The 57,078-nt window shown below is 61.2% G+C and carries 48 protein-coding genes, 1 tRNA gene and 1 pseudogene (2 of these 50 running past the window's edge); 22 read left to right on the top strand and 28 right to left on the bottom strand.

Annotated features, from left to right (window positions below; translation table 11 throughout):
- Both JFU58_RS24280 and JFU58_RS24275 read left to right on the top strand, forming a co-directional pair.
- Positions 1-978, top strand: the 3' portion of a protein-coding gene (locus JFU58_RS24280; RefSeq protein WP_177027353.1) for an EAL domain-containing protein. Its footprint begins 1,485 nt before the window's first position; 978 of the gene's 2,463 nt are visible here — the last part of the coding sequence; the start codon falls outside the window, past its left edge; its stop codon occupies positions 976-978.
- Between the two features lie 79 nt (positions 979-1,057).
- Positions 1,058-1,819, top strand: a complete 762-nt coding sequence (locus tag JFU58_RS24275) for a TenA family transcriptional regulator (protein WP_207198463.1) — start codon at positions 1,058-1,060, stop codon at positions 1,817-1,819.
- Positions 1,820-1,855: 36 nt separating this feature from the next.
- On the opposite strand, the gene JFU58_RS24270 is transcribed toward JFU58_RS24275, so the two are convergent.
- The 4 genes from JFU58_RS24270 to JFU58_RS24255 form a co-directional block, all read right to left on the bottom strand.
- Positions 1,856-2,782: a GGDEF domain-containing protein gene (locus tag JFU58_RS24270; protein WP_063031944.1), complete on the bottom strand. Its 927-nt coding sequence runs from the start codon at positions 2,780-2,782 to the stop codon at positions 1,856-1,858.
- Positions 2,783-2,951: 169 nt separating this feature from the next.
- Positions 2,952-4,226, bottom strand: coding sequence for an MFS transporter (locus JFU58_RS24265; protein ID WP_201142579.1), 1,275 nt, complete (start codon positions 4,224-4,226; stop codon positions 2,952-2,954).
- 182 nt (positions 4,227-4,408) lie between these two features.
- The gene (locus JFU58_RS24260) at positions 4,409-5,563 is read right to left on the bottom strand and encodes an acyl-CoA dehydrogenase family protein (RefSeq protein ID WP_063031942.1); all 1,155 of its coding nucleotides are present in this window, start codon (positions 5,561-5,563) and stop codon (positions 4,409-4,411) included.
- A 69-nt stretch (positions 5,564-5,632) separates the two neighbouring features.
- Positions 5,633-6,490 (bottom strand): IclR family transcriptional regulator, encoded by an 858-nt coding sequence (locus tag JFU58_RS24255; protein WP_093199956.1) that lies wholly within the window; start codon positions 6,488-6,490, stop codon positions 5,633-5,635.
- 263 nt (positions 6,491-6,753) lie between these two features.
- Here JFU58_RS24255 and JFU58_RS24250 point away from each other — a divergent pair, with 263 nt between their 5' ends.
- From JFU58_RS24250 to JFU58_RS24240, 3 genes are read left to right on the top strand one after another with little or no spacing between them, the layout of a single operon-like run.
- Positions 6,754-7,539, top strand: coding sequence for an enoyl-CoA hydratase (locus JFU58_RS24250; RefSeq protein WP_063031938.1), 786 nt, complete (start codon positions 6,754-6,756; stop codon positions 7,537-7,539).
- Positions 7,540-7,541: 2 nt separating this feature from the next.
- Positions 7,542-9,071 (top strand): 3-hydroxyacyl-CoA dehydrogenase, encoded by a 1,530-nt coding sequence (locus JFU58_RS24245; protein ID WP_063031936.1) that lies wholly within the window; start codon positions 7,542-7,544, stop codon positions 9,069-9,071.
- Between the two features lie 26 nt (positions 9,072-9,097).
- Positions 9,098-10,330, top strand: a complete 1,233-nt coding sequence (locus JFU58_RS24240; protein ID WP_201142578.1) for a CaiB/BaiF CoA transferase family protein — start codon at positions 9,098-9,100, stop codon at positions 10,328-10,330.
- A gap of 42 nt (positions 10,331-10,372) precedes the next feature.
- Here the strand turns inward: JFU58_RS24240 and JFU58_RS24235 are convergent, their stop codons facing one another.
- The gene (locus JFU58_RS24235; RefSeq protein ID WP_201142577.1) at positions 10,373-11,755 is read right to left on the bottom strand and encodes a glycerophosphodiester phosphodiesterase family protein; all 1,383 of its coding nucleotides are present in this window, start codon (positions 11,753-11,755) and stop codon (positions 10,373-10,375) included.
- Between the two features lie 175 nt (positions 11,756-11,930).
- On the opposite strand from JFU58_RS24235, the gene JFU58_RS24230 reads away from it, so the two are divergent.
- Positions 11,931-12,006, top strand: a tRNA-Asn gene (locus tag JFU58_RS24230).
- Positions 12,007-12,070: 64 nt separating this feature from the next.
- Here the strand turns inward: JFU58_RS24230 and JFU58_RS24225 are convergent.
- A complete protein-coding gene (locus JFU58_RS24225) occupies positions 12,071-12,334 on the bottom strand; it encodes an Ada metal-binding domain-containing protein (RefSeq protein WP_201142576.1) in 264 nt (87 codons plus the stop codon).
- A gap of 152 nt (positions 12,335-12,486) precedes the next feature.
- On the opposite strand from JFU58_RS24225, the gene JFU58_RS24220 reads away from it, so the two are divergent.
- Positions 12,487-14,532: a prolyl oligopeptidase family serine peptidase gene (locus JFU58_RS24220; RefSeq protein ID WP_201142575.1), complete on the top strand. Its 2,046-nt coding sequence runs from the start codon at positions 12,487-12,489 to the stop codon at positions 14,530-14,532.
- Here JFU58_RS24220 and JFU58_RS24215 read toward each other — a convergent pair.
- Positions 14,529-15,398 (bottom strand): LysR substrate-binding domain-containing protein, encoded by an 870-nt coding sequence (locus JFU58_RS24215; protein ID WP_017476211.1) that lies wholly within the window; start codon positions 15,396-15,398, stop codon positions 14,529-14,531. The two genes, JFU58_RS24220 and JFU58_RS24215, sit on opposite strands and share 4 nt — an antisense overlap.
- Positions 15,399-15,532: 134 nt before the next feature.
- On the opposite strand from JFU58_RS24215, the gene JFU58_RS24210 reads away from it, so the two are divergent.
- Genes JFU58_RS24210 through JFU58_RS24195 form a run of 4 tightly spaced genes read left to right on the top strand, consistent with a single transcriptional unit; the run spans position 15,533 to position 19,712 of the window.
- Positions 15,533-16,585, top strand: a complete 1,053-nt coding sequence (locus tag JFU58_RS24210) for an agmatine deiminase family protein (RefSeq protein WP_201142574.1) — start codon at positions 15,533-15,535, stop codon at positions 16,583-16,585.
- 4 nt (positions 16,586-16,589) lie between these two features.
- Entirely contained in the window at positions 16,590-17,483 is an 894-nt protein-coding gene (aguB, locus tag JFU58_RS24205; RefSeq protein ID WP_201142573.1) for an N-carbamoylputrescine amidase, read from the top strand.
- A gap of 1 nt (position 17,484) precedes the next feature.
- Positions 17,485-18,573 carry an extracellular solute-binding protein gene (locus JFU58_RS24200; RefSeq protein WP_093199925.1) on the top strand — a complete coding sequence of 363 codons (1,089 nt, stop codon included), beginning with the start codon at positions 17,485-17,487 and terminating at the stop codon, positions 18,571-18,573.
- A gap of 20 nt (positions 18,574-18,593) precedes the next feature.
- A complete protein-coding gene (locus tag JFU58_RS24195; RefSeq protein WP_201142572.1) occupies positions 18,594-19,712 on the top strand; it encodes an agmatine deiminase family protein in 1,119 nt (372 codons plus the stop codon).
- Here the strand turns inward: JFU58_RS24195 and mug are convergent.
- Entirely contained in the window at positions 19,709-20,224 is a 516-nt protein-coding gene (gene mug / locus JFU58_RS24190) for a G/U mismatch-specific DNA glycosylase (protein WP_201142571.1), read from the bottom strand. The two genes, JFU58_RS24195 and mug, sit on opposite strands and share 4 nt — an antisense overlap.
- A 134-nt stretch (positions 20,225-20,358) precedes the next feature.
- Here mug and JFU58_RS24185 point away from each other — a divergent pair, with 134 nt between their 5' ends.
- Positions 20,359-20,739 (top strand): hypothetical protein, encoded by a 381-nt coding sequence (locus JFU58_RS24185; RefSeq protein WP_201142570.1) that lies wholly within the window; start codon positions 20,359-20,361, stop codon positions 20,737-20,739.
- Positions 20,740-21,850: 1,111 nt separating this feature from the next.
- On the opposite strand, the gene JFU58_RS24180 is transcribed toward JFU58_RS24185, so the two are convergent.
- Positions 21,851-22,237: a MarR family winged helix-turn-helix transcriptional regulator gene (locus tag JFU58_RS24180; RefSeq protein WP_017478718.1), complete on the bottom strand. Its 387-nt coding sequence runs from the start codon at positions 22,235-22,237 to the stop codon at positions 21,851-21,853.
- 309 nt (positions 22,238-22,546) lie between these two features.
- Here JFU58_RS24180 and JFU58_RS24175 point away from each other — a divergent pair, with 309 nt between their 5' ends.
- From JFU58_RS24175 to yghU, 5 genes and pseudogenes are all read left to right on the top strand, one after another.
- Complete coding sequence (locus JFU58_RS24175) at positions 22,547-25,735, top strand: efflux RND transporter permease subunit (RefSeq protein ID WP_201142569.1); 3,189 nt, start codon at positions 22,547-22,549, stop codon at positions 25,733-25,735.
- Position 25,736: 1 nt separating this feature from the next.
- Positions 25,737-26,918 carry an efflux RND transporter periplasmic adaptor subunit gene (locus tag JFU58_RS24170; protein WP_201142568.1) on the top strand — a complete coding sequence of 394 codons (1,182 nt, stop codon included), beginning with the start codon at positions 25,737-25,739 and terminating at the stop codon, positions 26,916-26,918.
- Positions 26,911-28,338, top strand: a complete 1,428-nt coding sequence (locus JFU58_RS24165) for an efflux transporter outer membrane subunit (RefSeq protein ID WP_201142567.1) — start codon at positions 26,911-26,913, stop codon at positions 28,336-28,338. Before JFU58_RS24170 ends, JFU58_RS24165 begins: the two co-directional genes overlap by 8 nt.
- A gap of 8 nt (positions 28,339-28,346) precedes the next feature.
- Positions 28,347-28,436: pseudogene (locus JFU58_RS32655) on the top strand (outer membrane lipoprotein carrier protein LolA); the annotation flags it as partial.
- 39 nt (positions 28,437-28,475) lie between these two features.
- Positions 28,476-29,309, top strand: coding sequence for a glutathione-dependent disulfide-bond oxidoreductase (gene yghU, locus JFU58_RS24160; protein WP_063031905.1), 834 nt, complete (start codon positions 28,476-28,478; stop codon positions 29,307-29,309).
- 9 nt (positions 29,310-29,318) lie between these two features.
- Here yghU and JFU58_RS24155 read toward each other — a convergent pair whose 3' ends face one another.
- From JFU58_RS24155 to JFU58_RS24145, 3 genes are all read right to left on the bottom strand, one after another.
- Positions 29,319-30,599 (bottom strand): cation:dicarboxylate symporter family transporter, encoded by a 1,281-nt coding sequence (locus JFU58_RS24155; protein WP_063031903.1) that lies wholly within the window; start codon positions 30,597-30,599, stop codon positions 29,319-29,321.
- 91 nt (positions 30,600-30,690) lie between these two features.
- Entirely contained in the window at positions 30,691-31,899 is a 1,209-nt protein-coding gene (locus JFU58_RS24150; protein WP_201142566.1) for a pyridoxal phosphate-dependent aminotransferase, read from the bottom strand.
- 11 nt (positions 31,900-31,910) lie between these two features.
- On the bottom strand, positions 31,911-32,576 hold the full coding sequence (locus JFU58_RS24145; protein ID WP_093199879.1) for an RraA family protein: 666 nt from the start codon (positions 32,574-32,576) through the stop codon (positions 31,911-31,913).
- A 119-nt stretch (positions 32,577-32,695) separates the two neighbouring features.
- Between JFU58_RS24145 and JFU58_RS24140 the strand changes: the two genes are divergently transcribed.
- Positions 32,696-33,592, top strand: coding sequence for a LysR family transcriptional regulator (locus JFU58_RS24140; protein WP_177027262.1), 897 nt, complete (start codon positions 32,696-32,698; stop codon positions 33,590-33,592).
- A gap of 819 nt (positions 33,593-34,411) precedes the next feature.
- Here the strand turns inward: JFU58_RS24140 and JFU58_RS24135 are convergent.
- Complete coding sequence (locus tag JFU58_RS24135) at positions 34,412-34,804, bottom strand: hypothetical protein (RefSeq protein WP_231988882.1); 393 nt, start codon at positions 34,802-34,804, stop codon at positions 34,412-34,414.
- A 104-nt stretch (positions 34,805-34,908) separates the two neighbouring features.
- Between JFU58_RS24135 and JFU58_RS24130 the strand changes: the two genes are divergently transcribed.
- Positions 34,909-35,832, top strand: coding sequence for a LysR family transcriptional regulator (locus JFU58_RS24130; protein ID WP_201142565.1), 924 nt, complete (start codon positions 34,909-34,911; stop codon positions 35,830-35,832).
- On the opposite strand, the gene JFU58_RS24125 is transcribed toward JFU58_RS24130, so the two are convergent.
- Entirely contained in the window at positions 35,735-36,439 is a 705-nt protein-coding gene (locus JFU58_RS24125; protein WP_201142564.1) for a TetR/AcrR family transcriptional regulator, read from the bottom strand. The genes JFU58_RS24130 and JFU58_RS24125 overlap by 98 nt on opposite strands.
- A gap of 125 nt (positions 36,440-36,564) precedes the next feature.
- Here JFU58_RS24125 and JFU58_RS24120 point away from each other — a divergent pair, with 125 nt between their 5' ends.
- On the top strand, positions 36,565-37,788 hold the full coding sequence (locus JFU58_RS24120) for an MFS transporter (protein ID WP_201142563.1): 1,224 nt from the start codon (positions 36,565-36,567) through the stop codon (positions 37,786-37,788).
- A gap of 1 nt (position 37,789) precedes the next feature.
- On the opposite strand, the gene JFU58_RS24115 is transcribed toward JFU58_RS24120, so the two are convergent.
- The 9 genes from JFU58_RS24115 to JFU58_RS24075 form a co-directional block, all read right to left on the bottom strand.
- The gene (locus JFU58_RS24115) at positions 37,790-40,336 is read right to left on the bottom strand and encodes a fimbria/pilus outer membrane usher protein (RefSeq protein ID WP_201142562.1); all 2,547 of its coding nucleotides are present in this window, start codon (positions 40,334-40,336) and stop codon (positions 37,790-37,792) included.
- Positions 40,337-40,422: 86 nt separating this feature from the next.
- Entirely contained in the window at positions 40,423-41,169 is a 747-nt protein-coding gene (locus tag JFU58_RS24110) for a fimbrial biogenesis chaperone (RefSeq protein ID WP_063031888.1), read from the bottom strand.
- A gap of 73 nt (positions 41,170-41,242) precedes the next feature.
- On the bottom strand, positions 41,243-41,845 hold the full coding sequence (locus tag JFU58_RS24105) for a fimbrial protein (RefSeq protein ID WP_063031886.1): 603 nt from the start codon (positions 41,843-41,845) through the stop codon (positions 41,243-41,245).
- A gap of 167 nt (positions 41,846-42,012) precedes the next feature.
- Complete coding sequence (locus tag JFU58_RS24100; protein ID WP_063031884.1) at positions 42,013-42,660, bottom strand: response regulator; 648 nt, start codon at positions 42,658-42,660, stop codon at positions 42,013-42,015.
- A gap of 58 nt (positions 42,661-42,718) precedes the next feature.
- The gene (locus tag JFU58_RS24095) at positions 42,719-45,907 is read right to left on the bottom strand and encodes a hybrid sensor histidine kinase/response regulator (RefSeq protein ID WP_201142561.1); all 3,189 of its coding nucleotides are present in this window, start codon (positions 45,905-45,907) and stop codon (positions 42,719-42,721) included.
- Between the two features lie 81 nt (positions 45,908-45,988).
- The gene (locus JFU58_RS24090; RefSeq protein WP_063031880.1) at positions 45,989-47,185 is read right to left on the bottom strand and encodes an EAL domain-containing response regulator; all 1,197 of its coding nucleotides are present in this window, start codon (positions 47,183-47,185) and stop codon (positions 45,989-45,991) included.
- Positions 47,172-49,982 carry an ATP-binding protein gene (locus JFU58_RS24085; RefSeq protein WP_063031878.1) on the bottom strand — a complete coding sequence of 937 codons (2,811 nt, stop codon included), beginning with the start codon at positions 49,980-49,982 and terminating at the stop codon, positions 47,172-47,174. The genes JFU58_RS24090 and JFU58_RS24085 overlap by 14 nt, the downstream gene beginning before the upstream one ends.
- Before the next feature lie 64 nt (positions 49,983-50,046).
- Positions 50,047-51,030 carry a fimbrial protein gene (locus tag JFU58_RS24080; RefSeq protein WP_093199595.1) on the bottom strand — a complete coding sequence of 328 codons (984 nt, stop codon included), beginning with the start codon at positions 51,028-51,030 and terminating at the stop codon, positions 50,047-50,049.
- A gap of 23 nt (positions 51,031-51,053) precedes the next feature.
- A complete protein-coding gene (locus JFU58_RS24075) occupies positions 51,054-51,788 on the bottom strand; it encodes a fimbrial biogenesis chaperone (RefSeq protein WP_201142560.1) in 735 nt (244 codons plus the stop codon).
- 212 nt (positions 51,789-52,000) lie between these two features.
- Here JFU58_RS24075 and JFU58_RS24070 point away from each other — a divergent pair, with 212 nt between their 5' ends.
- Together JFU58_RS24070 and JFU58_RS24065 are read left to right on the top strand one after the other, a co-directional pair.
- The gene (locus JFU58_RS24070) at positions 52,001-52,381 is read left to right on the top strand and encodes a type 1 fimbrial protein (RefSeq protein WP_093199587.1); all 381 of its coding nucleotides are present in this window, start codon (positions 52,001-52,003) and stop codon (positions 52,379-52,381) included.
- 112 nt (positions 52,382-52,493) lie between these two features.
- The gene (locus tag JFU58_RS24065; RefSeq protein WP_231988871.1) at positions 52,494-52,994 is read left to right on the top strand and encodes a chemotaxis protein CheY; all 501 of its coding nucleotides are present in this window, start codon (positions 52,494-52,496) and stop codon (positions 52,992-52,994) included.
- Positions 52,995-52,997: 3 nt separating this feature from the next.
- Here the strand turns inward: JFU58_RS24065 and JFU58_RS24060 are convergent, their stop codons facing one another.
- The 5 genes from JFU58_RS24060 to JFU58_RS24040 all read right to left on the bottom strand — a co-directional run.
- The gene (locus tag JFU58_RS24060) at positions 52,998-53,294 is read right to left on the bottom strand and encodes a DUF3144 domain-containing protein (RefSeq protein WP_003207921.1); all 297 of its coding nucleotides are present in this window, start codon (positions 53,292-53,294) and stop codon (positions 52,998-53,000) included.
- A gap of 82 nt (positions 53,295-53,376) precedes the next feature.
- On the bottom strand, positions 53,377-54,669 hold the full coding sequence (locus JFU58_RS24055) for a PQQ-dependent sugar dehydrogenase (protein ID WP_201142559.1): 1,293 nt from the start codon (positions 54,667-54,669) through the stop codon (positions 53,377-53,379).
- Positions 54,666-55,094, bottom strand: a complete 429-nt coding sequence (locus JFU58_RS24050; protein ID WP_201142558.1) for a DUF2231 domain-containing protein — start codon at positions 55,092-55,094, stop codon at positions 54,666-54,668. The genes JFU58_RS24055 and JFU58_RS24050 overlap by 4 nt, the downstream gene beginning before the upstream one ends.
- Positions 55,095-55,217: 123 nt before the next feature.
- Complete coding sequence (gene proP, locus JFU58_RS24045) at positions 55,218-56,720, bottom strand: glycine betaine/L-proline transporter ProP (protein WP_063034023.1); 1,503 nt, start codon at positions 56,718-56,720, stop codon at positions 55,218-55,220.
- 128 nt (positions 56,721-56,848) lie between these two features.
- On the bottom strand, positions 56,849-57,078 hold the end of the coding sequence (locus JFU58_RS24040) for a bestrophin family protein (RefSeq protein WP_063031864.1). It continues 661 nt past the right edge of the window; the window shows 230 of its 891 coding nt (coding positions 662-891); its start codon lies off the right edge, out of view; it ends in the stop codon at positions 56,849-56,851.

Raw genomic sequence — 57,078 nt, 5'->3', positions numbered from 1 at the left:
ACCGTGAGTATCGGCCTGGTGCACATCACGCAAGCCCCGACCACCCTGGAAACCTCGCTTCGGGCCGCCGACATGGCGTGCTACATGGCCAAGGAAAAGGGCCGTAACCGGGTGCAGGTGTATCACGCCGATGACTCGGAATTGTCCCTGCGCTTTGGCGAGATGGCCTGGGTGCAGCGCTTGCATATGGCCCTGGAAGAGAACCGTTTTTGCCTGTACGCCCAGGAAATCGCGCCCCTGGGGCATACGGAGCAGGGCGACGGGCATATCGAAATCCTGCTGCGCCTGCATGACGAGGCGGGGCGGATCATCCTGCCGGACAGTTTTATCCCGGCGGCCGAGCGTTACGGTTTGATGACATCCCTGGACCGCTGGGTGGTGGAGAACGTGTTCAAGATCATCGCGGGCTGCATGCGTGAGCGCCCGGGCCGGCCCATGGCCATGTGTGCGATCAATCTGTCAGGCATTACCATCGGCGACGAGGACTTTCTCGGGTTCCTGCGTGAGCAGTTCAGCGCCTATGGCATTCCACCGGAAATGATTTGTTTTGAAATTACAGAAACCAGCGCTATCGCGAATTTGGGTAGTGCAATTCGTTTTATCAACGAGCTCAAAGAGTTAGGGTGCTATTTCTCCCTCGATGACTTCTGCGCCGGGATGTCCTCGTTCGCATATCTTAAACATTTACCTGTAGACTTCTTGAAGATCGATGGAAGTTTCGTAAAGGATATGCTGGACGACCCGATTAACCGCGCTATGGTCGAAGTGATCAATCACATCGGTCATGTCATGGGTAAGCGCACAATTGCCGAATTTGTCGAGACACCCCAGATCGAACAAGCCTTGCTTGAGATCGGGGTCGACTATGCTCAGGGATACCTGATCGAGCGACCGCAGTTGTTTACCTTTGATAGTTTGCAGTGTCGACCTGTGCGACCGCAGCCTCTGTTATTCAAGGCGCCTGGCACGTTCCGATGAAACATTTGCTGGTCTGTACATATCACAAATCAAAAGGAGCCCGACAGTGATCGACACATTCAACAGAACCGGCCCGCTTATGGAAGCCTCGAGTTACCCCGCCTGGGCACAACAGCTGATCCAGGCCTGTAGCGAGAGCAAGCGCCGAGTTGTCGAACACGAACTGTACCAGCGCATGCGCGATAACAAGCTCAGCGCCAAGACCATGCGCCACTATCTGATTGGTGGCTGGCCAGTGGTTGAACAGTTTGCGTTGTACATGGCACAGAACCTCACCAAGACCAAATTTGCCCGCCATCCTGGGGAGGACATGGCGCGCCGCTGGCTGATGCGCAATATTCGCGTGGAACTCAACCACGCCGATTATTGGGTGCATTGGGCCCGCGCCCATGGCGTCAGCCTGGAAGAGTTGCAGGCACAGGAAGTGCCGCCGGAGCTGCATGCACTCAGCCATTGGTGCTGGCACACCAGCTCGGCCGATTCGCTGATTGTCGCGATTGCCGCCACCAACTACGCCATCGAGGGGGCCACTGGGGAGTGGTCCGCTGTGGTGTGTTCCACTGGCGTCTATGCCGCGGCTTTCCCTGAGGAAGACCGCAAGCGCGCCATGAAGTGGCTGAAGATGCATGCCCAGTACGATGACGCTCACCCGTGGGAAGCGCTGGAAATCATCTGCACCCTGGCCGGCATGAACCCGACCAAGGAACTGCAGGTAGAGCTGCGTCAAGCGGTGTGCAAGAGCTACGACTACATGTACCTGTTCCTGGAACGCTGCATGCAGTTGGAAAAGTCGGTGGCCACCCCCCGTAAACAACCCACCCTGGTTGCCAGCGAAGCCTGAACCCTGTGATGGCGGGGCCGCTGTGAAGTAAAGCGGTTACCCCGCCATTGCCAGGCGGTTGCGGCCTTCACGCTTGGCCACATACAAGGCGTTGTCCGCCCGGCGCAGCACGCTCTCGGCGGACTCTCCGGCCAGCAAGGTCGAGCAGCCCAGGCTCACGGTCAATTCGATACGTTCATCGTCCGCCCAGTAATCCTGGGCCTGTGCCGCGTGGCGCAGGCGCTCACCGACCATCGACGCCGCGTCCCGGCCGGTGTTGGACAGCAGGATCAGAAACTCTTCCCCGCCAAACCGAAACACCATGTCCACATTGCGCAACTGGCTTTTGATCGAGGCCGCAACGGCCTTGAGCACCTTGTCGCCCGTAGCATGGCCGTGGGTGTCGTTGATGTGCTTGAAGTGGTCGATGTCCAGCATCAGCAAGGACAGCGGCTGCAGGTGCCGGCGGGCCATGTCGATTTCCCGCTGCAGGGTCTGGTCCATGGCGATGCGGTTACCCGTTTCGGTCAGCGGGTCGCGCAGGGCGCTGCGGGTCGCCGCCCGGTAGAGCAGGGCGTTGCGCATCGGGTAGAGCAGGGTGGCCAGCAGCGACTCCAGGTTGGCCAGTTCGTCTTCGAGAAAGCGTTGGTTGCGCCGAAACACCAGTTCGCCGAGGTGCTCGCCTTCGTGGCTGAGGGCATAGCTCACCGAATGATGGCCGCGGTGGCCGTACTCCAGGCGCAGGTCGCTGGCTTCGTGACGGTATTGCAGGGCGTCCAGCGGCACCAGGCGTTGGATTTCGCGGAAGAACAGCGCAAGGATGTGCTCCGGCTCCAGGCTGGTTTGCAATTGCATGCCCAGTTGCTGGCGAAGTTGCTCAACCGTGGCAGGGCGTCGTGTAAGAAGGGACGGCTGACCAAAGCCCAGGCGTTGCAATTTGGCGCTGTCGAAGTCAATTGCGTTGGTCTGGGTCGGTGTTTTCATAAGCGTATGAGCCCCTAAGCACAAAACTGTCTTACAGGCTGGGTGAGAGCGTCGTACTGTTCCTTCAGTTCCGTAGGACTGACGTATAGTCTAGCCCGGTTTGTCGGGGGTTATAACTGCCGCACGTCTTATAGCCGGGCCCGCGTCGCTGCGGGCCCCGGCGTGGGGCTTATTGTTTTTGCGGGTCAAACTGCTTGTCGCGGATAAACAGCGCCGGGATCACCCCGCAGATAAAGTACGCGCCGCCCATCACCAGAAATCCGACGCCGATCGAGCCATGGGACGCCAGGAAGCCAATGGCTGCCGGTGCCACCGCTGCGCCAATTCGGCCAATGTTGTAGGCCCCGCCCACTGCGGAACCGCGAAATTTCGCTTCGAAGCTTTCGGTCATGTAGGTCGCATTCACGCCGTAGGGAATGCCGTACAGGAAACCGAACACAATCAGCATCCACAGGATGTTGTCCGGGCTCTGGAACAACACGATCACCGGCAGGAAAATCGCCGTGCCCAGCGCGCCAACGGCGAACACCAGGCGTCGGCCCAGGCGGTCTGCCGCGAGCCCGGCGAGGATTTTGCCGAATATCATCGCCGCGTAGGTACCGACCATGTAGCTGGTCATCGACTTGAAGTTCATCCCCAGCTCGCCTTCCAGGTACGACGGCATCCAGTTATTGACGCCGTAGTAGCCGAACTGCAGGAAGCCTGCGGTCAGCGCCCAGAGGATAAACATGCGGCTGGCTTTCGGGTCGCTGAAGATCAGCTTGAACATGCCGTCGGGTTTCTTCGCCGAGACGCGCTTGATGCCTTCGGCCTTTTCCCGGGCGCGTTCGGCCTGGGCCTTGATCCAGGCTTGGGGCTCCGGCACCAGGCGTTGCATCAGCACGGCGAGGATCACCGGGATGATCGCTACGTAGAACAACCAGCGCCAGCCGTGGTTCGGCAGAATCCAGCCGGCGAGCAAGGTGGCGACGATGTAGCCCACCGACCAGCCGGCCTGCAGGGTGCCGAGCACGGTGGTGCGATAGCGGGTCGGCACGTACTCGGCCATCAGCGTATTGCACGCGACATACAGCGCGCCCAGCCCGAGGGAGGCAAAGAAGCGTGTGCTCGCGAACTGCCAATAACTGTGGGTCATGCCCAGGATTGCCGTGCCGGCGGAGAACAGCACGATGCTCCAGACCACGGTCTTCACCCGGCCAAAACGGTCACAGGCCCACCCCCCGTAAATCCCGCCGATGGCCATCCCGGCCAGGGTGAAACTGCCCAGGCTGCCGGCTTCGACGCTGGTCAGGCCAAACTCGGCCTTGAGGCTGCTGAGGCTGTAGGACAGCAGCATCAAGTCGGCACCGTCGATCAGCAGGCCGAGGAAGCAGAAGATGAAAACAATGATCCACAGGTTGTTTTTCGCGGGCGACAACGCACCCGCCGAAGCGGCGACTTCCATAGCGATACCTTGTTGTAGTTGTTAGGGCACAAGTTATGGGTGTTGCGGTAATACGGTTGGACCACGGTCACTGTGGGAGCTGGCTTGCCTGCGATAGCATCGCTGCGGTGTTACTGCCAGACCGAGTTGTCTGCATCGCAGGCAAGCCAGTTCCCACACTGGTTCTGTGTTGTTTCTGGGGTTTAGTGCTTGGCCTCGCGAATCATGTTGCGGGCGATCACCAATTGCTGGATCTGCGTGGTGCCTTCATACAGCCGGAACAAGCGCACATCGCGATAGAACCGCTCGATGGCGTACTCGCTCACATACCCGGCACCGCCGTGAATCTGCACGCAACGGTCGGCCACGCGGCCGCACATTTCCGTGGCGAACATCTTCGAGCAGGACGCTTCGGTGCCGATGTTCAGGCCTTCGTCACGCTTGCGCGCAGCGTCCACCACCATGCAACGGGCGGCGTAGATCTCGGCCTTGCTGTCGGCGAGCATCGCCTGGATCAGCTGGAACTCGGCAATCGGCTGGCCAAACTGTTTGCGTTCCAGGGCGTAATTCAGGGCATCGTTGAGCATGCGTTCGGCAGCCCCGACGCTGACGGCGGCGATGTGCAGGCGACCCTTGTCGAGCACCTTCATCGCGGTCTTGAACCCCACGCCTTCGACGCCGCCGATCAACTGGTCGGCCGGCACGCGCACGTTGTCGAAAATCACGTCGCAGGTGTGGGCGCCTTTCTGGCCCATCTTGTGGTCACGCTTGCCCAGGGACAGGCCCGGCGTGTTGCGCTCGACGATAAACGCACTGATGCCGCCCGAGCCCTTGATGTCCGGGTTGGTGCGGGCCATCACGGTGTAGATCCCGGCGTGGGGGGCGTTGGTGATAAAGCGCTTGGTGCCGTTGATGACATAGTGGTCACCGTCGCGCACCGCCGTGGTTTTCAGCGAGGCGGCGTCGGAGCCGGAGTCCGGTTCGGTCAGGCAGAACGAGCTGAGCAACTCGCCGCTGGCCAGTTTCGGCAGGTAGTGCTGTTTCTGCGCCTCGGTGCCGTCCAGCAGGATGCCGATGGAGCCGATGCCGTTGTTGGTGCCGAAGTAGGAGCGGAATGCCGGAGAGGTTCGGCCCAGTTCAAAGGCCACATTGACCTCTTCTTCCATGGTCAGCCCGAGGCCGCCGTAGGCTTCGGGCAGGGTCAGGCCGAACAGGCCCAGCTCGCGGAACTGGCTGACGATATCCGCCGGGACGTCATCGGTCTCGGCCAGTTCGTTTTCCCGTGGGATCAGCGCTTCGTTGACGAACTGCTGGAGGGTTTCCAGCAACAGATGAAGCGTTTCGGGGTCTCGGATCATGTGCATTCCTCAGCGGCCCGTTCGGCGGGCCTGTTGTCGTCAATCTGCCGAGGCCTTGCACCGATCTGTCTAGCGGGCAGCGGCCTCGATGTTGTTCACCATGTGCTTGAGACGGGGCCCGATGTCGTCCTCGAGTTTCTCCCGGGAAAGGTGAAAACTCGGTCCGCCACAGTTGAACGTCAGCAGCCCATGTTGTGCATGCAACAGCGGTACGGCGATGGCGTTTACATCGCGGTGCCACTCACCGATCGACATGCAGTAGCCGAAATCGGTGTAATCCCGGAAGGCACGTTCCAGGCCCTTCCTGATGCCCGGCCAGTCCTCCAGGTGACGCTGGCGGATATGGTCGAGGATAAATTCCCGCTCGTTTTCCGGCATCGCTGCCAGGCAGGCGCGGCCTGCGGAACTCAAGTGCAACGGCAACCGTGTACCGACCTGGCGGCGCATGGTCATGTTGGCTTCGCCCTGGACCACGTCCAGGTACACCATGTCCAAACGGTCGCGGGTGGCCATGGCCACAGCGGCCTGGGCGTACTTGGCCATCGTCTCCATCAGCGGATGGGCCACAGCCCGCACCGACAGGTTCGACAGCATCGCGTAACCGAACGCCATCACCCCTACATCCAGCTGATACCGGCCCGACTGCGGCAGGTGCTTGAGATACCCCAAGCGGGTCAGCGTATGAGTCATCCGTGTAATCGTCGGCTTTGGCAGCCCGGTCTTGCGCGCCAGCTCCTGGTTACCCAGCACGCTTTCGCTGGGGGTGAAGCAACGCAGCAATTCCAAGCCTCGGGCCAGGGCGGTGACGAACTGGCGGTCCTTGTCTTCTTCCTCGTCGGCATTCATCGGATCGATCAGCAAGTGCTCGAACGCGTGGTTGCCGGCCGGTGTTTCTGTTGTGTTCGGGTCCAGGTTTCGACGGCGCATGTTAGTCCCCCTTTTTTTAGAAAATCAACAAAACAAAATTGTATTCCGCACAGCGAAACTAATCAACTTCGCGGTTGATTGTCTTTTTGTTTAATAAAACTCGTCTAAACAACGAGTTATAGCCCGATTTATGGGTGGCTCAGGTTTTTACGTTTACATCACGGCGACTCGGTCCTTATGATTATCGCTAAATACGGAATGTTGTTTCGCATAGCGAAACTGGCGATATCCGAACGAACAAGAACATTGCAGCAGGAGAATTTGTGGCCAGCCTCGACCAACCCGTAGTGCACCTCGACGTCCAGGACAATGGCGTTGCCGTGGTACGCATCCACCGTCCCGAAGTAAAAAACGCCTTGAACGCCCAGGTTCGCGAAGAACTGGCCGAGCATTTTCGTGCCCTGGCCAAGCGACGTGATGTGCGCGCCATCGTGCTCACCGGCGGCGATCAGTTCTTCGTGGCCGGTGCCGACATCAAGGAGTTCGCCAGCGCCACGCCGATCGAGATGTACCGCCGGCACACCGAGTATTTGTGGGAAGCCATCAGCCGCTGCCCGAAGCCGGTGATCGCTGCGGTGAACGGTTTTGCCCTGGGGGGCGGTTGTGAGCTGGCCATGCATTGCGACCTGATCGTCGCCGGAGAGTCGGCGCGGTTCGCTCAACCCGAGGTCAAGTTGGGCCTGATGCCGGGCGCCGGTGGCACCCAGCGCCTGGTGCGTGCCGTGGGTAAGTTCCAGGCCATGCGCATCGCGTTGACCGGCTGCATGGTCAAGGCGCCGGAAGCCCTCGCCATGGGCATGCTCAGCGAAGTGGTGGCGGATGACCAGACTATCCCTCGCGCCTTGGAACTGGCCGCGCAGATCGCTGCGTTGCCGCCGCTGGCGGTGGAGCAGATCAAGGAAGTGATGCTCGCCGGCGCCGACCTGCCGCTGGAAAGCGCGCTGGTATTGGAGCGCAAGGCCTTTCAACTGCTGTTCGACTCGGCAGACCAGAAGGAGGGCGCCGCGGCGTTCTTCGAAAAACGCACCGCGAACTACCTGGGGGAATGACAATGGCTGATTCAATCAAGATCATGGGCCTGGTCGGCACCGGCGTGATGGGCGCCGGGATTGCACAGATTGCCGCCCAGGCGGGCGTGTTGGTGCGCTTGTTCGATGCCCGCAATGGCGCCGCGCAAACCGCTCGGGATAATCTCGGCGCCACACTCTCGAAGCTGGCCGCCAAGGGCAAGATCACCCAGGCGGCGATGGACGCCGCGTTGGAGAACCTGCACGTCGCCGCCACGGTTGAGGCGCTGCACGACTGCGACCTGGTGGTGGAAGCCATCGTCGAAAACCTCGACGCCAAGCGCGGCCTGTTGCAGCAGTTGGAAGGCGTGGTCAGCGCGGGTTGCATCCTCGCCACCAACACTTCGTCGCTGTCGGTCACGGCCATCGCCACCGGCTGCCAACACCCTGAGCGGGTCGCCGGTCTGCACTTCTTCAACCCGGTGCCGTTGATGCGCGTTGTCGAAGTGATCGACGGCCTGGCCACTGCGCCGAAGGTCGGCGACGACCTGCTGGCCTTCGTGGCCCGCACCGGCCATCGCGGTGTGCGTGCCAAGGACACCCCGGGCTTTATCGTCAACCACGCTGGCCGTGCCTACGGTACCGAAGCCTTGAAAATGCTCGATGAAGGCATTGCCGAGCGCGGCGATATCGACCGTATCCTGCGTGAGGGCGCAGGCTTTCGCATGGGCCCGCTGGAATTGCTGGACCTCACCGGTCTCGACGTTTCCCACCCGGTGATGGAGTCGATCTACAACCAGTTCTATCAAGAAGCGCGCTACAAACCGTCGCCCCTGACCCGTCAGATGCTGGTGGGCGGACGCCTGGGGCGCAAGAGCGGGCAGGGCTTCTACCGTTATGAAAATGGCCAGGTGGTCGACGGCCCGCAGCTGCAGCCGGTGCCTTCAGTGAAGCCGTTGCCGCCGGTATGGATCGCCACCGAAAACGCCGACGACTACGAGCGCCTGAGCGCCTTGGTGATTGAGTTGGGCGCGCACCTTGAAAGCGCGGCGCAGCCTTCGCCTGAAGCGTTGTGCCTGCTGGCGCCTTACGGCCTTGATGCCACCTCGGCCAGCGAACGCTTCCACACCGACCCGGCGCGCACCCTGTGCATCGACCTGCTGACTGACCTGTCACGCCATCGCACCCTGATGCAAAACCCGCTGACGTCCACCGCCACGCGCGACGCCGCCCACGCGCTGCTCGCCAGTGACGGGGTGGGCGTGACGGTGATCGGTGACAGCGTCGGCTTCGTCGCCCAACGCACCTTGGCGATGGTGGTCAACCTGGCCTGCGATATCGCCCAGCAACGCATCGCCAGCGTCGACGACATCGACCAGGCCGTACAACTCGGCCTGGGTTACCCGCAGGGGCCGCTGGCGTGGGGCGATGCCCTCGGGCCCCGGCGCATCCTCACGATTTTGCAGCGCATGAGCGAACTCACCCACGACCCACGTTATCGCCCCAGCCCCTGGCTGCGGCGGCGTGCAGTGCTGGGGATTTCCCTGCGTCATGAAGAGCCGGCAGTCGGCTGATTTCGATTCATCACAGGACAAGAATAATGGGTGCATTGACAGGTTTGCGGGTGCTGGATTTAAGCCGGGTATTGGCCGGGCCCTGGTGTGGCCAGGTGTTGGCTGACCTCGGCGCGGAAGTGATCAAGATCGAACGGCCACAGAGCGGTGACGACACCCGTGGTTGGGGCCCGCCGTGGATGAAGACCGACACCGGTGAGTCGTCCGGGCAAGCGTCTTATTACCAGTCCACCAACCGCGGCAAATTATCCGTGGCCATCGACCTCGCCACCTCCGAAGGCCAGGAACTGGTGCGAGCCCTGGCGGCCAGCTCCGACGTACTGATCGAAAACTACAAGGCCGGCTCCCTGGCGCGTTATGGCCTGGATTACGCGACCCTGGCCGAGATCAATCCGCGGCTGGTGTATTGCTCCATCACCGGCTTCGGCCAGACCGGCCCGCGTGCCGAAGAGCCCGGCTACGACTTCATCATCCAGGGCATCGGCGGCCTGATGAGCATCACCGGCGAACGCGACGACCTGCCCGGCGGCGGCCCGCAAAAAGTCGGCGTGGCGTTTTCCGACCTGATGACCGGACTGTATTCCACCGTCGCCATCCAGGCCGCACTGCTCAGCCGCGAACGCACCGGTGTCGGCCAACACATCGACATGGCGCTACTGGACGTACAGGTCGCAACCCTGGCCAACCAGAGCATGAACTACCTGGCCTCGGGCAAGGTGCCGGAGCGGTATGGCAACGCCCACGCCAACATCGTGCCGTACCAGGTGTTCCGTGCGGCAGACCGCGATTTCATTATTGCCTGCGGCAACGACAGCCAGTTTATTGCGCTGTGCCACAGCATAGGCTTGCCGCACTTGCCGGATGATCCGCGCTTTCGGCGTAATGCCGATCGGGTTGCGCATCGGGTGGAGATTGTCGAGCTGTTGTCGGCGCATTTTCTGCAGCGTACGGCGGACGAGTGGGTGGCGAGCATTCACGCGTCGAAGGTGCCGGTGGGGGCGATCAACAACATCGCGCAATCACTGGAAGAGCCCCAGGTGATTGCCCGGGGGTTGATGGTGAAGATCCCGCATCCCAAGAATCCGGAGTTCGCCATGGTCGGCAGCCCGATCAAGATGTCGGGCACGCCGGTGGAGTATGTAAGGCCGGCACCGATGTTGGGGCAGCATACGGATGAAGTGCTGGGCGAGCGCCTGGGTTTGTCGGCAGAGCAACTGGGGCAGCTCAAGGCGGGCGGGGTGATCGAGCAGTTGGATTGAGCAATGGCGGCCGCGAAGGCCGCCATTTACCTTGATGACTGTTTAGCGCGCGACTTCTTTAAGGTAGGTGTTTCGGGCCGCAACGGCCGTCGGCGTGAAGTCCGTAAATACACCGTCAACGCCCGCCCGGAAGAAGGCCAGGTATTCGGCCGCCGGATTGCCCTTGTAGGCACCGGCCAGGTACTTCGCTTCGTTGCGGAAGGTGAAGATATGGACGAACAAACCGGCCTTGTGGGCATCGCTGATCAGGCTGGTCGGCTTGAAGGTGTCGACCTCGGGCAAACCCGGGGTTTGTGCTGAAGCAGCGGTCAGCGACATCGCCTGCGGCTTCCACGGCCCGATGCCGTCGGCGTAGGTCTTGACCTCGGCCAACCCGGCCGGTGTCAGCATCGCACCAAAGGAACGTGGATCGCCCGCGACGGTCCAGCTGTAGGGGCGGCCGCTGACGAAGGTGTTGGGTTTGTCCGTGATGAAAATGGTCTCGCCGGTCTTGAAGTTCACACCGTTCCCATCCACCAACTGCACCGCCCTGGATTGCAGGCCGATAGAGCGCAGGTATTTCAGGCTGCTCGGGTCAAAGCTCTGCACAAACACCGGCGCGTCTTTGCGATTCAGGTTGTTGTCTTTAAGGGTCTTGAGAAACGCCGCTTCGAACGGATGACTGCCCGACGCGCCGCAACCATTGGCGATGGCCTGGGCGTTGTTCCAGATCGGGTTTTTGCTTTCCGGGTAGGTGGTAATCACACGGCCTGTGGCGGCGCTTTTGGCTTTTGCGATGTCGATCACTTCCTGGAAACTCAGGATCGGTAGCTTGCCGTTGAGTTCGGTCGGGCGCTCGTCGCGGGCGTCGTACGTCGTGCCGCCGATCCATTGCTTGAGTTCGGCCAGGGTGAAATCGCTGATTGACCAGTCGTTGGTATGGTCTTCGCCATCCACGATCAAGGACTTCAACACGGATTTTGGATCGTTGGGGTTCGTCAGATCACTGAGGTATTGAGCCGGGCCATTTTCTGCAGTGGCGGGATATTTGACGTTAACCAGTACACCGGGAACCGTGCGCTTGCGGCGTGCAACTTCTGGATTGGTCTTCGCGACGTCGCTGATATTGGTGTTGTCGCTCAACCAGGGATTGTGCCGGGCCACCAATACACAGTCCTTGGTCATGTGCAGGTCCAGCTCCAGCGAATCCGCACCAGCGTCGGCGGCATGCTCGTAGGAGGCCCGGGTTTCTTCCGGGTACAGTCCTGGCAGGCCGCGATGGCCGATAACCAACGGCGGTGCACCGTCCAGGGTTTTGAACGAAGCAGGCGCGACAGGCGCGCTCCTGGTCACACTGTCACACGCGCTCACTGTCAGGCTGCATCCGATGACGATAAAGCGGGCAAGCAGGGTTTTTACCGCTGGCGGGCCTGAGCGAGTGTGCATGTGTCGTCCTTCAAGAAGAGGGTAGGGGCGGGGTATCCACGGATGTTGGCGTTGACGTATGACAGCGTCGTGACAGGAAGTGGCGTGGTGATTTTCCAGCGCGGCGCATCTGGGTGAAGCAAAAAACTCACTGAATGCTTGACTTCTCCTTTTCAATCAGTAACATACGGCGCATTCCGCGATAGCTCAGTTGGTAGAGCAAATGACTGTTAATCATTGGGTCCCTGGTTCGAGTCCAGGTCGTGGAGCCAGATAGTAAAAAGCCTGCAGAAATGCAGGCTTTTTTTTGCCTGGAATTTGTCCCAGACACTCGATTCAGGCGTGCCCTCGAAACAGGCGATATTCGGCTGGCATGCACACCGCACAAGGACGAAATCCCGCGGCGATAGCCGTCGCTTCATCGAGAAAAAACACGCGATTTTTCACGTAGCCGCCACGCGCAATGGCTCGTAGCGCCGCACGACAGTCGAGCTTTCCATAGCGCTTGGCGCGGCGGTGGCCGCCCAGCATTCCCGGCTCGGGGCTTGGGAAGGGTTTTGCGTCGGCGCCCATCAGCATCCACATGTTTTTGTCAGCCATCGCCTGTCCTCCTGCCGTAGCAACCTGCGGTACCTCCGCCATGTATCGCCGATCAGATCGGCTAGCACACCCGGTTTCTTGCTTTTTTTATCGCTCAAAAAGGGTCAAAGTCGGGCACGCTATCCATTTCTGCTTTTCGACAGGATTCGAACATGTCAAAACTTCCCGAAACCTCCACCGATCCCTACCAATGGCTTGAAGACGTCGAAGGCGAGCAATCAATGCACTGGGTACAGGCCCAGAACCTCAAGACCGAAGACCGTCTCGCCCGCTCCGCCAGTTTCCAGCAGATCAAGGCCGATGTGCTGGAGATGCTGGACTCGGACAGCAACATCCCCCACGTCGACAAGGTCGGCGCCTATTACTACAACTTCTGGATGGACGCCGCTCACCCGCGAGGCCTGTGGCGTCGCACCACGCTTGAGGAGTACCGCAAGCCGCAGCCCGCCTGGGAAACGCTGCTGGACCTTGATGCACTGAACGCCGCCGAAGGCGAAAACTGGGTGTGGCACGGTGCTGACTATTTGCGCCCGGACTACCAGCGCTGTCTGCTGGCGTTGTCCCGTGGCGGGGCGGATGCGAGTGTCACCCGGGAGTTTGATCTGGCCACCAGGACCTGGGTCGAAGACGGCTTCCAGTTGCCCGAGTCCAAGGGTGGCCTGGGCTGGATCGACCGTGACAACGTCTATGTCTTCACCGATTTTGGTGAAGGGACGATGACCCGCTCCGGTTACCCGCGCATCGTCAAACAGTGGGAGCGCGGTACGCCGCTGAGTGCCGCCCGTGTTGTCTACGAAGGCAGGCTGGATGATATGTACATCGCGGCGATGCACGACGACACGCCCGGCCATGAGCGTGACTTCGTCAGCCGCACGCTGGCGTTCTACAACAACGAACTGTACCTGCGGGGCAGCGACAACCAGTTAAGGAAAATCGACGCGCCGAACTCGGCGGAAAAGTCGGTGTACAAAGACTGGCTGCTGCTGGAACTGCGGGAGGACTGGGCGCTCGATGAGGTGTTTGTGGCCGGCTCGTTGCTGGCGATCCGGTTTGATCGCTTCATGGCAGGCCAGCGGGATTTCGACGTGCTGTTCGCTCCTACGGACAGCACCTCGCTGGCGGGGTTTTTCTGGACGCTGAATCACCTGGTGCTGAACGTACTGGATCACGTCAAGAATCGCCTCAGTGTGCTGACTCCCGGCGCAAACGGATGGCAGCGCAGCGAGTTCACCGGCGCGCCCGGCATGGGGACGGTGTATGCCAGCGCGGTGGACAGCGACGACAGTGATGCGGTCTGGCTGGTAACCACCGACTACCTGACGCCGACCACCTTATCGCTGGCCGAGATCGGTCATCCGCCCGAGGTACTGAAAACCTTGCCGGCATTTTTCGATTCCAGCCAGCACATGATCGAGCAGCACTTCGCGGTCTCCAGGGATGGCACCCGTGTGCCGTATTTCGTGGTGCGCGGGAAAGACTTGCCGCGCAACGGCACGGCGCCGACCTTGCTCTATGGCTACGGCGGCTTTGAATACTCCCTGACCCCGCATTACTCCGGTGAAGTAGGCCGCGCCTGGCTCTCGAAAGGCGGGGTGTATGTGGTTGCCAACATTCGCGGTGGCGGTGAATACGGTCCTCGCTGGCACCAGGCGGCACTCAAGCAAAACCGTCCGCGTGCCTATGAAGATTTTGCCGCGGTGGCCCGTGACCTGATCGACCGCGGGATTACTTCGCCCCGGTACTTGGGCGCGGAGGGTGGCAGTAACGGTGGTCTGTTGGTCGGCAATATGCTGACCCAATACCCTGAACTGTTCGGTGCAATCGTCTCCCAGGTGCCCCTGCTCGACATGCAGCGCTATCACCTCTTGTTGGCCGGAGCGTCGTGGATGGGGGAGTACGGTAATCCGGACGAGCCTGAAGAGTGGGCGTACATCCAGACGTTTTCGCCGTACCACCTGTTCGATCCGGCGAAGGCCTACCCACCGGTGTTTTTCCTGACCTCGACCCGCGATGACCGCGTGCATCCGGCCCACGCCCGCAAGCTGGCGGCAAAGATGATCGACGCCGGCAAGGACGTGACGTACTACGAAAATATCGAGGGTGGGCACGGCGGGGCGGCGGACAATGCACAGGCTGCGCATATGAGTGCGCTGGTCTACAGCTTTTTGTGGGAGAAGTTGAGCGTCAGCCGCGGCTAACCGGCGCCGGCAGTGGCCAGATTGCCGATCAACCATTCACTGAAGCACCGTGCCAGCGGGTTGTTCTCGCTGTCACGGTGGGTCAGCAAGGCCCAGTTTGGGCCGCGAATGGTTGCCTCTACCAGCGGCTGCAATAGCCCGCTCTCCAGCGCCTGGCGACTCAATAACCGGCTGACCAGCGCAATCCCCAACCCCGTACACGCCGCATCCAGCAACAGCCCGGGGTCAGAGAAATTCAGCCCCTGATCCTTCTGGCCCACATCAATCCCTGCCTCTACCGCCCAATGGCTCCAATCCATCTCCCGCTCGCCGTGGAGGGTGGTGCGTTGCTCCTTGGGCAGTGCCAACACGCGCGGATGGCACGCCGGGAAAAGGCGGTCGGCATGCAGCACCTTGAAGCTGCATTCGGCCTGGGAACTGATGTCGTCGCGCACGGCGAGGTCGATGGTCTGGCTGGCCATGTCCGGGACTTCGTCGGTGCTGAATATCCACAGGTCCACTTCAGGGTGCTGGCGGCGGAAATCTTCCAGGCGCGGTAACAACCAGTGGCGGGCGAAGGTTGGCGTGGTGTTGAGCACCAGTTGATTGGGTTTGCGGTACTGCCCCAGGCGACGAACTCCCACGGCCAATTGCTGCAATAACGCCTGGGTGGTGCTGAGGAAATCGTGCCCGGCATCGGTCAGGCTGACGCTGCGCCCACTGCGGAAAAACAGCGGCTGTTCCAGGTACGCCTCAAGGCTGCGAATCTGCTGGCTGATTGCCGATTGGGTGAGGTGCAGTTCCTCGGCGGCCTTGTGGAAACTGCCCAACCGGGCGGCGGCTTCGAAGCCGCGAAGGGTGCCCAAGGGCGGCCAATGGTTAAGCATGCTGATAAGTTCCTCTAATCAGTTTTCCACAAAATCCATCGTTTGTTTGCCCGTTTTTACAGCCGTAGCATGCATGCCAAGACCTAGCAGACAGTTTTCATTGAACACAATGACTTAACTCAAAGGTATTTGTCATGCAGCAGAATGAAATTCAGGACAGTGGCTGGTGGATGCCGGCGGAGTGGGCCAGGCATGCGGCGACGTGGATGGTCTGGCCGCATAACCAGGCGCTTTGGGAGTCTGGCTGGGGCGTTACGTTGTCACTGGTGCAGGAGGACTTTGCCCGTGTCGCCAATGCCATCGCGCGTTTTGAACCGGTGAAAATGATCGTCGATCCTTCGGCCGTCGCCAGCGCCAGGGCATTGTGCGGGCCGAACATTGCACTGATCGAAGTGGCGGTGGACGACAGTTGGTGTCGCGACTCCGGCCCGAGCTTTGTGTGCCACCCGCAACAGGGCCTCGCCGGTGTGAGCTGGCGCTTCAATGCATGGGGTGGCAAGTCGGCCCATGACCTGGACGAAAGCCTGGCCCGCCGCGTGCTCAATCACATAGGCATGGAATGCTTCGGCACGCCGTTGAGCAACGAAGGCGGCGCGATTCATGTGGACGGCGAGGGCACGTTGATTACCACCGAATCGGTGTTGCTCAACTCCAATCGTAACCCTGGGATGACCAAGGCTGAAATCGAGGCGATCTTCACGCGTTTGCTGGGCGTGAAAAAAACCATCTGGCTGCCAGGGGATCCCGACCATGTGACCGGCGACATGACCGACGGCCATGTGGATGGCGTGTGCGCCTTCGCCCGTCCGGGCGTGTTGCTGGTGGACGCCACCCACGACAAACACTCGGTGTACGCCGAGGTGGTACGGGAAAATCGCCGGGCCCTGGAGTTGGCCACCGACGCCCAGGGCCGGCGCTTCGAGCTGATCGAGCTGTATGAAGCCACCGACGCCGTAGACACCGAGGCCGAAGTGTTTTGCGCCTCCTACACCAACTTTTACCTCGCTAACGACGCGATCATCATGCCGGCCGATGGCATTGACGCCGACCAGGTGGCCGCCGATGTATTGGCCCAGGCGTTCCCGGGGCGCGTGGTGGTGCCGGTACGGATCAATCACCTGGCCCATGGTGGCGGCGGGGTGCATTGCATCACCCAGCAGCAACCCGCCTGGCCGGTAAAGGGGTGATGCCATGTCCGTACTGACGATTGCTGTCACGCAAATGCCCTGCACCTGGGACCTGCCCAAGAATCTGGATCTGGCCGAACAATTGGTGCGTGATGCGGCCAGCAAAGGTGCGCAAGTGATCCTGCTGCAGGAGCTGTTTGCCACCCCGTATTTTTGCATCGAGCAGCATCACAAACACCTGGCGCTGGCGCAGGAATACCGGCACAGCGCGGTGCTCAAACGCTTCGCCGCCCTGGCCCGGGAACTGGGGGTGGTGCTGCCCCTCAGTTGGTTCGAAAAGGCCGGCAATGCCTGTTTCAACTCATTGAGCGTGGCCGATGCGGATGGGCAGTTACTCGGGGTGTACCGCAAGACCCATATCCCCAACGCCATCGGTTATCAGGAGAAGGAGTACTTCAGCCCCGGCGATACCGGCTTTCGGGTCTGGGACACGGCATTCGGGCGCATCGGCCTAGGTATCTGCTGGGATCAGTGGTTCCCCGAGACCGCGCGCTGCCTGGCGCTGATGGGTGCCGAAGTGTTGCTGTTTCCCACGGCGATCGGCTCTGAGCCGGGCTGCGCGGCCCTGGATTCCCGGGACCATTGGCAGATGACCATGCGTGGGCATGCGGCTGCCAACCTCGTGCCGGTGGTCGCTTCGAACCGTGTCGGCCGCGAGGTGGCGACCACCGACCCGACCTTGCAGATGGACTTCTACGGCTCGTCCTTCATCTGCAATCACAAGGGCAAGTTGCTCGCTGAAGCGGACCGCGACAGCACCGGTGTGCTGGTGCACCGCCTGGACCTGGCGGCGATGCGCGAGGACCGCTTGACCTGGGGCATCTACCGCGACCGTCGCCCGGAAATGTATGGCGGGCTGTTGAGTCTGGATGGTCACCACACCTACCGAGGGCTTTGACATGAAGATGCCTTGCACGCTGTTGCTCTGCTGCCTGGCGCTGGCGCCGTCGCTGCACGCAGAAGAAAAGACCCTGAAGCTCTACAACTGGGCCGATTACTTCGCCGAGGACACGTTGTCGCGTTTTACCGCCGAAACCGGGATCAAGGTGATCTACGATGTGATGGACGGCAGCGAAACCCTGGAGGCCAAGCTGATGGCCGGCGGCAGCGGATATGACCTGATCTTCCCTGGCGACACCGTGGGCGAACGGCTCATGCGTGCAGGCAGCCTGCAACCGCTGGATCAGTCCAGGCTCACCGCCCTGAATGATATCGAGCCCGGTTTGCAGAAGCTGCGCACGCACTACACCTACTCGAACACCGCCACCGTTCCCTACACCTGGGGCACCATCGGCCTGACCTACAACACCGAGCAAATCAAGCAGCGCCTGCCGGATGCGCCGGTCAACAGCCTCGACCTGTTGTTCAAGCCGGAGCTGGCCGCGAGGTTCGCCGACTGCGGGATTTCCCTGATCGACTCACCGGACGAAGTGCTGGCGGTAGCACTCAACTATTTGGGGCGTGACCCACGCAGTGCCAAGCCGGCAGACCTGGCCGCCGCCAGCGAGTTGTTGCTCAAGCTGCGGCCCTACATTCGCAAATTCCAATCGCAACCGGTGACCGACCTGGTGAACGGCAACCTGTGCCTGTCCCTCGGCTACAGCGGCGACATGACCCAGGCACAACGGGCGGCGGATGCTGCCGGCAAAAAGGTTACGTTCGACTATCGCATCCCCCGCGAAGGCACGACGGTGTGGATGGACACCATGGCGATCCCGGTCGATGCCCGGCATCCGGAGTACGCCTACGCGTTTATCAATTTCGTGATGCGCCCGGAGAACATGGCGGCGATCAGTAACTTCACCGGCTATCCCACCGCGAACGCCAAGGCGCGCCCGGAGGTGGACCCGGCGATGCGCAACAACCTGCAGATTTACCCGGACGAGGCCACGTTCGAGCGCCTGATCCCGGGTAAGGACATTCCCCAGGCGGACATGCGTGCGCGCATGCGGGTCTGGACCAAGTTCAAGACCGCTACGGTCAAATGATTCAACTTCCAGAGGCACTTATGGCAACACGTCGCGAATTCATCAAACAGGTATCGGTGGTCGCCACCCTGGGCGCAGCCTCGTCTTTCGGGTTGGGCCCAGGCTGGGTACAGGCCGCCAAAAAGGGGAGCTGGATCATGCCGGACGAAGGTGAAAAACATCAGCAAGCGTTCATCGCCTTTGGCGCGCAAGAGGCCATTCACGAGGACTTCACGCCTGACGTACAAGAAGCCCTGGGCCGGATCGCCCGCGCCATCGCCCGTCACGAGCCGGTGACCGTGTTCTGCCGCGAGGAGGAGCGGGTGCTGGCCGAAGAAAAATGCGGCACCCACAACACCACATTCGTGGTCACGGAGCTGGACGACATCTGGATGCGCGACACCGGCGCCAATTTTGTCATCGATGGCCAGGGCGGGCTGGGCGCCGTGGATTTCAACTTCAATGGCTGGGGCAATAAACAACAGCACGCCGAGGATGCGCAGTTGGCCGCCCTGGTGGCTGAAGTCACCGAGGCCCAGCCGATTCGCAGCGAACTGGTGGGCGAGGGCGGCGCCATCGAGGTGGATGGCCACGGTACCGGGATCATGACCGAAAGCAGCTGGATCAATGCCAACCGCAATCCCGGCTGGAGCAAGGCGGATGTCGAGGCCGAGCTGAAGGAACGCCTGGGCCTGCGCAAGATCATCTGGCTACCGGGCATCAAGGGCAAAGACATCACCGATGCCCACGTCGATTTTTATGCACGCTTCGTCAAGCCAGGCGTGGTGATTGCCAACCTCGACACCGACCCCGAATCCTATGATCACAAGGTCACGCTGGCGCACCTCGACATCCTCAAGCAGGCCACCGATGCGGACGGCCGGCCGCTGCAGGTGCACACCGTGTCGCCGCCGCTTAATCCACGCAAGAGCCGGTTCAGGCGGAACAATCCGGATTTCGCGCCGGGTTATATCAACTACTTCGTCATCAATGGGGCGGTGATCGCACCCGAGTTCGGCGACAAGTTGGCCGACGCAAAAGCCTTTGAGCTACTGTCCAGGCTCTACCCGGAGCGCGAGGTGGTGCAGCTCAATATCGATGCAATCGCGGCGGGTGGTGGGGGGATTCATTGTGTGACCAGTCACCAGCCGTTGGTTTAGGCCGGTGCGTCCAATGCCAGCTTCAGTCGACGGTACGCCTCGACCAACTGGACCTGGGTGAAGCCCAGGTTTCTACCGCTGGGGTTGGGCAGAACCCACACAGCCGCACGCCCCAGGGGATGCGGTTGAAGGCCCCAGGCAATCTGCTTCTGCCCGCTCAACGCGCTATAGGCTGCCTTTCCCAGAAACGCCACATACCGTGGCGCATAACGTGCGATCTTGCGTTCAAAACTCGCCGCTGCCGCCCTGAATTCATCCGCTGACAACTGATCCGCCCGGGCTGTAGGCCGCTCCACCACCGTGGTCAGTCCGCACTGGTACTGCAGGATCGTGCGGTCGTTTTCCGGCTGCACTTCATGGGGCGTAAACCCGGCCAGGTGCAGCGTGCGCCAGAACCGGTTGCTCCTGCCCATGAAGTGATGGCCGGTGGCGGCGGCCTTCAGGCCGGGGTTTATGCCGCAGAAAATCACGGCCAGGTCTTTGGTCAGAATGTCTTCGAGTGTTTCGTTCATGCTGAGTCTCAGGCAAGTGTCTCCGACAACCTTCGGAATAACACAGGGGAGCGATCTGGCCTATAGATTAAGTCGCGAAAGTTGTCACATACGGCTGATACGCTGGCTTCTTCCAAGGACGGTTGAGGCTCACTATGAAAAGCACGGCGTTCACCTTTACGCTCATCCTCCTGTCAGTCGCCGCTCACGCCGATGACCCCGCATCGGTACTGGGACACGCCTTTGGCTCTCTCGGCTGCGTCGACTTGAAAAACCCGGACGGCAAGGCCATTTGCGAAGCCCGGGCCCTGTCCAATGGCAGCGGTTGCCAGGGCTTGTCTAGCCAGGCGATGCGGGATAAATGCCTGGATGAAGGCTTGTATCCCACCAGCAGCCGCGACCGCCCGAAACACGTCAGGAAGATGGTGTTGATCGACCCGTTTTCGAAGGCAGAAACCAGGCCCGCGGTGCCCCTGTCGGAAAGCGAGATCAAGAGATTTGAAGAGTGGTATGGGCTCAAGAAAGCAGCGCAGTGAGGCGGTGCTGATGAGATCGTTCATTCGCGTCAAATTGCGATGGATCGAAGAGCGGATGGGGTGTTGAGGTGGGGGTGTAAATCATCGGCTTGTCCACTGGCCGGGCGGCACCACGCAAAAGCGCTGGGCCGGGTAGTCGATCAGTATGTAGTTGCCTTTGAATTGTTCCAGGCCCAGGAAGTTGTGGGTGCCTCTTTCCTGGGGCAGGCTTTTTGCTTTGTTGAAGGGCGCTCGGTGTTGTTTTTGTTGTGGGTGAGCTTAGTTGGGATTGGGGGGATTTCTTGGCTTCGCGGGGGGGATTCCTGCGTACATATCCATTTCTTCGGTAACGGCGGCTTATGGTTCCGCTCTTACAGCGGGTCACTTTTGGCAAACGCCCCAAAAGTAACCAAAAGGTCTTTGCCCCACCACTCGGTGCCTCGCCTAGGCTCGGCATGCCCGCACTCCGGCCCGGTTCCGCGGGCCGCCGCGACGGGCCATCCATGGCCCGGCGCGGCTAAATCGGCATCCTTGCCGATTTACCCGCTCCACCGTGCCTACTTGCGGCCATCGTGGTTGACGGGGCGCCTAAGATCAAGATCAAAAGCCAAAGCACAGCGGCCTCCCGGCCGGCTTGAGTGTTAAAAGCAAAGGCAAGATCCAGAGCAAAAGAAGATATGCTTTTCTGTGGGAGCTGGCTTGCCTGCGATGCAGACAACTCGGTACATCAGGTACACCCAGTTGATGCCATCGCAGGCAAGCCAGCTCCCACATTTGGACCGTGCCCGCTTTAGCTTTTGATTTTGCTCTTCAACACTCAAGCCGGCCGGGAGGCCGCTGTGCTCTTGCTTTTGATCTTGATCTTGATCTTAGGCGCCCCGTTAAACCACGCTGGCCGAACGCAGGCTTTGGAGCGTGGGTAACCTGGCAGGACGCCAGGTTAGCCGTCCTGGGCCAGGGATGGCCCATGACGGCGGCCCACGGTCCAAAGCCGGAGTGAGGGCACACCGAGCCTAGGCGAGGTGCCGAGTGGTGGGGCAAGAGCGTTTTGCTTACTTTTGCGCTGTTCAAAAGTGAGCCGCTGTAAGAGCGGAACCATAGGCAGCCGTTACCTAAATAACGGATATACCCCCTAACCCAACAACGCCCGAGCAAACTCATCAGACGCAATAAAGTCCATGGCCTTGCGCAACTCGCAAGCCGCCTCAGCCCCAAACACCTCATCAAACCGCACCGCCATCTGCCTGGACACCACCCGCGCCTCCTCGTACTTACGCTGCCCCGCATCGGTCAACAGCACCCTCCGGCTACGGCGGTCCAACTCATCCACCCGCAACACCACCAGCCCATCCCGCACCAGCGGCTTGAGCGTATGCCCCAGGGCCGACAAATCCATCACCAACGACTGCGCCAAGTCACGCATTTTGGGCGCGTCCCCATTGGCAATGTGGTTCATCAACGAATACTGAGTGGCCTTCAGCCCAAACGGCAAAAACGCCTCATCATAGATTTGCGCCATCCGCCGGGACGCACGACGCACGGCTCCATTGGAACAGGTGCTGGGACTATTGAGGACGGGCGGTGCGCATTTCACAGGCTGATCACTCGCTACAGCTAAAGGGTTAACCGAACGTTAATCCGGCAAGATGAATATTGACACATGTAGCAACAAATTAGTTGCGTATGCCTCTAAACGCTATATCGTGGCATATGCCTCTATTTTGACCGGATGTCAGTGCAGTTGGCCCGGATTACAGACGGGCGGGGCAGGAGGGAAGCGCTGTTTGGTACCTCCTTCAGTCATCAACTTCCTGTCTGGATCACATCTATGCTCAACCTCGTGCGCATCGCATTGCGGCGCCCCTATACCTTCCTGGTATTGGCTATTTTCATTCTGATTGTGGGCCCGCTCGCGGCCTGGCGTACCCCGACCGACATCTTCCCCGAAATTCGCATTCCTGTGATTGCCGTGATCTGGCAGTACACCGGCTTGCCTCCGGATCAGATGGCCGGCCGGATCACCTCGCCGTTCGAGCGGGTGCTGACCACCACGGTCAACGACATCCGCCATATCGAGGCGGAGTCGTTGAACGGCTTCGGCATCGTCAAGGTGTACTTCCAGCCGGGGGTCAATATCAGTACGGCCAACGCACAAGTGACGTCGGTGTCCCAGGCCATCCTGCGCCAACTGCCGCCGGGCACCACGCCGCCGCTGGTACTCAACTACAGCGCCTCGACGGTGCCGATCGTGCAACTGGCATTGTCCGGCAAAGGCCTCACCGAACAGAGGCTGGGCGACCTGGGCCTCAACACCGTACGCCTGATGCTGACCACAGTGCCCGGTGCGGCACTCCCATACCCCTTCGGCGGCAAGACCCGCCAGGTGCAGATCGACCTCGACTCGGCGCGGATGCAGGCGCGCGGGCTGTCGGCGCAAGACGTGGCCACTGCCCTCGCTACGCAGAACCTGATCACCCCGATAGGCACGCAAAAGATCGGCAGCTACGAGTTCAACCTGCAACTGAACAACTCGCCGACGGATTTCCACGACCTGGAAAACCTGCCGATCAAGACCGCTGACGGCACTACCGTATTGATTCGTGACGTGGCCACCGTCCGTGACGGCAACCCGCCGCAGACCAACATCGTGCACGTCAACGGCAACCGTTCCGTGTTGCTGCCGGTGCTCAAGACCGGTTCGGCGTCGACCCTCGGGGTGATTGCCGGGATCAAGGACAAACTGGCCGACAATAAAGGCGCGTTGCCGCCCAACCTGAACATCGATCTGATCGGCGACCAGTCGCTGTTCGTGCGTTCGGCCATCAGCGGTGTGGCCCGTGAGGGCGTGATTGCAGCGGCGCTGACCAGCCTGATGATCCTGTTGTTCCTCGGCAGTTGGCGCTCCACGGTGATCATCGCTACCTCGATTCCGCTGGCCATCCTGTCGTCGATTGCCACGCTGTCGGCGCTCGGCGAAACCCTCAACATCATGACCCTCGGCGGCCTGGCATTGGCCGTGGGGATTCTGGTGGACGACGCCACGGTGACCATTGAGAACATAAACTGGCACTTGGAGCAGGGCAAGCCGGTGGAGACGGCGATCCTCGACGGTGCGGCGCAGATCGTGACGCCGGCGTTCGTGTCGCTGCTGTGTATCTGCATTGTGTTCGTGCCGATGTTTTTCCTGGAAGGCGTGGCGCGCTTCCTGTTTGTGCCGATGGCGGAAGCGGTGATCTTCGCGATGATCGCCTCGTTCATCCTCTCCCGAACCCTGGTGCCGACCCTCGCCAATTACCTGCTCAAGCCTCACGAACATCATGCCGACGGCACGCCGGTGGTCGCGCCGTCGAGTAACCCGTTGGTGAAATTCCAGCGCGGGTTCGAGCGCCAGTTCGAGGCGTTTCGCGGGGTTTACCACGGGGCACTGGAGAGTGCCTTGCATCACCGCCGTATCGTGGTAATCGCGCTGCTGGCGTTTGTCGCCGTGTCGTTTGCGCTGGTGCCGTTTCTGGGTCGCAACTTCTTCCCCGAGGTCGACTCCGGGCAGATCCTGCTGCATGTGCGTGCACCGATTGGCACACGGGTCGAAAGCAATGCGCGGCTGGTGTCGCAGATCGAAAACACCATTCATAAAGTGATTGAGCCCCAGGAGCTGGCGGCTATCGTCGATAACATCGGCCTGGCCATCAGCGGGATCAACGTGGCCTATAACAACACCGGCACCGTGGGCTCCCAGGACAGCGATATCCAGATCAGCCTGAAAGAGGGCCATCGTCCCACCGCCGAATACATGCGCGAACTGCGGGAACGACTGCCTCGCGAATTCCCGAGTGCGGTGTTCTCGTTCCCGGCATCGGACATCGTCGGGCAGATCCTCAACTTCGGTTCTTCCGCGCCGGTGGATGTGCAAGTCAGCGGCAATAACCTGCCAGCCAACTTCACCTATGCCAGCACGTTGCTGCGGGAAATCCGGCGGGTGCCGGGGGTGGTGGATGCGCGTATCCAGCAGTCGCGGCAGCTGCCGACCTTCAATATCAACGTGGACCGCACTCAAGCCCAACTGGTGGGCCTGAACGAGCGTGACGTGACCAACAGCCTGGTGGTTAACCTCGCCGGTTCCAGCCAGGTGGCGCCGACGTTCTGGCTCAACCCGGCCAACGGCGTGTCCTACCCGATTGTGATGCAAACCCCGCAATACGGCCTCGACACCCTGGCCGCGTTGCATAACCTGCCGTTGAGCGGCAGTGCCGGTGCGGCAGCGGACCAGACCCTCGGCGGCCTGGCTTCCATCGACCGCAGCCACAGCAACTCTGTGGTGACCCAATCGGATATCCAGCCGGTGGTGGAGGTGTTGACCGCGATCCAGGGCCGCGACCTCGGCGCCGTCGCCGCCGACATCCAGAAAATCCTCGCCGCCCACGCCAGCGAGGTGCCCACCGGTTCCAAGGTGCTGTTGCAGGGCCAGGTGCAAACCATGAACGCAGCCTTCAGTGGCTTGCTGTTTGGCCTGCTCGGCGCCGTGGTGCTGATCTACCTGCTGATCGTGGTCAACTTCCAGTCCTGGGTTGACCCGTTCGTGATCATCACCGCCTTGCCGGCGGCGCTCGCGGGCATTGTGTGGATGCTGTTCATCACCCACACGCCGCTGTCGGTACCGGCCTTGACCGGGGCGATCATGTGCATGGGCGTGGCCACCGCCAACGCTATTCTCGTAGTCAGCTTCTGCCGCGAACGCCTGGCCGTGCACGGGGATGCGGTGCAGGCGGCGCTTGAAGCCGGCTTTACCCGTCTGCGTCCGGTATTGATGACCGCGATTTCGATGATCATCGGCATGGCGCCGATGGCCCTGAGCCTGGGGGAGGGCGGCGAACAGAACGCTCCGCTGGGCCGTGCGGTCATCGGCGGGTTGGCCTTCGCCACCATTGCCACGCTGTTCCTGGTTCCGCTGATTTTCAGTCTTGTGCACGGGCGGCGTCAGCACGCCACGCTTGCGACCACCGCCACTCAAGGGGTTTGACATGTCCACTTCCGTTTCCAATCCGGGTTCACCCCGCCGTAAATCCCGTGGTCTGCTCTGGCTGGTGCTGGGGCTGGTAGTACTGGTCGCCGTGGTGGTGTTTGGCATCGGCGTGCGCGCCAGCGAATCCCGCGACCTGAAAACCTGGACCGACGCCCAGGCTTTGCCCAGCGTGATCCTGATCACCCCGAGCGTGCAGCCCCAAGGGCCGATCCTGAATTTGCCGGGGCGCCTTGAGGCGTACTCCCGGGCGTCGATCTTTGCCCGGGTCAATGGCTACCTCAAGACCTGGAACGTCGACATCGGCGATCACGTAAAGGCCGGGCAACTGCTGGCCGAAATCGACACGCCGGAGCTCGATCAGCAACTGCTGCAAGCCAAGGCCGTGCTGGCTTCAGCCCAGGCCGACGAGTCGCTGGCGCAGACCACCGCCAAGCGCTGGCAGGCGATGCTGGCTTCGGATTCGGTGTCGCGCCAGGACGTGGATGAGCGAACCGGCGACCTCACCGCCAAGCAGGCCAAAGTGGTCGCGGCCAAGGCCAACGTCGACCAGTTGATTGCCACCAAGGGCTTCCAGCGGTTGACCGCACCGTTCGCCGGCGTGGTCACCGCGCGCTCCACCGATGTGGGGGCGCTGATCAGTGCCGGCGGTGCCACCGGTAAAGAGCTGTTCGCGGTCTCTGACGTCAGCCGCCTGCGAGTGTATGTGCAGGTGCCGCAGTCGTCGGCGCCGCAGATCCAAGTGGGCACCGTGGCACGTCTGAGCGTGCCGGAGTATCGCGGTGAAACCTTCAACGCCAAGGTGATCGCTACTGCGGATGCGGTGAACGCCGCGTCCGGCAGCACCCTGGTGCAACTGCTGGTGGACAACCCCGGCAGCCGCCTGTTGCCGGGCGGCTACACCAGCGTGCAGTTCACCTTGCCGGTGCAGACCGACGTGCTGCGCCTGCCTGCCAGCGCCCTGGTGTTCGATGACAAGGGCATGCGCGTGGCCACTCTCGACGCGAATAATCATGTGCACTTCAAGACCGTGACCATCGCCCGGGACTTTGGTGACAGCGTGGAAATCGGCAGTGGCCTCGTCGCCACTGACCGGGTGATCGACACCCCGCCCGACGGCCTGGCCGACGACGACTCGGTGCAATTGGTCGCCAACACTACAGAGGTCAAACCCCATGGCTAAGCGCACTTGCCTGGTATTGGTCGCGACCCTGGGCCTGGGCGCCTGCCATCTGGCGCCGCCGCTGGACGTGCCGGAGGTACCTATTGCCGCGCAGTTCCATACCCAGGGCCCGTGGACCGTCGGCACGCCGAACGACCAGGCGAGTCGCGACGGTTGGTGGCACATCTACAAGGACCCGCAACTGGACGCCATGGAGCAGCAGTTGCTGCAAAGCAACCCGGACTTGAGCGCGGCACTGGCTCACTATTCCCAGGCCCAGGCGTTTTTGGCCCAGGCACAATCCGGGCTGTTTCCAAAACTGATCGGTTCCAGCAATGCCCAGCGCATTCGCCAGTCGGACACCCGGCCACTGCGCTCGGCCAGCCCGCCGAATGTCTATGACTCCGGCACCGTGGGGGTAGAACTGGACTATGAAGTCGACCTCTGGGGCCGTGTGCGCGACACCGTTGCCGCCGGCACCAGCGACGCCCAGGCCGCCAAGGCTGACCTGGCCTCAGTACGTCTGAGCTTGCAGGCGCAATTGGCCGACAGCTACATCCGCCTGCGTGGCATCGACCGGCAAGACCAGTTGCTGCAGGAAACCAGCGATGCCTATGCCAAGGCTCTGAGCCTGACCGAAGGCTTGCACGGCGGCGGTATCGTTTCCGGCCTGGACGTAGCGCGGGCGCGTACCCAACTGTCGACGGTCAAATCGCAACTGAGCCAGAATTTGGTGCAGCGTGCAGTGCTCGAACACTCGATAGCGGCGATGCTGGGTGAGTCCGCATCGACCTACGCGATTGCCCCCAGCGTTGCGGACATCGCCTTGCCCGGCGTGCCCACCGGTGTACCGTCTACGCTGTTGCAGCGTCGGCCGGATATCGCCGCTGCCGAGCGCCGGATTGCCTCGGCCAATGCACGCATAGGCGTCGCGAAAGCCGCCTGGTTCCCGGCCCTCACCCTGAGTGCCCAAGGCGGCTTCCAGAGTGATGAGTTCGCGCATTTGTTGAGTGCGCCCAACATCTTCTGGGCCATTGGCCCGTCGCTGGTGGGGACAATTTTTGACGGCGGCGCGCGCCAGGCCGGAGTCGACAGTGCCAAGGCGGCAACCGATGAAGCCGCGGCCAAGTATCGTGGTGTAGTGTTGACCGCGTTCGAGCAGGTGGAGAACAACCTGTCGATCATCTCCGGGCTCGACACCGCCCTGGTGGATCAGCGCGATGCCGCCGCTGCGGCGCAGTACGCCGAGGACTTGTCCCTGGCGCGCTATCGCCAGGGCGGCGCGGCGTACCTGGATGTGGTGACGGCGCAGGTAGCGTCGTTGCAGGCGCAGCGAACTGTGCTGGATCTACAGACTCAACAGTTAAGCGCCAACGTAGGGCTGATCAAGGCACTGGGTGGCGGCTGGAATATTGCCCAACTGGCCCAAAAGAACCTGTAGGGGCGAGCTTGCTCGCGAAGATCGTCAGCGATAACGCGGTCATGCTGAAAGCACACGGCGCTCTCGGGTTTTTCGCGAGCAAGCTCGCTCCTACAGTTAGTTAGTTGTTGTGAACATTGAATCCAAGGAGTAGTGGCATGACTGATTACGTACCGCCAAAAGTCTGGACCTGGAAAACCCAAAACGGCGGCACCTTCGCCAGCATCAACCGGCCCATCGCCGGCGCGACCCACGACAAGGAATTGCCGGTTGGTCGTCATCCGTTGCAGCTGTATTCGTTGGCAACGCCCAATGGCCAGAAGGTCACGATCCTGCTGGAAGAGCTGTTGGCCCTGGGTCACAAGGGTGCTGAATACGATGCGTGGTTGATCAAGATCGGTGACGGCGACCAGTTCGGCAGTGGCTTCGTCGGCGTGAACCCGAACTCGAAGATTCCCGCGCTGTTGGACCGCAGCGGGCCCAAGCCGATTCGAGTGTTCGAGTCCGGGGCGATCCTGCAGTACCTGGCCGAGAAGTTCGGCGCGTTCCTGCCCACCGAACCGGCGGCCCGTGCCGAGTGCCTGTCGTGGTTGTTCTGGCAGATGGGCAGCGCACCGTACCTGGGCGGTGGGTTTGGGCATTTCTATGCCTACGCGCCGACCAAGATCGAATACGCCATCGACCGCTTCGCCATGGAAACCAAACGCCAACTGGACGTGCTGGACAAGCAACTGGCCGAGCACGAATACATCGCCGGCGACGAATACACCATCGCCGACATGGCGATCTGGCCGTGGTACGGCGGCCTGGTGAAAGGCCGCTTGTATGAGGCGGGGGAGTTTCTCTCGGTGCAGGATTACAAGCACGTCGTGCGCTGGGCCAACGCTATCGAAGCACGGCCGGCGGTGCAGCGTGGGCGCCGGGTCAACCGCGTGTCGGGCGATCCTTCAGAGCAACTGCGCGAGCGTCATGACGCGTCGGACCTCGACTGACAACAGCGCTTACTGTGGTGAGGGGCTTGTCCCCTTACCACAGGTTTCAGCAGTGCCCTCACGGCGCTCCCACTTGGCGATCACCAGCGGTGCCAGGGCATTGCCCAGCACATTCAACGCAGTGGTCGGCATTTCCATCAGGCGATACACCCCGGCGATGAAGGCGATGCCCTCCAACGGCAAGCCCGCACTCGCCAGGGTCGCCGACAGAATCACGAACATGAACCCCGGCACCCCGGCCGCGCCCTTGGACGTCAGCACCATGGTCACCACCAACAGTGCCTGGTCGCCCAGGCTCAGGTCGATGCCATACAACTGCGCCACGAACAGCGTGCCGATCCCCAAAAACAGCGACGCACCGTCCAGGTTGAACGAGTACCCCACCGGCACCACAAAGCTCACCAGCGAAGGCGGCACGCCGTAGGTTTCGAGCTTCTTCATCAGTTGCGGCATCACCGCCGCCGAGCTGGCGGTGGAGAACGCCAGGATCAGCTCATCCTTGATATGCCGCATCAACGCAAACAGGTTGATCCCGCACAGCCGCGCCACCAGGTTGAGCACCACCAGCACGAAGAACGCAATCGACACGTAGCTGACCATGATCAACTTGGCCAACGGCAGCAGCGAACTGAACCCGAAGTTGGCCACGGTCACTGCGATCATCCCGAACACGCCGATAGGCGAGTAGGCCATGATCATCGACGTCACCTTGAACATTGCCTCCGACACCCCGCGCAGCAGGGCAATCACCGGGTCCTTGCGCTCGGCGGGCAAGCGCGAAACCCCGAGGCCAAACATCACCGCGAAGAACAGTACCGACAGCAAGCTGCCCTGGGCCATGGCGTTGATCACGTTGTCCGGGATGATCCCGACAATGATCTGCCCCAGGCTGTGGCCGCCACCGGTGCTACTGGTGGGCAAGGTCACGGCGTTGGCTTTCAGGCTGGCCAGTTCAGTGCCGGCGCCCGGCTGGAGCAGGTTGCCCATCACCAGCCCGACGATGATCGCCAGGGTGGTGATGCAGAAGAAATAGCCCAGGGACTTGACCCCGATGCGTCCCAACGATTTACCGTCACCGTGCCCGGCGATGCCCACCACCATGCAGGCAAACACGATGGGCACGACGATCATCTTCATCAGCTTGATAAAGATATCGCCCGCCGGTTGCAGCAGGTTGTCCACCAGCCACGGCCGGGATTCGGGAAAACGGTGCAGCAGGGCACCGATGGCGATGCCGGCGAGCAGGCCGATCAGGATTTGCCAGACCAGCGCGATGCGGGGCTTGTGCATGGGAATGCCTCATTTATATCAATGATTATGAGTGTTGTTCTAGGCAGTCAATGAGCGGCCATCCCTGGCCGCCGGGTGGGGCGGGTATCCGTCAGCGCAATCGATGGCACGCTTCATTCAGGCGACGGCAACCTTCTTCAATCACTTCAAGCGAGCTGGCGAACGACAGCCGGATATAAGGCGACATGCCGTACGCCGCACCACTCACGGTGGCCAGGCCGTATTCCCGCAGCAGGTACTCGGCCAGTTGTGTGTCGCCGTCGACCCGCTCGCCGTGCGGGGTGGTCTTGCCGATCAATCCGGCGACGTTGACGAACACGTAGAACGCGCCATCCGGCGGGGTGAAGGTCACGCCGGGTATGCCTTCGAGCAGGCCCAGCATGCGTTCGCGGCGTTGCTGGTACACCTCGCGCATGCCGGCGATGGGCGCCTGGTCGCCGGCGAAGGCGGCAACTGCGGCAGCCTGGCTGAGGGAACTGGGGCAGGTGGTGGTTTGCGAAAGCAACTTGGCAATGGCCGCGATCAGCCACGCCGGACCAGCCCCGAAACCCAGGCGCCAGCCGGTCATGGCATAGCCCTTGGAGGCACCGTTGACGATCAACGTGCGCGGTTTCAGGTCCGGTGCGAGTCGGGTCAGGGACACGTGGCGGGCACCGTCGTAGACAAAGTGCTCGTAGATCTCGTCGGCCATGATCAGCACATGGGGATGACGCCGCAGCACCTCGGCCAGGGCCAACAGCTCGGCTTCGTTGTACACCGCGCCGCTGGGGTTGTTCGGGCTGTTGAGGATCACCCATTTGCTGCGCGGGGTGATCGCCTGTTCCAGGGCCTGCGGCGACAGCTTGAACCCCAGTGACTCATCGCCGGGAATGATCACCGGCGTCGCGTCATTCAGCCGTGCGATGTCCGGGTACGACACCCAATACGGCGTGTGCACGATGACTTCGTCGCCGCGATTCAGGGTCGCCGCCAGGGCGTGATAGATGATGTGCTTGCCACCGCAACCTGCAATCACTTCGTCCAGTCCATAGTCCAACTGGTTATCACGCTTGAGCTTGAGGCAGATCGCCTGGCGCAGGGCGAGGGTGCCGCTGGTGGCGGTGTAGTGGGTGTCGCCACTGTGCATCGCGACACTGGCTGCTTCGAGGATATGCGCGGGCGTATCGAAGTCCGGCTCGCCCACGGTGAAGTTGACGATGTCCCGGCCCTGGGCGCGCAGTTCGCTGACCAGTGCGTTGGCGGCGATGCTCGGGGAGGGCGCAATGCCCAGCACCCGATCGGAGAGAAATGCAGTGCTCATGATGTTCCCCTTCAACCTGCCAGGCCGGCCTGCTGCAGCACCTTGTCGATCCAGCTCTGGTGCACCGCACCGCTGGAGATTTCGGCTTTGACTTCCTCTTCGTGGGCCGCGTGTTGAGCGGCCTTGCGCAGTACTTCGGGGGCGTCGGCCTGGGAGAAGGCGACCAGGCCGTCTTCGTCACCCACCAGCACATCCCCCGGGTTGATCAGCATGCCGCCGATGGACACCGGTACATTCACCTCGCCCGGGCCGGTCTTGTAAGGCCCGCAATGCACCACGCTGCGGGCATAACAAGGCGTGTCCTCGAAGCTCGCGACATCACGGATCGCCCCGTCAATCACAAACCCCACGCAGCCGCGTTGCTGGGCGTAGAGTTTGACCAGTTCGCCGATCACCGCGTTGTTGGTGTCGCCCTGGGCGTCCACCACCAGCACATGGCCCGGCTCGAGCATGCTCAAGGCCTTGTAGATCAGCAGGTTGTCGCCAGGGCGGGTTTTCACCGTGAGCGCGGTGCCCACCAGCTTGCCGGTACGGTTGTAGCGGTTCAGCCCACGGGCGCCGATGTGCCGGCCGAGGTTGTCGCTGATGTGCGGGGTGACCACGTGAGTGAAGGCTTCAAGCACTTCGGCAGAAGCCAGCGGTGGGTTGGGGAGGATGCGGGAACCGGGCAAGGACATGGCTGTAACTCCGATTGATCTTATGGGTCTGTGGCTAGATCTTAGGAGCGATGAAGAAGCAGTTTTAGCGATATTTTATTATCTGATAGGATCGCTTTTTCTCATGGGAGGTGGCCGCGATGATCACGTTCAAGCAAATCGACGCGTTGTACTGGATTGCCGAGCTGGGCAGTTTCGAAGCGGCGGCGAACAAGCTGAACATGTCGCAGTCGGCGATTTCCAAGCGCATCCAGGAGTTGGAAGAAACCTTCGATGTCGAGATTTTCGACCGCAGCAAACGCAATGCCCGGCTGACCGAAAAAGGCGCCGAGTTGCTCGACTACGCCAAGGACCTGCTGGAGCGTCGCGACTACTTGCTGGAGCGGGTCAGTACCCGCGAAGTGCTGGTGCGCAGGTTTCGCCTGGGGGTGACGGAATTGACGGCCTTCACTTGGTTGCCGGCGCTGGTGGAAGCGTTGCGTGAGGCGTATCCCAAAGTGCAGATCGAGCCTTCGGTGGAGTTGAGCAGCGAGCTGTTTCGCAAGCTGGAGAGTGATGAGCTGGACCTGGTGATCGTGCCTGATGCCTACAGTGATTCGCGCTTCCTGAGTACGCCGCTGGGCAGTGTGGAAAACGCCTGGATGTGCGCCCCGTGGTTAGTCAGTGAGCCTGATCCGGTAGGGCTTGAGGCGTTGGCGGGGTACACGGTGCTGACCCAGGGTTCGCACTCCGGGACGGGCCTGCTTTATGAGCGCTGGCTGGCGGCGCATGCTGTGCAGATGCCGCGTAAGCTGACCAGCCATAACTTGCTGGTGCAGGTCGGGCTCGCGCTGTCGGGGGTGGGGGTGAGTTATTTGCCCAAGGCGTGCTTGTCGCATTTGATCGAGCGCGGAGAATTACGCGCATTGGAGACGGAACCGGCGCTGCCCCAGGTTGGGTATGTGGCGTTGCATCGCGGGGATCGGCAGTTTGGGTTGAACCAGAATGTGGCGCAGTTGGCGGTGCAGTGTTGTGATTTTTCGCGGTTGTTGTTTTGAGTGTATATCCGTTATTTGGGTAACGGCTGCTGGCGGTTCCGCTCTTACAGCGGGTCACTTTTGAAAAGCGCAAAAGTAACCAAAACGCTCTGCCCCGCCTGTCGGCGCCTCGCTTAGGCTCGGCGTTCCCTCACTCCGGCATTGCTCCGCGGGCCGCCGCGACGGGCCATCCATGGCCCGGCGCGGCTAAACCGGCGTCCTGCCGGTTTACCCGCTCCTCAATACCTGCGTTCGGCCTCGGGCTGAATGGGGCAGTCAGATCAAGATCAAAAGCAAGAGCACAGCGGCCTACAGGCCGGCTTGAGTGTTAGAAGCAGAGGCAAGATCGAGAGCGAAAGCAGAGCTGCTTTTCTGTGGGAGCGGGCTTGCTCGCGAAAAACCTGAGACCGCCGCGTTCATCCAGAATGCCCGCATCATCGTTAACGACCTTCCCGAGCAAGCCCGCTCCCACATTTGGACCGTGCCCGCTTTAGCTTCTGATCTTGCTGTTGCTTCACCACACTCAAGCCGGCCTGTAGGCCGCTGTGCCCTTGATCTGCTTTTGATCTTGATCTTAGGCGCCCCGTTAAACCACGCTGGCCGAACGCAGGCTTTGGAGCGTGGGTAACCCGGCAGGACGCCGGGTTAGCCGCGCTGGGCCAAGGATGGCCCATCGCGGCGGCCCACGGTCCAAAGCCGGAGTGAGGGCACACCGAGCCTAGGCGAGGTGCCGAGTGGTGGGGCAAGAGCGTTTTGCTTACTTTTGCGCTTTTCAAAAGTGAGCCGCTGTAAGAGCGGAACCAATAGTAGCCGTAACAAAACCAACGGATATGCCCCCAATCACCGCCCCCAACGCCATATGCCTGACGCCCCGAACCGCTGAGTGAGCCGTTGTTGGCCTACCAGCGGTAAGTCACCGAACTCGTACTGTTTGCCTTCGGTGGGCACAAACACTTGCCCGGCCTTGCTCACACCCGCTACCGGGAAGAACGATTCGCTGTAGCTCAGGTACGGTGCCAGGCCGTTGCCAGCCTTGTACACCAACCCTGCGCGCGAGGTGGTGGCCTCGTCGAACTTGATCTGGTCCTGGAAATACACGCCTTTTTGCAGGGAGTCGATCTGCGAACCACGGTCGGTATTCGGTAATCGGTTGACCACGACCGGCTGGTTGTTGATGGAGTTCGCAAGGTCCAACGACGGAGCATTGCCACGGAAGTTGTGGGCGGTGTGCATGGAATGAAAGCAAGCACGGGCCAGGTAGGGCCCCTATATTTATGCGGCCCTTGCTGATAAATAGAGCGGGTGAATCCCCAAGTAGATACCCGGTGTAATCAATCATGAAGCGCCATTTCGAAGATTTGCAGTTGGGCAGCATCGAGCTGTTCTGCCTGGCTGCCGAGGCCAGCAGCTTTACCGCCGCCGCCCAGGTGGCGGGAGTGACGCCTGCGGCGGTGAGCCGCAGCATCTCGCGGCTGGAAGAACGCCTGGGTTCCCGGTTGTTTGTACGCACCACCCGCAGCATCCGCCTGACCGAGGGCGGCCGGACGTTTTTCGAGCAATGCCGCCAGGCCCTCACGCAACTGGTGGAAGCCCAGCAGGAAGTGATGGGCGCGCAATCGGTGCCGTCCGGGTTGTTGCGCATCAGCATTCCGACCACCTACGGCCATCACCGCATCCTGCCGCTGCTGCCGAAATTTCGTGCGCTGTACCCGCAAGTCACCGTGGATATCCACATCAGCAACCGCAACATCGATTTCGTCGCCGAAGGCTATGACCTGGCCATCCGCGTGCGGGCCCAACCGGACTCGACGCTGATCGCGCGGTTGCTGGAAGACGCCAGGCTGGTGGTGGTTGCGGCGCCATCGTATCTGAAGCGTGCCGGCACGCCCCAAACCCTGGAGGATTTGCCGGACCATGAGTGCATCCAGTACGAATTGCCGAGCAATGGGCGGCGTATTTCCTGGTTGTTCCAGGTGGACGGCAAGGAGCGGGAGTTTGCCGGGGAAGCAGGCTACAGCTGCTCTGACGATGTGCTGGGTGGCGTAACTCTGGTCAAGCACGGCGCGGGGTTATTCCAGACCTACAAGTTCATCGTCGAGGAGGAGTTGGCCAACGGCAGCCTGGTGGAGGTTTTACAGCCTTACGGCGGGCGCTCACGACCGTTTACCTTGCTGTATCCCCACGGCCGCTATGTGCCCCATCGGGTGCGGGCGTTTGTGGATTTTCTGCTGGAGCATCGCGCCGAATGGGCGGCGCTGTAGCGGCGGATAAATCCCAGGTCAGCATCAATTGGCCGATGGCCGTGTCGATGGCCTGGATGTCCACGCCATCGCGGGCAAGGATCGACACGCCTTGCAGGAAACTGTCGTAGACCGTAGCCATTGCGCGGGCGTTGGTCTCGGCCGGTAACTGGCCCGCTCGAATGCCGCGCTCGACGCAATGCAAGATGCCCGCCCGTGTGCGCTCCCGCGACTGAGTCAGCGAATGAGTCACCTGCGCGTTCTCGGGGGAGGGCGCGCTCATCACGCCCAGGGCCACCATGCAGCCTTTGGGGTGCCCCTCTTCACACTGCATGCGTGCGGATTGGCGCAGCGCGGTCTCGATGGCCTGGCGCGGTGTCAGGCCGTCATCCCACAGGCATTCGGTGACCTGGGCGAACGTCGCCAGATAACGCTGCACGCACTCCTGGAACAGCGCGTCCTTGGAGCCGAACGCCGCGTAGAAACTCGGCGCGGAGATGCCGCCGCCCAATCCGGCTTTCAACTGGCTCAGGGACGTCGCGTCGTAACCGTGCTGCCAGAACAGGTGCATGGCCTGTTCCACGGCCTGATCGCGGTCGAAAGTGCGGGGGCGGCCCATCTGCGCCATGTGGAAATCCTCTAGGGGTGATGAGATAAATACTAGTCGATACATAAGTCGTTGACAACGCCGGGTAGCGCGCTCAACATTTATATCGATCGGTATTTAAGTCCTCTCGCTCAAGGAGTTTCCCTGTGACCCCCTCAACCACCTTATCGGCAGACGCCGTTCCCGACCGCTTGCCCATCGGCGCCTTGCTCGCCCTGGCCATGACCGGTTTCATCTGCATCGTCACCGAAACCCTGCCGGCGGGCCTGTTGCCGCTGATCAGCGATGGGCTGGGAGTTTCAGCGTCCATGGCCGGGCAGATGGTCACCGCGTATGCGCTGGGCTCGGTGCTGGCGGTGATCCCGCTGACCATCGCGACTCGCGGCTGGCGGCGGCGCAATGTGCTGCTGCTGACCATCGTCGGTTTTCTGCTGTTCAATTCCATCACGGCGCTGTCCTCCCACTACGGGCTGACGTTGCTGGCGCGGTTCCTCGCCGGGATGGCGGCGGGGTTGGCCTGGAGTTTGTTGGCCGGCTATGCGCGGCGCATGGTTGAGCCACATCAGCAGGGCAAGGCGTTGGCGCTGGCCATGGTAGGAACGCCGATTGCCCTGTCACTTGGCGTACCGCTGGGCACCTGGCTGGGTGGGCTGGTGGGCTGGCGCACCACGTTCGGGATCATGTCGGCACTGACCCTGGTGCTGATTGTCTGGGTGCTGGTGAAAGTGCCGGATTATCCCGGCCAGTCGGCCCATCAGCGCATGCCGTTGCGCAAGGTGCTGACCACGCCGGGTGTGCGGCCAGTGCTGGCGGTGGTGATCTCATGGATGCTCGCCCATAACATTCTCTATACCTACATCGCGCCGTTCGTGGCCCCGGCGGGCTTGGTGGACCGTGTGGATCTGGTGTTGTTGGTGTTTGGTATAGCGGCGCTGCTCGGGATTTGGGTGACTGCCCGGTTGGTGGATGTGGCGTTGCGCAAGACGGTGCTGGTCAGCCTGGCAGGCTTTGCGGCGACGTGTTTGGTGTTTGGTTTTCTGGCGCAGGTGCCGGGCGTTATTTACCTCGGTGTGGCGGTGTGGGGCTTGAGTTTTGGCGGCGCGGCGACGTTGCTGCAAACGGCATTGGCGGATGCTGCCGGGGATGGTGCGGACGTGGCGCTGTCGCTGAATGTGGTGGCCTGGAACAGCGCCATTGCGGGAAGTGGTGTGGTGGGCGGAGTGTTGCTCGATACCTGGGGTGTGGCGTCATTCCCGTGGGCGATGTTGGTGTTGCTGGCGGTGGGTTTTGCGATTACGTGGGCCGCGCGCAACCATGGCTTCAAACCGGGGCACAGGGCGCACGGCAAGCCCGCCGTCAGCGGGCATTGAGTCAAGGCTGGCACACCAGCCGCTGGCGTTCATAGTTCAACGCCTTGTTCTGCGGGGGCATGGCGAACGCCGCCGTACAGTGCTTGTCACCCCACTTGATCGTAAGGCTGCCCTGGTCTTCCTCCACCAACACCAGTGCGTTGCCACTCGGGTCGGCAATGGCAAGCTGCTTGCCGCTGGCATCTTCCAGTGACGCGCCAAACGCTATCCGCTGTTGCTGTGCATCAAACAATTCGAACAGCACACGACGCCCGGTCTTGCCGCTGTAGCGGGCCAATACCACCGCACCCCGGCGTGGCACCAGTTGTTGGGTGGCCTGGGTGATTTCAACGTCGCCGCCCAGGTCGCGGGTGTCGAGGCTGATCCAGTTTACCCGGTAAGGCTGCGCGTTCGGGATGACGGCGTAGCCATTGCGGCCGGTTTCAACCCCGCTGTAGCTGCTGATTTTTGCGCCTGGAATGCCCGGCACTTCGGCCAGTGCGAAGGTTTCGCTGACGGTTTGCCCCAGGTTGATCCCGCCGGCGTGGGCCACCACTGAGCCTGCGAGGTTGAGGTTTTGCGAGTTGTAGCCACGGCCCTGGCTATATCCCAGGCTGATGTCGGCCATGGAGGTTCTGCTGGTCAGGTTGGCCGAGCCCGAGTTGCCACCGGTGCTGCTGTTGCCGGCCTGCACCGAGTAGAAGGTATCGCTGGTATCGGAAACATAGCCGTTGATCCCCGCCTGGGTGCTTGTGTCGCCTTGCTGGGTGCTGGTGGTGACGAACGCCCGTGGCGCGCGCGCCTGGCTGCCCAAGGGGAAGGAAAACGACAGGTTGAGCTGGGTGTCGGAGCTGGGCGCGCCCCAGGTGACGAGTTGCTTGGTGCGTGTCACACCGAGGTCGTAGCTCAGGTCGCCCCAGTTGTTGTTATAGCCGGCGGAAAAGCTCTGGGAGCCGCCACGGTTCCAATAACGCTGGTCGCTGGCGTTTACGTAGAGGCTGCCGAACTCACGGTTGCGGCCGATGCTTTGGTTGATCGTGAGGTCGGTGCGGGTTTTCGAGTTACCGCTGCGTGCGCGAATGCCTTCACTGATGTCCTCGACGTGGTCGGTGAGGGTCCGGTAACCCTCGGTCGAGTAGCGATACGCGGCCAGGGTGAAGTTGGTGTCGGTGCCGGCGAAGGTCTTTGCGTACAACGCGCGCACGCTGTTGCCCTGGATGGTCTGCCCCTGGGCGGTGCTGGAGGAATGGGTGACGTCCAGGGACACCGCGCCAAACGCCGTATTGCGACCGGCGCCCACGGACAGTGCCTTGTAGTCGTCACTGACCTGCAGGCCGACGATGCCGCTCAGGTTGCTGGTGAGGCCGTAGGCGACGGTGCTGCTGATAAATTGCGGGCTCGCCAGACCGTCGGCGTTGCTGCTGAATTTACCGGCCGAGACGCTGTATTTGACCTGGCCTTCACGCACCATGATCGGCAGGCTTGAGAACGCCTGCATGGTCACGCGGCGGCGGCCGTCGGCTTCGATGATGGTGATTTCCAGGTCGCCGTTCGAACCGCTGGGGTAGATGTCATTGATCTCGAACGGTCCCGGCGCGACGTTGGCCGTGTACAGGATGTAGCCGTTCTGGCGGATCTCTACCGTGGCGTTGGTCTGGGCCACGCCGCGAATCACCGGCGCATAACCGCGCTCGCTGTCGGCGCGCATGCCTTCGTCGGAAGCCAGCTTCAGGCCCCGGTAGCGCACGCTGTCGAACAGGTCGGTATCGGAAAAAATCTCACCGGCGCTGAACTGCCCTTTGAGCGCGGTCACGTCATGCTGCACATAGCTGCGGTTGCTGGTGAAGGTATTTGGGCGCCCGGTGCCATTGCTCAGGTTGGACTCGTTACGCAGGCGCCACGCCCCCAGGTTGATGCCGTTGCGCAGCCCCAGGTTGTTGTTGATGCGCGTCTTGTAGTCGCCAGCGGTGCGGCTGCTATTGAGCTGATAGTTGATAAACGCAGCCGGCACGCCGTCGTCCCACAGTTCTGGGTCGACATAACCACGCATGCCGCGCTGCATCGCGACTTGCGGAATGCTCGCCGCCAGGCGCAGGCGGCTGGCGTCGTAGCGCAGGGTGGCTTGGTCGACCAGCACCGAGAGGTCGTAGCAGTCCTGTGGCAGGTCCGGGTCGAATTTGCCCAGGGCTTGCAGCCGGGTCATGTCGATGCCCAGTTGTTTGAGCAGGTCGAGGGTCAGGCACGGGTCGACGCGGCCGGTCTTGGGGTTGCGCTTGAAGTCGATGTCGCGCCGGCCCACCAGCATTTCGTTGTTGTACAGGTCGACCCGGTAATTGCCGGGTAGCACGCTGTTGGCGGACAGCAGCTGTTGCAGGTCCACCGAGGATTGTGCGCCCTGCAGGAAGGTGGTGTTGAAGGCTGCCTGGGAGGGGTCATCAGCAAATGCCCAGGAACTTGCAAAAATCGCCACCGAAAGCGTGCTCAGCTTCAACGGTGTGCAGGTGTTCGACGCGCGGGTTATGCGCTCGCCAGTGTAATGATTGGGCCTGTTGCCTAAAGGAAAAAACATGCAAAGAACCTATATCATCCCTGTTTGACACACAGGCGAGGCACGCGAGTACACACTCGAAGCGAACCTGGGGTTAAGGGAAGTGCTTATGGCTTGGCGCGGGCCTCAATTGCCTTGGCAGCCAAGCGGGTTGAAAGTTGTGCGGTGTATTTATTTTGTGCGCCGTAGTCATTGATGCTGGAAAACGACAGTTGCAATGCGTCGTGGCCGTTAAGTTGTTTAACGCTGAACTGTTTTTCTGCCCCCGGTGCAATCATGGTCGAGTCGGCCGCCAGTTCGGTTTGTTGTCCGGCCTGCAGTTTTATATCGGCCATGGACACGTGATACAGCGTCGGGTTTTTTACCGTCAGCACCAACTCTGCGTCGCGCTTGGCCAGTTGCCATTCCAGTTGCGTGGGCGCTGACAAGGCATTGCCCGGCAAACCGGCGGGGCGGAAAAAGATCTTGATGCGTTGGCGTACGGCCAATTGCAAGGTGTTTTCGGAAGCTGCGGCTTGCGGGATCTCCTGGACGTTGAGCCACACAACGGATTCGCGATCCGTTGGCATGCCCGCGCCCTGGTAGAGAATGCGCAGCAGCTGCTGCTCCTTGGCAAAGATCCGGGCCAGCGGCGGGGTCACGGCGAATGGTGCCGCATTGGCTCGCGCATCGTTGGTGTCGACCCAGGATTGAATCAACACATCCTGGTTACCGTTGCGCACGGTGATATTGGCTTCCTTGTGATCGCCATCAAACACGATGCGCGTGGCACTCAGTGAAATGCTGGCGGCGGCCTGGGCAGCCATGAGCAGGGTCAACAGCCCCAGGCCCGCGGCAATGTAACGAGGCAACATGATTTCTACCGTTGGGTGGTCGGGTGAATGGCGAGGCCCGAAGGCCTCGCACGTATCAGGTACGGCGTACCGGTTACTCGTATTGCAGGATGAACGGCAGTGTGGCGTCACCGCGACCGGCCGTGGAGGTGCCGGTGGCACCGGTGGTGACGTACGCCGCTGCGAAGCTCAGGGTTGCGTCGCCGCCTTCACCCTGGCCGTGCATGGCGCTTTCAATGCGTGCGGTGGATGGAGAGCTGAGGTCGATCAGTGCGCCGTTGCTGTCCAGCAGGGCGATACCGACGTTGGTGGCGCTGCCGTTGCCCGGGTTCAGTGCCAATACTTTCTTGCCGGTGACCAGGCCCGAACCGCCGTTGTTGGCGTCAAAGAGCATCGCCACTTTGGTGCCCTGGTTGCAGTTCACACTGAGATTGAAGTCCTTGGCGGTGATGCGACCCGAGGCCGGGTTCTCGGCGGTGCCCATGTCTTTGATCGAGACGGTGCCCATGTCTACCGAGATCACGCGATCAGCGTTGGCGCCGTCGACCGAGCAGGCATCGTTGTTGATCACGCCGGTGAAGGTGATTTTGCCGCTGCCGCCGGCGGTTGGCTTTGTCACCGGCGGGTCTTCGGCCAATACAGTGCCGGAGGCGGCAAGTACCGACATTGCGATAAGGGCCAGGGAAAACTTCTTCATGATGATGTCCGTTAGTGTGGGTTGGTATACAGGATTGAAACTGCCAACGAACAATAAGGAGTCAGCGCTTTAGAGGGAATAAGACGATTCTTATAAGGCTCTGGCGTGGCGTGGGAGGTGAAAAGCCATAACCGGGAATGGCTTGTTAGTTGTTGTTTGAATTTGAATTAGTTGAATATGTTTTGTGCCAGGCAATAGGCTAATAAGTCCTGGTCGCTGGTGACTTCAAGTTTGCGCATGGCGGATATTTTTTGCGCGCTTATAGTCTTGGAACTTCGGTTCTGGCTGCGCGCAATATCACTCACGCTTTTGCCCGATATAAATAAACGCAGTATCTCGAACTCCTTCGGCGACAGGGTGGAGAAGCGTTCGTCGATGGCGGTCATCGACTCGATCACCGAGGTTTTGGCTGGCTCCAGGCTGCGGTATAGCGCCTGCTGGGCAATGGCTTTCAGGGCGATCTGGATTTCCGTGTGCAACTGGCTTTTCTGGATCACGCCGACCACGCCCAACTCCTGCAGGCGGGTCAGAATCAGCTGATTGGAAATCATCGTCAAAATCAGGATCTGCAGGTGAGGGAAATGCCGCTTGAGGTATTCCACTAGCTTCAAGCCGTCGCCGTAGGGCGAGTCCCCCGGCATGTTGTAATCGGTAATCACGACGTCGATGGGTTGCTGGTCGAGCAACGCGATCAGGCCTGCGGAACAGATGGCTTCACCGACCACTTGAAAGCGCTCGTCGCGCTCGACCAGTTCACGCACGCCCAGAAGCACGATGGGGTGGTCGTCTGCGATAACCACATTGAGTTTTTTCATAAGGGTTGCCCGTGATGCCGGTTCAAGTGAGTGAGGTGTTCGCGCAAGGCCTTGGGATTCATAGCTGCGTCCCGAGCAGGGCCGACAGCCTGCCGATAACCTGCGTTACCTGCAGTTCCAGCATGCCGTTGAGCCTTCCGCCCGCCAGTTGGGTCTCCAGCTCGATACACGCCTGGGCCAGGCTGAGGGCCTGCACGGCCCCCAGCGCGCCGGCAAGCGAGTGCAGTGTCTGGCCGAGGCTGCGGCAATCGCGTTGCTCGAGCGCGGCACTGATTCGCTGCAAATCCTGCTGCACGCTGCTGATAAACAAAGGCCGCATTTTTTCCGAAAGCTGAACCGTATCCATCACCGGCGGCTCGACGCGCACCGTCGGTTTGCACAGCTTCACCAGTTGCGCACGCAGGGTTTGCAGGCTCAAGGGCTTGACGAGCCAGGCGTTCATCCCTACCGCCAGGCAACGAATGCCTTCCTCGCGCATGGCGTTCGCGGTGACCCCTATGATCGGCAACTGAGGGTTATGCTCCCTGAGTGTACGCGCCAGGTCGTAGCCGTTCATCAACGGCATATTCACGTCCGTCAACACCAGGTCGAAGGCGTTGGGTTGCCACAGGTGCATCGCCTGCTCGCCATTGGATGCCAAGGTCACCGTGCAGCCGAGTGCTTCCAGTTGTTCCTGGATAATGGCCTGGTTCACCGGGTTGTCCTCGGCGACCAATATGCGCAGCCCCAGTGGCCCGGCGCTCTGTTGTTCGGGCTGCAGAGGTGGTTCGTGCTTGCCTTGTTGCGCCAATGAAACGGTGGCCGCAACGGCGCGCACATCGTGCATGTCCACTTCCCAGCCCTGTGTGGTGTACAGCGGCGGGCTATGGGCCCCGGGCACGCACAGCACGCGCTGGCCGGCCCAGGGTTGCAGCGGGCCGGTGGGTAGCACATCCACCAGCACCGCCTGGGGCGATTGTTGTTCCAGGGGCAACGCGGCCAGTGCCGCTTGAATGCCCAGGCGGTTGAGCCAGTCGCACATCGACTCTGCCAACTCACGCACCGGCGCCTGCACATACACCGGTGCTGCGCCTGGCTCAATCGGCGGCAGCCCCGGCACCTCGCTGGCGCACACCAGCAAGCTCATCTTCAGGGTGAAACTGCTGCCGAGGCCGGGTTCACTGACCACCTTGATCTCGCCGTCCATCATCTCTGCCAGCCAACGGCAAATCGGCAGGCCCAGCCCGGCGCCGCCTTGGCCTGCGGTGTCTGGGGCCTGGTAAAACAGGTCGAACAGCTTGATCTGCTGGGCTTCGCTGATCCCAACGCCGGAGTCGGTGATTTGCCACTCCAGGTCGACCTGGTCCGTACCGCGCCGGGTCGCCCTGGCACGAATCACCACGCGGCCGATGTCGGTGAACTTGAGGGCGTTGCTCACCAGGTTGTTCAGGATCTGGCGAATCCGCATCGGGTCGCCCAGTACGCAGTCCGGCAGTTGCGCATCAATGCAGGCATAGAATTGCAGGCCCTTGCGCTGGGCGAACGCGGCGTAGGTATGCAGGGTGTCTTCGAGCATGTCCAGCGGGCAAAATTCGACGGCTTCGATTGCCATCTGCCCGGACTCGATTTTCGACACGTCCAGCACATCGCTGATCAACTGGAACAAGGTGGCAGACGAACGCTGGATGGTGTTCAGGTAGGTTTTCTGGCGCGGGTCCAGCGGCGTCAGGCCCAGCAACTCAAGGGTGCCGAGCACACCGTACAAAGGCGTGCGAATTTCATGGCTCATGGTTGCCAGGAACAATGTCTTGGCCTCGTTGGCCGCGTCGGCGGCGCTCCTGGCCTCTTCCAGGGCCTGCGCGTCCTCGATATGCCGGGTGACGTCATTGAATGCATACAGCCGCACATCCTGGCCCTGATAGCGGGTCGAGACGAAGCCGATTTGCAGGTGGCGGCCGTCGATTTCCAGATGGGTCTCGCCGGTGTCGGCGCTGTCGTTATAACGGTTGAGCGAGGCCACCAATTTGGTGGTGCCCGGCCATTGCTGGGCGCGCTGGTTCTCGATCAACACCTGTTTATCTTCACGGCGCACCACACACAGCCCGGTGGGGGCGGTATCGATGATCACCCGGCTGAATGCAACGGCTTCGGCGATGCGTTCATGGGCCTGGCGCGCCGGGCGAATCACTTGCTTCCTGTACCAGCGGCTGCCGGCCCAGCCCATCGCGAGCACACTGCACAGCACCAGCGCCAGGCTGCTCAGTGGCCACAATGCAGAACGGAAAAAATGCCTGAAACTGATCCCGTAGATCGCCGTCCACTGCGGCCCGGCGCTGCTGGTGATCTTGAACGCCAGGCCGTCAGGGCGGAAGTTGAGGCCCTCACCCAGTGACGCTTGGTCAGCCGGCGGCCCGGTCAGGGTCTGGCCGGCGGGTGAGATCAAGGTGAAACGGTCATAGGTCGACCACTCCATGGTGCGTTCCATATCGTTGACTTGGGCCATGTCCAGCAGGGTGGCAACCACCACCTGGTGGTTGCCTTCGCCTGCACGTAGCACCTGCGGGGTCAGCGGGATGCCGATGTACGCCAGCAGCCGGGGCGGCGCTAGGGTGCTCTCGGCTGGCCGGTAGGTTTCCCAGTACAACTGATCCTCGGCCAAGGGTTGAGAGAGCTCGCTGAGCTGATCAAGCGCGGCTTCAACGTTTGCGTCGGCCGGGGCACCGGCGGCGATTTTGTCCCAGCTCCGGAACCCGATTGCCGGCACCGCCAGGCGGTAGTGAACGAGACGGTTGGTGATAAAGGCCTGTGGCGACTGATAGGGCGACGATGACCAGAACGCACTGTAGTAGTTGGCCAGGTGGGCCCCCAGGGCAAAGATCTTCTGCTGCTCGCTGGCCGTGACGTGTTGTGCATCGAACTGGGCGCTGAACGGCACCGAAAAGCCAAACTCGCGGCCTTCATACAGCGTACCGCGGGCGTCGATGCGCTGGTTTTCAAGGGTGAACTGGACGTTCTTGTCACTCATCAGTTCGCGCTGGGTAGCGGGCTGCGCCAGGATCCTCAGGAAGGCCTCCTGTTCATGGATGTTTTCCATCAGCCGTGCGAAGTGAAAACGCACGGCCGCGTGCTGCTCGTCGATCACCCGATGCAATGCCCAGTAGCTGGTGCCCGCCAGCAACAACGCGAGTCCAAGCACCACCATCAGCCCTTTGTTCAGGCGCAGCGAACTGCGGGTGAATGCTTCCAGGATCGCGTTGTTGTGCTTCATTGATGATTTCCGCAGACGGATGAGAAATCGGCGCTGGATGGAGCTTACTCCTTTATAGATTAAACAAAGCCAGGCCGCGGACTAGTGAGATGTCGCGGGGCCATCATTGTTCAATAGTTGCTGGAATTGGTCTGATGAGACCGCGTGGGAGATCAGGAAACCCTGCACCTGGGTGCAGTCGATTTTGCGCAAAAGGGCCAGTTGCTGGGGCGTTTCGACACCTTCGGCAACCACCGTCAGTCCCAGCTTGCGGCCCAGTGCGATGATGCTGGCCAGGGCCGACGCCATGCCTTCGTTGTCGTGGCAACCCTGCACCAGCGCCTGGTCGATCTTGAGCTCGGTAAACGGGGTCGAGACCAGGTTCAGGTAAGAACTGTAGCCCTTGCCGAAATCGTCCTGGGACAGGCCGAACCCCTTGATGCGCAAGCGGCATGCGCCAGCGTAGAAGTTGCTGATGTCCTGGGGCACCGAACACTCCATCAGCTCAAAGCAAATCATCCCCGGGATGCCCTGGTGGTGCAGCACAAACTCCAGCAGGCGGTCTGCCAGGTCGTGGCTGTTGAGCAAATGGGTCGGCAAGTTGATCGACACCGGAATCTCGTAACCGCGCTGGCGCCAGCGTTCCTGGGCATGGATGGCCTGTTTCAGCACGATCCACAGTAGGCGCTCTTCCAGCTCGAAAGCTTTGATGGCCGGTAAAAACGAGGCCGGCAGCATCACGCCTTGCTCGGGATGCATCCAGCGCACCAGCGCTTCGGCGGCGACGATGCGGCCGTTGGCCAAGGATTTTTTCGGTTGGAACCAGGCCTGGAATTGGCCGTCGCCCATCGCCTGGATGATCGTCTGCCGGTCTATTTCCAGGTGGGCGGGGAGCATCGGCGGCGAAGGGCTGCGGTCCTTGTCGTTGAGTTGATTCACCAGGTTGCGCAGGGCTTCGGCCGCCACCGGTTTTGAAATCAGCCCTATCACTTCCACGTCGAGGTTTTTCGCCACCAGGCTGGCCGCCATCAACATGCGCCGGGACGCGGCACTCATGATCGCCAGGGCGGGCTTGCACCGCAGGCTCGCCAGGCTCTGGATAAACTGCACGCCATCCATGCCCGGCATCAGCAGATCCGTCAGCACAAGGTCGAAATCGCGCTGGCGCAACCGCTCCAGCGCTTCCTTGCCATCTTGGGCCGCTTCAAGGAGGAAATCCCCCAGCTCACTGAGCAGGTTCTGCAGGTAGATGTGCTGCAGGGGATGGTCCTCGACGATCAAAATACTATAAGGCTTCATGGGGGATCCGTGCGTAAGGCGCCAGGGAATTGAAGAGGGCCCGCAACGCAAAGGGTTTGACCAGGCAATGGTTCATCCCGGCGGCCAGGCACAGGTCGGCCTCGCCTCGCATGGCGTTGGCGGTGGCCCCGATGATGGGCAGCGAACAGCCTTGACGGCGCAGTTCCCTGGCTAACTCGTAACCGTTGACCCGGGGCATATTCACATCCGTCAGCACCACGTCGAAACGTGAGGCTTTGCACAGCAGCAACGCTTCATGACCATCGCCGGCCAGCTCAACAGTGCAGCCGAGCTCTTCGAGTTGGTCGCGCAAAATCAATTGATTGATGACGTTGTCCTCGGCCACCAGCACGTGCAGGTTGAGCTTTTGCAGTTCACGCTTTTTTGACTGCTCATCGACCCGCGCGACCCACAACCCTTGTACCTGGCTGACCGCCTGGTGAATCGCGCTCAATTGGTTGAGGTTGACGTGCCACGCGCCGGCCTCGGTCTGCTGGGTGTTGCAACTGCTGCTGCTCACCAGGATTACCGGGCCCGGCCAGTCAGGCACCAGCGGTTGTTCGACGGTGCCGGGATGCAGCTCCAGCAGCAGTTGGCCGTCCGGCTGGGTGGGTTGGCCGGTCTGTGCACGGGCGCCCCAGCGCCGCAGCCAGCCGCTGATGGATTGTGCGAGTTCGGGAATCGGCGAGACCACGTAAATGGTCTCTGCCAGCAAGCTGCTCATCGGTGGGCTGGGCGCTTCTTCGAGGGGCAACGTCAGGCTGAAACTGCTGCCCAGGCCCAGCTCGCTGACCATGCGAATATGCCCGTTCATCAATTGCGTCAGGCGCTGACAGATCGGTAACCCAAGCCCGGTACCGGCCACCACATTGGTGTTGCCTTCGGTTTGATAGAAAGGCTCGAAAATCATCGACTGATCTTCCTGGGCGATCCCTTTGCCGGTGTCGGAGACTTGCCACAACACGCTGGAGCGTTCGTCATCGCGGTCGAGCAATTTGACCCGCAACACCACACGCCCGTAATCGGTGAATTTCACCGCGTTGTTCAGCAGGTTGTTGAGGATCTGGCGGATGCGCGTGACATCGCCAATCAACCGCTCAGGCAGCTTGGGGTCGAAGCAGGCATACAACTGCAAACCCTTGCCGAGCGCGGCGGCGGCATAGCCCTGGATGATTTCATTGACCAGCTCCAGCGGCGAGAACTCGCTCAGTTCCAGGGCCAGTTGCCCGGCCTCGATCTTCGATACATCCAGCACGTCGCAGATCAATTGCAGCAGGGTTGCCGATGAGCCTTCGATGGCATGCAGATAGTCTTTCTGCTGGGCGTCGAGTCGGGTACGGGCCAGTAGTTCCAGGGTGCCCAGCACGCCATACAGCGGCGTGCGAATTTCGTGGCTCATGGTTGCCAGGAACAAGGTTTTTGCAGCATTCGCCGCGTCCGCCGATTGCCGGGCTTCTTCCAGTGCGGCCTCCACTTGTTTGCGTGCGCTGATGTCGCTGAACGCACAAAACAGCACGTCCTCACCCCGGTAACGGGTGGGCGCGCTGCTGAGGTAAAGGTGGCGGCCGTCGATGGTTTCGAAATAATCGCTGTGCTCGGACGCAATGCTGTGGAACGCCTGGCGAATCCAGCCGGCGCACAACGCCTCGCGCTCCGGGCCGTCCCCCAGCCACTGCTGGGCCAGGGTGTTTTCCAGCACCACCTGGCCATCGGTGCGGCGCAGCACACACAGCGCGACCGGCGCGGTCTGGATCACGTCACGGCCGAATGCCTCGCTTTCAATCAGCGCCTGGATGCGATTGATCGAGGGGATGATGAAACGCTGATCAACCCGGCGCATCACCAGCCAAATCAGGGTCACACTGAACAGGCAAAATACCAACGACCCCAGCAGTTCCCGCCACAGCCCGCGCACTACGTCCCGCAGGTTGATCGAGTACACCAACTGCCAGTCCGACGACTTCAGGTGTTTGCGAATCACCAGGTGATCAGGCACCAGGCCGCTGCCCACAAAGCCGAAAAAATTATCGCCCTTGGGCTTGAGCAGTATCTCGCTCAGCCTGGCGTCGTGGCTGTTGGTAAACACCAGCATGCCCTGGGAGTTGAGCATCATGAACTCGCCCGCACTCTGGTCATTCAGGGTGCTGGAGACTTCCCGGCTTTCCATTTCCAGGCCCAGCCAGCCGGACTCGGGGTCGCGTTCATCCAGGCGAATGAACAGGTACAGGTGCGCGTGCTCTTCGGTCTGGTCGCTCAGCCACAGTTCGCCAACGTCCGACAGGTCGCTGACCCGCAGCGCTTTGAGCCGGTCGAGCATGCACATGGAAAACGGCAACACCTGCGTCGTGGAATTGTAGAGGCGCGTCACTTGTGGGTTTGGGCCGGCGTTCACGTAGAGCAGGTTGACCTGCTTGGCCTGCAGGTAATCACGCATGCGTGAGGTCAGCCAGATGCTCCATTGATTGCCCGGCGTGTCCCCCAGCAGCAGGCGCTGTTCTTCGCTGGAGGCCGGGTAAATCTGCGACTTGGCCTGCCTGGATTTGCGTACCGCCGACAGGCTCAAGCTCTCCAGCAGCGCTTCACGGTTGGTGAAAAACGTATGGGCTTCGGCAATCGCGCTGCTCATGTAGCCGCGTCGCTGGGAGATGTCATTGTTGAAGGTGGACAGCAGGAACGTGTAGACACCGCTCAGGATCCCCACCAATAGCACGGTCGCAAACGTACGAAGCAGCCTTCTGGCTGCTTCGGGTCGGGAGAGGACGGGATTGAGTTGGAGCAGGTAACTTTTAAATCGCATCGGCGGATTTTAAAGGTCCGCCTACGGCGTGGGCATAAGACGATCCTTAAAAGCTGCCGCGCGGTTACTTGTAAAACATGTCGACAATCACCGCTGCGTCGAAGGCTCCAGGGATCGGTAACGTACGCCACTTCAAGTCGGCCCTGAAGTCATGCCGGGTCTGGCCGGAAGCATTCAATTTGGCCAGGGCGAACCACTGATTGAAGGCCAGGGTTTGGCTGGTGTCTTCGCGGGACAGTGAGATGCCCACGGAGCTGTTGTTGTCCGGCACCAGCAAACCATTGATCAAGCTGCCGCCTCCCGGTGTGGTGGCGAACCGTGCGTCCACCGTGTACGGAGTGTCGCAGGCTTTGCGCAGGCTCAAGTTGAACGTGGCGGTACTGGCCACTTCGCCGATCTGTGCCTTGCGCGACGGTGTGGGGAAGTTGACCACGCTGGGGGTGATGGTCAGTTCGGGCGCGCAGGGCACGAAGCGGATGTCGTTGACCCCGGTGACGATGTAGTTGAGGTTGCTGTTGGGTTTGTTGTTGAGGCCCTGGATACCGTCGAGTTGAAACACTCGATATTGAGTGAGGTTACTGGCCTGGCCGTTTTGTGGGGTGGTGCCAAACTTTTCGATAAACACGCTGAAGTTGAGGGTGAACCGGGCTTGGTCCCAGCCTGTGCAATTGGCCCAGGTGCAGCCCCGATCGGAGAAGAAACCGGTGCCGTACTTGCCGGTGCTTTGGGTGATGGGCACCGATTTGTAGCGAATCCCGGCGCGTATGCCCTGGCCGATGCTGACGTTCGCCGGGTTCAGGTAGAAGTAAACTTCCTCGCGCCCGTGGTTAAAGTCGTCCTTGCAGATCACGTTGGTGGAGCGTGGGCCCGACTCCCAGATAATTGTGCCGTCCGGCGCATCGGCGCTCACCGCCAATGCCGTGCCGAGGGGCGCGATGTCGACGGTCGATCCGCTGCCGTCTTCCCGGCAGGCCAGCGCATAACTGGTGGCGGGGAGGGCGGCGCAAGTGCACAGGGCGGCCAGTAGCAGGTGTTTAACGTGTGGCATGGGTCGGTGTTCCCCGCGATCTATCACTTGAGGGCTGCGCTATGGCGCGCCTGCAAGCCGATATCGGTGATTTCGGTAAAGTGGATTTGGGTCCCGGCATTGATAGGCGCTTGGGTGTCGAGGACCTTGCGCTCCCCGGGCTTGAGCAGCAGGTAGTCGTCCAGCGCGTGAGTCTTGCCGGCGGTATCGGTCTGGAGATTCACCAGGGACAGGTGAAAGGCACTCTGGTTGGTCACGGCAATGGAGTGCCCGTCAGAGCTGCTCCACGCCAGTTGCTGCACGGCTTGTGCCGAGCCGCCCGCGAGCCCGGGCGGGCGATAGAACAGCTTGAGGCGCTGGCGCACCGCAAACTGCACGCTGTTGGGGCTTTCCGGCTTCAGCGGGATTTCCATGACGTTGAGCCAGAACAGCGACTCCCGATCACCGGGCAACCCTTCACCGGCATACAGGACCCGCAGCACGTGATGTTGCCCGGCATCCAGTTGTACCAGCGGCTGCACCACGGCGAAGGGTACCGCCCGGGTTGCATCTTCGTCTTCGCGGGTGATCCAGCTTTGCACCACCACCTGGCGCGACTGCTGGTTGATCACGTTGAGGCTGGCTTCTTTATCCTGGCCAAAGTAGATCAGGCGCGTGCCTTCAATCTTCACCGCCGACTGCGCGCAGGGCGCCACGGACAGCAGTGAGGCGATCAGCGCAGCGGCGAACAGCAGGGCCCGGCAGGCCCGAAAAGTGGGCGAATGATTGAGCGATGACATGTGGGTGTGCTGCGTCCCGGGAGTGACTTCGGGGCGCATGTTAAGGGGCAGGCGAGGAGGGTTTCTCTCAGGCGATTCTTAAAAACCGGCCCGGGTGCGTGGTTATTTCCAAAGGCGTTGAAAAAACACGGCTTAACATCAGACAAATCTTAAAAGAACCCGCCGACCGGCCGATAGCCTGACTAAGATCTGTTCACCTCGGGAGTATCGGTATGAGCATCAAGGGAATGCCTGCAATCTGTGCGGGCCTGTTGTTCGGCGTATCCGGTGTCTGCATGGCTGCCAGCTCGGCGGGCCAAGGTGTCATTTACTTCCACGGCAGCATTGTCGAGCCGTCTTGCACGCCGCTCGCCGTGGCCAATGGATTGAAGCTCAACGACTGCCCGGCATTGGCCCGCGGCAGCGCCATCAGCGTGCGCAGCGTGGAGCCGGTGAGTTCGGTCAGTGCCCTTGATCACAGTGCCGTGAGTGTGAAGCTAGTGTCCGATAGCGGCCGCGAGAACTCTTATTACCAGCAGCAATACTCGCTGGTGGATAGCCAGGGGAAACCCGTGAACTCAGGAAAGTACCTGGTCACACTGACTTCGCCTTGAAGAGGGCGGTGGTTTCAGAATCGCCTTAGAGTCAGGTGCGTGGCGCAGGGTTAACTTGGCGGCTGGTGAATGATTACTGAACATTCATGGGCCCAGCTGTCAGGTTTTCCCTATGTCAAATAAAGCGCTACGCATATTGATTGCTGATGGAGAGCTGTTCCAGCGGATCAAGATCGAGAAAATGCTCAACCAGCTGGGCTACTTTCGAATTGCGCCCATGAGCTCATTCAATGAAGTCCAGTCGATCGCCCGGATTCAGGGGGTGGCGATTGACCTGTTGATTATCAACGCGGCACTGGTGCGGTCGATGGAAGTGAACTTGCTGAAGTTCTGCCATGAGAATCCGCAGATCCGCCACGCCCTGATCTACGACGGCCAATGCGCACAAAGCTCGGTGGTGTCGGTGTCCGTCAGTGTGGCGATCCACCTGTCCCTGTCCCAATCCCCCGACTTCGACTCGCTGCGCCGCTGCCTCGACGTGGTTGACGCAGCGCGCTGCATGCCAACCGTGGAGCGCACCGGGGGGCCGGCGACGGTGACGCCGTTGATGGTGGCTGATACTCAGCAGCGGCGGCTTCCGTCAAACATCGCGAGCTTGCGGTCGCGTCGGTGAGTCTCAACTGCCCTTAACGAGCATGTACTTGCTGAAATTGTTGATGTGATCATCAAGATTATCCTCAAGCATCATCCGGTACTGATCACAGAAATACTTCAGCATCGCCTCACGCGCCTGGGCCATTTCTTCGCCGGATTTAAAGCTGCGTGCGCTGACCCAGGCATTGAAGCGTGTGGTGCCGAACATCATCGAGGCGCTGACTTTGCCCAGGTCGGCGAACGCCCTGAACTGCTCGTTGGACAGCTCGATGTGCGCGTCCGCGCGATCATAGAAGCCGTTGTCGGTGGTGTCTGGCATTGCGGTTACCTTCCTGTTCGTGAGTGCGGCGAAGGTACCGCCGCGCTCCACAGGAAGGCAACCACGTCGGCCGTTTCAGGCCTTATTTATTGCGCGTCACCCTCCACACCGTGTTGGCCAGGTCATCGGCAATGATCAGCGCACCCTTCGGATCAACCGTGACCCCCACCGGCCGCCCGCGAGTCTTGCCATCGTCCCCGCGGAAACCCGTGGCGAAGTCCAGCGGCTCACCGGCAGGCCGGCCATTGCTGAACGGCACGAAGATCACCTTGTAGCCCACCGGATTGTCCCGGTTCCAGCTGCCGTGCTCGCCGACGAAGACGCCGTCGGCATATTTCTCGCCCATGGCCGGGATGGAAAAATCGACGCCCAGCGCGGCGACGTGGGAACCCAGGCTGTAATCCGGCTTGATCGCGGCGGCGACCTTGGCCGGGTTCTGCGGTTGGGCGCGGGTGTCGACGTTTTGGCCCCAATAGCTGTAGGGCCAGCCGTAGAACTCGCCTTCGCGCACCGAGGTCAGGTAATCCGGCACCAGGTCCGGCCCCAGTTCATCCCGCTCGTTGACCACCGCCCACACCTGCCCGGAGCCCGGTTGAATGGTCAATGCCGTCGGGTTGCGCAAGCCGGTTGCATAAGGCTTGTGGGCACCGGTGGCGGCGTCGATCTGCCAGACCATCGCCCGGTCGATCTCAACCTCCATGCCGCGTTCGGTGATGTTGCTGTTGGACCCGATGCCCACATACAGCGAGCGGCCGTCGGGGCTGATCGCCAGGGATTTGGTCCAGTGGTGATTGATCGCGGCGGGCAGCTCGGTGACGGTGGTGGGCGGGCCACCGGCCTTGGTCTGGCCGTCTTCGTAGTCGAAGCGCACCAGCGCATCCTGGTTCGCCACGTACAGCTTACCGTCGGCAAAGGCCAGGCCGTAGGGCGCGTTGAGGTTTTCGGCGAACACGGTTTTCAACTCGTAGGTGCCGTCACCGTCCGTATCGCGCAGCAGGGTCAGGCGATTGCCGCCCTTGACCTTGGTGTTGCCTTCGGCCTTGATCACGCTGGCGATCACATCCTTGGGCTTGAGTTTCGCTGCGCTGCCGCCCCGGCCTTCGGCGACGAGAATGTCGCCGTTGGGCAGCACCAGGGTCTGGCGCGGGATCCGCAGGTCGGTGGCGATGGCGGTGACGCTGAAACCCTCGGGCACGGTGGGTTTCTGCTCGCCCCAGGCCACCGGTTCGGCGATCTTCATGCTGGGCAACAGGCCGCGTTGAGGTTCCGGCAGCTTGGGGTCGGGGCCGCGAGCCTGAGTGCTGTCGGCTTCGCCACCGCAGGCGCTCAACAACATCGCCATGCTTAAAACGGTCAGCGTGCTGGAAGGCTTCATTGGGCACCTCCCGAGCGCAGGTTGGTCAGCCCGACCCACGTGGTCACGCAGGCCAGCAGGGTCACGACGGCAGACAGCACCAGGCCCGAAGGCATTACGGCCCAGGCATCCTTCGCATGCTCAAAGGCATTCACCAGGCCCAGCGCCCAGGTCACCAGCAACAACAGGAAGTACACCGTGGGGCGCCCGGCCTTGCGGTCGGCACGCAGCAGGTTGACCAGTGCAAACAACCCCGCCAGCCCGCAGAACAGCAGGGCGCCGGCAATCAGCCAGGCGGCGAAGTTGCTCCATTGGATCTGGTAGGTCTTGTAGTAGGCAATGTCACTCAGCAGGGCGCCGAGAAACAGCGGGACGGTACCGGCCAGCAAGGTCGCGTGAAGCGGGCCAGGCGTGCTGCGGTAGGTGAGGGCGGTGGTGACGGTCACGGGCGGCTCCTTATCGTTGAGCGGCCCTGATGAGGCTCATCAGGGCCGCGCTGACTGCGCTTAAGGAAGGAGCGTGCTGCTTGCGCGTTAGTTCACCGTCTATTCGTTTCCAAATATGTTGCGTCAGTTGATGCGTGGATGCTGCTGCACCAGGTTTTCGCGCTTGGCTTCCAGTTCGGCGATTTGCGCGTCGATGTCTTCGATCTTCTGCTCGATATTGTCTTCGTGCTCCTGCAGCAGCTCCTTGGCTTCCTCGATATCCGACGCCGCCGGTGCCGCACCGCGCAGGGGTTTGTTGGCGGTTTCCTTCATGGTCAGGGCGGTGAAAAGCCCCAGCACCGCGAACACCATCAGGTAGTAGGCCGGCATGTACAGGTTGTTGGTGGTCTCTACCAGCCAGGCCATGGCAGTTGGCGTGAGGCCGGCAATCAGGATCGAGATATTGAAGGCGCTGGCCAGCGCGCTGTAGCGGATGTGGGTAGGGAACATCGCCGGCAGGGTGGACGCCATCACGCCGATAAAGAAGTTGAGCACCACCGCAATGATCAGCAGGCCCGAGAAAATCAGCCCGAGCTTGCCGCTGTTGATCAGCATGAACGCCGGAATGGCGAGGAAGAACAGCGCGATGCTGCCGAACAGAATGAAGGGTTTGCGCCCGATCTTGTCGCTGACAAAGCCAATCATCGGCTGCACGAACAACATGCCGACCATGATCGCGATGATGATCAACACGCCATGGTTTTCGCTGTAGTGCAGGTTGTGGGACAGGTAGCTCGGCATGTAGGTGAGCAGCATGTAATACGTGACGTTGGTCACCACCACCACGCCGACACAGGTCATCAGGCTGCGCCAGTGCTTGGTGGCGACTTCCTTGAACGACACTTTCGGGCCACCGGCCAGGCCTTCGCGATCGCCTTGTTCGAGTTGTTCCACATGCTGTTGGAAGGCGGGTGTCTCTTCCAGGGCGTGACGCAAGTACAGCCCGATCATGCCCAGCGGCAGCGCGAGGAAGAACGGCAGGCGCCAGCCCCAGGACTGGAACGCCTCTTCGCCGATCACCGCCGAAATCAACACCACTACACCGGCGCCAAGGACGAAGCCCGCGATGGAGCCGAAGTCCAGCCAGCTGCCGAGGAAGCCGCGCTTGCGGTCCGGGGCGTATTCGGCGACGAAGATCGAGGCGCCGGTGTATTCACCGCCTACCGAGAAGCCCTGGGCCATCTTGGCCAGCAGCAACAGGATCGGTGCCCAGATGCCGATCGAGTCATAGGAGGGGATCAGCCCGATGGCGAAGGTGCTCAGGGACATGATCACGATCGTCGCTGCCAGGACTTTTTGCCTGCCGTATTTGTCCCCTAGCCGGCCGAAGAACAGGCCGCCCAACGGGCGAATCAGGAACGGCACCGAGAAGGTCGCCAGGGCGGCGATCATCTGTACGCTGGGGGATGCCTCGGGGAAGAACACCTTGCCGAGTACATAGGCGACAAAGCCGTATACGCCGAAGTCGAACCATTCCATGGCGTTGCCCAGCGCAGCGGCGGTGATCGCCTTGCGCATCTTGGCGTCGTCGACGATGGTGATGTCATCCAATCCAATCGGATTGACGGTTTTCTTGCGTGATTTCATGGGAATACTCAGCCGCAGGTCCATTTCGATGCCACTGTTTTGGTGGCATGCGCTTAATGGGTCAGATACATGCGGACACTGAATAATTCACCGTTGGCTGGATTTTTTTGTTAACGGCCCGGCAAGGATTAACGGATCCGCTCGCCCCCCAGGGAATCACGCTGCATCGACTGCAGGTTTTTCTCGATGGTTTCGCAAAGGGCTTCCATCTGGATCTGGTGCTCGCTGTCACGGAACGGGCTTTGCAAATCGGTGCCGATGCGCTCAATGGCCAGCAGCATGAAACCCACTACCGTGGACGCCAGCGGGGTGAACCAGCCCAGGGATTCCACCAGGCCCACCGGCACGATCAGGCAGA

The organism is Pseudomonas sp. TH34, assembly GCF_016650865.1.
GTDB lineage: Bacteria > Pseudomonadota > Gammaproteobacteria > Pseudomonadales > Pseudomonadaceae > Aquipseudomonas > Aquipseudomonas yamanorum.
This window is presented reverse-complemented; position numbering and strand designations above follow the sequence as displayed.

What these genes read in the sequence shown, in the direction of transcription:
- JFU58_RS24095 (WP_201142561.1), bottom strand. Translation starts at nt 45,907, where the DNA reads ATGAAGCACAACAACGCGATCCTGGAAGCATTCACCCGCAGTTCGCTG.
- JFU58_RS24100 (WP_063031884.1), bottom strand. Translation starts at nt 42,660, where the DNA reads ATGAAAAAACTCAATGTGGTTATCGCAGACGACCACCCCATCGTGCTT.
- JFU58_RS24220 (WP_201142575.1), top strand. Translation starts at nt 12,487, where the DNA reads ATGTCAAAACTTCCCGAAACCTCCACCGATCCCTACCAATGGCTTGAA.
- JFU58_RS24165 (WP_201142567.1), top strand. Translation starts at nt 26,911, where the DNA reads ATGGCTAAGCGCACTTGCCTGGTATTGGTCGCGACCCTGGGCCTGGGC.
- JFU58_RS24055 (WP_201142559.1), bottom strand. Translation starts at nt 54,669, where the DNA reads ATGAAGCCTTCCAGCACGCTGACCGTTTTAAGCATGGCGATGTTGTTG.
- JFU58_RS24270 (WP_063031944.1), bottom strand. Translation starts at nt 2,782, where the DNA reads ATGAAAACACCGACCCAGACCAACGCAATTGACTTCGACAGCGCCAAA.
- JFU58_RS24175 (WP_201142569.1), top strand. Translation starts at nt 22,547, where the DNA reads ATGCTCAACCTCGTGCGCATCGCATTGCGGCGCCCCTATACCTTCCTG.
- JFU58_RS24060 (WP_003207921.1), bottom strand. Translation starts at nt 53,294, where the DNA reads ATGCCAGACACCACCGACAACGGCTTCTATGATCGCGCGGACGCGCAC.
- proP (WP_063034023.1), bottom strand. Translation starts at nt 56,720, where the DNA reads ATGAAATCACGCAAGAAAACCGTCAATCCGATTGGATTGGATGACATC.
- JFU58_RS24090 (WP_063031880.1), bottom strand. Translation starts at nt 47,185, where the DNA reads ATGAAGCCTTATAGTATTTTGATCGTCGAGGACCATCCCCTGCAGCAC.
- JFU58_RS24080 (WP_093199595.1), bottom strand. Translation starts at nt 51,030, where the DNA reads ATGCCACACGTTAAACACCTGCTACTGGCCGCCCTGTGCACTTGCGCC.
- JFU58_RS24225 (WP_201142576.1), bottom strand. Translation starts at nt 12,334, where the DNA reads ATGGCTGACAAAAACATGTGGATGCTGATGGGCGCCGACGCAAAACCC.
- yghU (WP_063031905.1), top strand. Translation starts at nt 28,476, where the DNA reads ATGACTGATTACGTACCGCCAAAAGTCTGGACCTGGAAAACCCAAAAC.
- JFU58_RS24105 (WP_063031886.1), bottom strand. Translation starts at nt 41,845, where the DNA reads ATGAAGAAGTTTTCCCTGGCCCTTATCGCAATGTCGGTACTTGCCGCC.
- JFU58_RS24140 (WP_177027262.1), top strand. Translation starts at nt 32,696, where the DNA reads ATGATCACGTTCAAGCAAATCGACGCGTTGTACTGGATTGCCGAGCTG.
- JFU58_RS24195 (WP_201142572.1), top strand. Translation starts at nt 18,594, where the DNA reads ATGGCAACACGTCGCGAATTCATCAAACAGGTATCGGTGGTCGCCACC.
- JFU58_RS24145 (WP_093199879.1), bottom strand. Translation starts at nt 32,576, where the DNA reads ATGTCCTTGCCCGGTTCCCGCATCCTCCCCAACCCACCGCTGGCTTCT.
- JFU58_RS24130 (WP_201142565.1), top strand. Translation starts at nt 34,909, where the DNA reads ATGAAGCGCCATTTCGAAGATTTGCAGTTGGGCAGCATCGAGCTGTTC.
- JFU58_RS24265 (WP_201142579.1), bottom strand. Translation starts at nt 4,226, where the DNA reads ATGGAAGTCGCCGCTTCGGCGGGTGCGTTGTCGCCCGCGAAAAACAAC.
- JFU58_RS24135 (WP_231988882.1), bottom strand. Translation starts at nt 34,804, where the DNA reads ATGCACACCGCCCACAACTTCCGTGGCAATGCTCCGTCGTTGGACCTT.
- JFU58_RS24260 (WP_063031942.1), bottom strand. Translation starts at nt 5,563, where the DNA reads ATGATCCGAGACCCCGAAACGCTTCATCTGTTGCTGGAAACCCTCCAG.
- aguB (WP_201142573.1), top strand. Translation starts at nt 16,590, where the DNA reads ATGTCCGTACTGACGATTGCTGTCACGCAAATGCCCTGCACCTGGGAC.
- JFU58_RS24110 (WP_063031888.1), bottom strand. Translation starts at nt 41,169, where the DNA reads ATGTTGCCTCGTTACATTGCCGCGGGCCTGGGGCTGTTGACCCTGCTC.
- JFU58_RS24215 (WP_017476211.1), bottom strand. Translation starts at nt 15,398, where the DNA reads ATGCTTAACCATTGGCCGCCCTTGGGCACCCTTCGCGGCTTCGAAGCC.
- JFU58_RS24125 (WP_201142564.1), bottom strand. Translation starts at nt 36,439, where the DNA reads ATGGCGCAGATGGGCCGCCCCCGCACTTTCGACCGCGATCAGGCCGTG.
- mug (WP_201142571.1), bottom strand. Translation starts at nt 20,224, where the DNA reads ATGAACGAAACACTCGAAGACATTCTGACCAAAGACCTGGCCGTGATT.
- JFU58_RS24085 (WP_063031878.1), bottom strand. Translation starts at nt 49,982, where the DNA reads ATGCGATTTAAAAGTTACCTGCTCCAACTCAATCCCGTCCTCTCCCGA.
- JFU58_RS24210 (WP_201142574.1), top strand. Translation starts at nt 15,533, where the DNA reads ATGCAGCAGAATGAAATTCAGGACAGTGGCTGGTGGATGCCGGCGGAG.
- JFU58_RS24065 (WP_231988871.1), top strand. Translation starts at nt 52,494, where the DNA reads ATGTCAAATAAAGCGCTACGCATATTGATTGCTGATGGAGAGCTGTTC.
- JFU58_RS24150 (WP_201142566.1), bottom strand. Translation starts at nt 31,899, where the DNA reads ATGAGCACTGCATTTCTCTCCGATCGGGTGCTGGGCATTGCGCCCTCC.
- JFU58_RS24075 (WP_201142560.1), bottom strand. Translation starts at nt 51,788, where the DNA reads ATGTCATCGCTCAATCATTCGCCCACTTTTCGGGCCTGCCGGGCCCTG.
- JFU58_RS24180 (WP_017478718.1), bottom strand. Translation starts at nt 22,237, where the DNA reads ATGGCGCAAATCTATGATGAGGCGTTTTTGCCGTTTGGGCTGAAGGCC.
- JFU58_RS24155 (WP_063031903.1), bottom strand. Translation starts at nt 30,599, where the DNA reads ATGCACAAGCCCCGCATCGCGCTGGTCTGGCAAATCCTGATCGGCCTG.
- JFU58_RS24245 (WP_063031936.1), top strand. Translation starts at nt 7,542, where the DNA reads ATGGCTGATTCAATCAAGATCATGGGCCTGGTCGGCACCGGCGTGATG.
- JFU58_RS24115 (WP_201142562.1), bottom strand. Translation starts at nt 40,336, where the DNA reads ATGTTTTTTCCTTTAGGCAACAGGCCCAATCATTACACTGGCGAGCGC.
- JFU58_RS24200 (WP_093199925.1), top strand. Translation starts at nt 17,485, where the DNA reads ATGAAGATGCCTTGCACGCTGTTGCTCTGCTGCCTGGCGCTGGCGCCG.
- JFU58_RS24275 (WP_207198463.1), top strand. Translation starts at nt 1,058, where the DNA reads ATGGAAGCCTCGAGTTACCCCGCCTGGGCACAACAGCTGATCCAGGCC.
- JFU58_RS24240 (WP_201142578.1), top strand. Translation starts at nt 9,098, where the DNA reads ATGGGTGCATTGACAGGTTTGCGGGTGCTGGATTTAAGCCGGGTATTG.
- JFU58_RS24255 (WP_093199956.1), bottom strand. Translation starts at nt 6,490, where the DNA reads ATGCGCCGTCGAAACCTGGACCCGAACACAACAGAAACACCGGCCGGC.
- JFU58_RS24235 (WP_201142577.1), bottom strand. Translation starts at nt 11,755, where the DNA reads ATGCACACTCGCTCAGGCCCGCCAGCGGTAAAAACCCTGCTTGCCCGC.
- JFU58_RS24070 (WP_093199587.1), top strand. Translation starts at nt 52,001, where the DNA reads ATGAGCATCAAGGGAATGCCTGCAATCTGTGCGGGCCTGTTGTTCGGC.
- JFU58_RS24185 (WP_201142570.1), top strand. Translation starts at nt 20,359, where the DNA reads ATGAAAAGCACGGCGTTCACCTTTACGCTCATCCTCCTGTCAGTCGCC.
- JFU58_RS24170 (WP_201142568.1), top strand. Translation starts at nt 25,737, where the DNA reads ATGTCCACTTCCGTTTCCAATCCGGGTTCACCCCGCCGTAAATCCCGT.